This window comes from Bradyrhizobium sp. 134 (assembly GCF_023074155.1).
Taxonomy (GTDB): domain Bacteria; phylum Pseudomonadota; class Alphaproteobacteria; order Rhizobiales; family Xanthobacteraceae; genus Bradyrhizobium.
Genome location: NZ_JADPKX010000028.1, coordinates 1 through 48,010 on the forward strand (window position 1 = coordinate 1; position 48,010 = coordinate 48,010).

Below are 48,010 nucleotides of genomic sequence, written 5' to 3' on the forward strand. Positions count from 1 at the left end.
CGCCCCTCGCGAGGGTCGAGAATGGTCGATCTCAGGGAGGCAGCGATGTGGCAATCTTCGCACCGGGGGCGCAAATCGATCGCATCCGCCGGGCTATCAACGATCTGCTCGCGCATGTGATTCGCTCCCCGGATTGAGGGGATCAGATCGCGAGTCCACGAACAATAGCATGGGTTAGTGAAGTACCTCGTTTCAAGCGGGTCAGCCTGTTGCGAGAAGATCCTGGCCCGGTGGCATCAGCTTCACGTAGGTCCCGCTTTCGTGCATCCAGAGCCAGCCGTGCTTGATCGCTAGCGCCGAACTCGCTGCCTTTCAGGCTGAACATAAACGGCGCGTTGATCCGCTCGATGTAGATACGGCCGTCCTTGGACGGCCGGCGCGTCCGCGGCGAGCTCGACCAGCTTGCGGGCAGCGGCTTCCGGGTCGGCGTAGGGCCGCTCCTCGGTGAATTTCTTCATGCGCCAATTCCCTGGTGTGCGGTGATGACGTGATCGGCGACGTTGCCGATCGAGAGCTCCGCACCGCAAAAACAGCGCGACATGCCGGTTTGGCTCTGCGTCGGCATCGGGCGGTGCTCGGCCCACATCCGGTATTTCCACGCGGTCCAGTCGCGGTCGCGTCGCCAGACCTCGTAATCGGTCTCGGTCAAGGTCGGCTCGATCGCCTTCCACTGCACCTCAAAGGCCTCGCGAGCCGTCTAGAAAGTCGTGGCAGTGCCGCCATAGCCGCCGCGCGGACCGATCTTCATGCCTGGGTAAAATCCGAGCGACCAGCCCCATTGATCGCTACGTGTTGGGACGCCGGAAAGCTTTCCGATCGAACCGATCTGCACGTCGCGATAATATCGTGCCAGCCTTCGCGGTCGTCTTCGTATGGGCGCCGGGTGAGGGTGGTCATGGTGTGAATGTATGCGGAGGGCTCGGCCAGGCCAATGTGACCCACCGGAACAGACGTGCTCAAAAAGTGGGTCGCTGAGGGCTCTTTTTCTTCTCAGCGAAAACAATGGGGAATTTTGATGATGGCGCTCCCTAGCGGAACGCAACTATTAGGCTTTATCAATGCCTTGGCTAGTCAGTTAGCCAACCATTCGCCCACTGTAATTGTTGAAGGAATTCCCCCACTGGCAACCCGCGGTACGGAGGGCGAATGACTGCAGGCGCAATGGCGCGCCGCTAAGCCGTCCTCATTTCTTGAGGGCTCCTTTAGTGGTTCCCCCACCCAGCCCCACTAATGGGTATGGCCCTAAGCCAGGAGGAGCGCACGATGGTTATGCGGGACGGAAGTTATATCGACGACCTGTATTACGCTGGCGGAAATTCGGTGACCGTCAAGTTGTTAGTCGGGCGTGACGACGCCGAATGGCGCACGGCGCATCTCTCCGAGATGCCGCGCGAGTGGCTCTCCGAGGTGAAGGCCGCCGTGGACGGAGCACTTGCTCGGGCCTCCTAGTTGCCGCGAGCGTTTTCAAAGGGTGAATAGTGAAGATACTTAATCTGCGCCCATGTTCGGGCGGGAGGCGCTTTGCCTCTATCGATGTCGAGATTGCGCCCGGAGTTCGGGCAATGGATGTTTCCGTCATTCGCAAGCCTGATGGCTCGCTGCGCGTTTTCGGTCGCTCGCTGACCTTCGACCGCAGTGTTGCCGATAGCCTGGCGCGCGCCGCGGTTGCGGTCGGAGGGTGCCAGCATGAACGACCCTAAGCAGCGCACCGCTAAACCCGGCGATTTGCTTTCGCAGTGGTGGACCATGGGCAGGATTGCCGCCGACAGGCGCACCACCGGCCGGCATATGAAGGCTGGCTGGGTAATCATCAATTCATATTGGCAGAAGCACGGTAACGGTCGCGCCAGCCTTAGGTACATCCAGCGGGCCACCGGCATGGACCGGAAGACCGTTATCAAGGCGTGCCGTGAGCTTGACGAGTGGGGGCACGCGGCACGCGCCACGGGTGTTGGCAGTCGGCCGTCAGAATATGTGCCCCAGTGGGTGACGACGGCTAGTGGTGTGCAAACGGCCACCACTAGCGATGACGCTCCTACTGGTGTGCAGATGACCACCCCCCTGGTGGTCGAATCCACACCACTAGATGGCGTTAGTGGTGTGCAGATGACCACCGAATCCTACCTACCTGAACCGGCTTACAAGCCGGCTTCAGGTAAAGGTACTGTATCCGCCAGCGGGCCGGACGCTGAGGCGCCGGCCGTGGCGGGAATTGGTTTCGATCGCATCTGGAAGGCTTACGGCCGCTACGGCAACAAGCAAGCCAGCCGGCGGGAATTCGAAGCCATCAGCAGCCCCGACGTCGACTATATCGCAGCTCGCGCTGATGCATGGGCCGCAAGTGTAAAGCCGGGCCATCGCAGGATGCCGTTGGAGAAATGGTTGGCGGCTGAGAAATACGACGAGGCCGACCGCAGCGTGAAGCCGAAGGCAGAGGCACCTGAGCTAGACGAGGAGGGTCAGTTGGCGAGGCGCCGCTCCAACGCCATTGATGCAGCCCAGGCCGCCGAACACGACCGCAAACTCAGCGGGGCAGCCATTGAAATCGGTGTGCCGCGCGGCGTGCTACTGACCATCTTGTCGGCCGCTGAGGAAAGGCGAGGCGACGAAACCTGGCTGGAGATGCAGACCGCCCAGGGCCGGGTTGCCATCTTGATTGAGGGCAGCAATGCTCTTCTACAGGATGCGGGGCAGGCGCACCTTAACCAGCTCACCGAGGCGTGCGGGCTTGGCACCATCAATGACGCGGCCGAGTTGCACGGTAAGTCCTTCATGGTGGTGGGCGACACGTTTGCGGCCATATCTGAGAAGGATGCGGCCTGACCGGGCAGGGGGTGGTTTCAATCCCTTCCAAAAATCAGCCCGCGCACCGGCCGCATACATCAGAGGTGATGCCGCAGATTATCGGATTATTTTTTGGCCGGTGACAAACGAAAAACCTGCGGCGTCGCGTCCGCAAGTGCCCATACCGGTATGATGACGAACCGCCCGAGGGTTTGAGACCATCCCCCCAACATTCGATCGGCGCGCAGATGCCGACGCAGAAGGCCGAAACAGGCCAGCACGTCACGTCACGAGGATGACCATGCACCCCGCAAACGACAACGCACCGCTTCGGGCCACCGACTTCCCAGACACCCCAGAAGGCCGTGCCGGGCGCCGTGCCTGGCTGGCATCTGCCCCAGCCACCCATGCCACGCACCACGAGCAGTCGCCCTGCGTGACCTGGGCCAAGCGGGAGAGGGACGACGTCACATTCTTCGGTCTCAGGCTCTGGCGCAGCTTGAACGAGCCGCCGCGGATGGCGGCGAACGACAACGAGCCACAGGACGAGGACGAGGCTGGTGAGGCGCCACCGCCCCACATGGACCGTGAGATGGTCGACGTCAGCGCCAAGCAGTTGATTTGGGCGGTCAAGAACAAGCGGGCGCGCTGGGTTGGCAACAAGCTGGTGAAGGTCTGGGACGGGCATGCCTGGGTCAGCCCTGAAGAACGCTTCGGCGAGGTGCGCCAGCGGAAAAGCGATAAATCCGATACCGAGCACTTCGACGCCGAAATGCCCGACGCACAGATGGAACTGGCGCGGGCGTTGGACAGCGAGACGCTCCGTGCCCGCCTAGGCCGCAAGGCGGCTGCTATCTTGGATATGGCCGCGGGCGACAGCACCTTGGCCGAGATCAGCGAGTATCTCGGCTTTGCGGGGCAATATGCGACGCGCATGGCCGGCAGATCGGTGAAAGACGCCGTGAGCGCACTGAACGCGGCGCTGGCAGAAGGCGAGCGAGTTGCGGCTTAGGGGACGCCGCCAACTGAGGCGGCCTTAATTCAGGTGACGGCGAAGCTTCCTGATGATCTCCCGGAGGTCATCGGCGTATTCCTCAAGGATCCGCCGCGCCTCCTCCAAGCGCGTCGGCATCGGCGGCGGCTTCCTTGTTGGGCCTTGTTCGTCGGTCGGGGTCATGGCTAGGCTACCTCATCATTTGTGCCGTTCTTCCGCTCCTGCATCGCCACTTCAACTTGATCCGCAAGGACTGTGAGATGGTTTGCTAGTCGGTCGAACAACGCACGCTTGGCTGGTTCGGTCGCCAAATCTCGGATCAGAGCGCATTCGGCCGCATCCGTCCTCAGCTTCTCAAGTCGAGCTTGGTAATCCCTCATGGTGGCCTCCCGTTGTTTTCATGAGTTTCACTCTCGGAACCCGCCGAATCAAGATGGCGGATTCACTTCGGCGGCTGCAAGCCACGGGACTTTACCCAGTCGTTCAGATAGGAAGCGGTTTCGGAAGCAGCTTCGGCTTGCTTGCCCTTCTTGAGTAACGCATCCCGGTCAGGTCCCGGGGGAAGCTTCTCGGCTTGGCCGCGAAGGTCTTGTAACCAAGCTGCGAGCCGGTCTTTGAGGGTTGTGATTTGTTTGAAACGACGCCGCTTAAACATGGCGCAGCTCCTCTGTAAGAGGAGGCGGGAGCGCAATCTGGGGCGTTCTCATCACCGGTCGATGCCAAGCCCACGCGGTGATGCTTTCACAACTGACGAACGCGCAGACGGTTTCGCCCACCAACGTTAACTTTGGTGGAACAAGGCCTGCCAGCGTGGCGAGCCGCTAGCGGAGGCCTGCTCGTTCATTGCAGGTTCATCCCTGCAACATAGAAATTGGCTCGGGGGCGCTTGAAGGAAACGCAATGAAGAAACTCGCTTATGCAGCTGTCGCAACTACCGCCATGCTCGGCTTCGTACTTCTCTCGCCGCCACCGGCAAATGCACTTCCGGCAGCACCTCTCACTGGGGTAACCACGCCTTCCGATGCAATAACGGTCCAATATCATCGGTATCATCGCCGTCCTGTATGCACGACCCGGACAGTGGTCACGCGCGGCTACCATGGTCGGCGGATTGTCAAACGAGTTCGCGTCTGCCGGTGATAGTGAACCCAGCTTAGGAAGTGTATTGCGCTCTTGATACTTTGGCCGCCTCCGGGCGGCCATTTTCGTTCCGGGCCCGGGAGCCGTCCGGCATTCGAGCCGGGGAACTATCACCTGGGCAAGGAGATGAAGGTCTTCGCCACGGCGGGAGCGGCAGGCCTGGGGCATGTACGCTCGCAGCGCGGCCAAGCCCTTTAGCACTTATCAGGGGCTGCGTCTTGTAGCCCGACGTGACGTGCAAAAACTAGCGCTGGTTCGATCCCGGCGCACCTCTTTTCCGGCTTAGTGCCGTGAAACCGCTAGCCGGCTTATTTCTACCATCCCAATCGACATTTTATAATGAGGAGATTCAAACGTGGCGAAGCTCGCCGACGTCCTCGCCGCGGTCGACTCCCTTGGATTCGACTCCGCACGAGTCAAACACGTTGCCCGCCGCTTGAGCGAGGCAGAGAAGATCCCGTCAGGAGGCCCCGCTAGGTCACCAGACTTGGGCGAGGACGATGTCCTGCGCCTTATCATGGCCATGGCAACTTCACCCAAACTTCGCTTGGCGGATCGGTCGGTCGAGATCTACGAAGCTTTGACGCCTGCGGGTGCTCGTATTGCTGACGATGCACCCGGATCTATTCCGCGCAATGCGGCCGATGCTATCGCGGTTGAAGTCGAGATGGCCCGGCGCGGCGATCCCAAGGCGCGGCGCTCGTTCCTGACCTTTGTGAGGTCATGGCCTGAAATCGTGATCGAAAGCCCTGACGCATTCGCACGTTTTCGCCAGCCGGGAGCAAATGCTGCGCTCTGGGCTCACGATGGGCACAGGACAGCGACTACAATCCCGATCTCCAGTGTGGCCGATACTCTTGATATATTATTTGGAAAGGTTGCTGCCTGATGGCGCCGTTGAAGACGAAACCCGCCGACGAATTCCGCATCCCCACTCTCGCAGAGAGTGATCCCGCCTACGGTGCGCTAATCGCAAAGCAGACTGAGCTGCAGAATAGCTACACCAAATTGCATGCCGAGCGCGCCAAACTTCGGCGTGAGATTGAGGAAGAAGAGGCCGCGGGAAAGCAGCGTCTCGCGCCAGAAGTCGCGCGCCTTCTCGGTGACTTTCCCGACTCCGTGACCGCGCTTTCGAGTCGCCACCGCGAAGTTGCTGTGCAGATGGGGCACATCGAGGTTGCTCAGGAGACTCTCAGGCGCCGCCTTGAAGAGGCACGAAACGGGGCCAGCAAAGCCGTCTGCGACAGCGTTCGCGGCGAATACCAGCGCCGCCTTAGCGCCGTGTGCGAAGCGGCGAAAGTCTTGGAAGCTGCGCGCGATCAACACGATGCGCTGCTAGACGATATCGAGCGCGAGGATGTGAATCTGGCCTACTTGCGGCCTGTGCGAGCGCACTTCCCGGGCGATCGAAGAGACGGAAAAATCAGCTATTTCCTCCGTGAAGTGAAGGAGGCGCACAATGCTTGAAAAAGCAGATGAGCGCCGCACCAAAACGAAACGGCGAATTCCCATCCGTGGCAAATACTTTAAAACTGACGACACGGACCCAGTCGCAATCGCGCGCGCTCTGAGAAAAGGGTCGAAGCTCGGTCAGCGTGAGGCGCGGTCGGCGAAGGCGGAGGCGAAGGTTGGACGGGGCTAGGACCATGGGGCTATGCCGTTCTCTGGGCCTCTGCCACGACGATTGCAAACGAATTTCTTGAAAAGTTTGCTAAGGGCTCGTTAACGCGCAGCCTCCGGGAGGATGACATCAGGATGTTGCTCGACCACGACTCTGGTCGTGTCGTCGGGCGCACGGCGTCGGGGAGCCTGCGTCTGCGAGAAGACGCCTTGGGACTTCGCTATGAAGTCGACGCCAATCTGGACACGCCGGATGGACAGACGCTGGCCGGAACGGTCGGGCGGCGAGACGTGTCGGGTATCTCGCCATCTTTTATCGTGAGGGCGGAGAGTTGGAATGACGGTAGGCAATCGGTTGCCCCTCCGTACCATTACCGACGCGCGTCTGATCGAGCTTAGCGCCGTAGCCTGGCCCGCTTATCCGCAGACAACCGCTGTGATGCGGTCCAGCGCCAGCACCAACAGCGCAGTTGCCCAGCGTCGGATAGCGGCAAGGCGTGAAGCCATGCGTATCAGGGGAATGCTGTAGGGGGTGGAGGGGTGTCCGATGGCTCTAAAGTAATGGTTTTTAGAACACCGGCGCCGAACAAGAACGCACGCATCTGCAAATCAAAATATGGGGTATCGGAAGTTGCATTTCAAAATGATGCAGCCGGCTGCCGATTTCTAGTGGACGTTATTGATGCCAATCTTTACAGCCGTCGCGGCTGCGACACTTGCGACCGGCGGAATCATCAGCACGCTCTGCGGCGAAGCCGAGATCGTGGAAGTCGAGGAATTGTCTGAGGACGGCGAGGGCGAAGATCAGTGACGGCGATTTCCGCTTTCAAGTCCCAGGACTCGGTTCACATCTTTTCCGATGGCGCGTGGCACGATCCGGCATCCGGCAAACTTTGCGGCATAGGGACCAAGGTTTCCATTTTGCCTGAGTACACCGCGGTGTTTGCGGTTACCGGCCTGTCGACCATACCGATCCTGCTGTTGGCACAGCTTTTAGAAAATCAGTTCGCTGGTCTTCCTTCGCTCGCGGCCGCGATGCCGGATCTCCTCCGAACATGCGTCAACAGGGGGAGGGCAGTCGGGCTCACCCTGACCGACCGATGCGACGTCGTGCTGGCCGGCTGGTCCGAGAGTGCAGGCCCGTCGATCCATGTCACCCAGTGCTTTTTCGACCACGAAATTTTCAAAGGGGCGGCCGTCGAGCGGTACATCCGGCCCAGCGTGGACGGTTCGCCGAATATGCATTTCCCTGAGGACGGTCTGATGTTGTTGGAGAAACAGCACGCCACGAAAATTCAGCGAGCCGCTGAAGGCACATTCGGCGGAGTCACGGTTGGCGGACTTGTGGGCGGCTTCGCGCAACATACGCAGATCGATGCTGAAGGCATACAGATCAAGGTGTTGAAGCGGTGGCCGGATAGGATCGACAATCGACAAGGTCTAGCGGCGCGTCCTATTCCCGAACCGGATCAATCCATGTGACGTGACAAGAAGCCGTCAAGCTGGTGATTTGCTCCCTAACGTCGCGAGGCGCCATCACAGGCGTGCGTTGTTGACTCCCGGCAATCTTTTGTCGAAATTCGGGCATTAGTTTTGTTTTTGAAAATGGAGAACTGAAAGTGGCGATGGGTACGGTGAAGTGGTTCAATTCAACGAAGGGTTACGGATTTATTCAGCCTGACAACGGCAGCAAGGATGTCTTCGTCCACATTTCGGCCGTTGAGAAAGCCGGCTTCACCTCTCTTGCCGAGGGCGCCAAGGTCAGCTTCGACGTGGTCAACAATAAGGGCAAAGACTCGGCTGAAAATCTGCGGATTGGTTGATTAGCAAACATCCGGTCTAGCGGGCTCGGCGCGTCGACGCGGGTCAGGCACACGCAAAGGCCGCAGCGGGAGGTTTAAACCGCTGCGGCCTGCGCAAACGGTCCGGGTAAAAATGGATCAAGTGAAATAATGCAGCCAGCCCCGGTAGGACATCTTACCGCCAACTTTGTCTCAAATGCAAATGAAGTTCGGTGGAACCGAAGCTTGCTTAGCGTGCATTGGTTCCGTGGCTGAGGGAGGGCACCGCCGGGGCTGGCTAAGCTGGCGGGCCTCGACCACAAGCACAGGCCGCATACGCGACCTATCCTACCCGCAACAGCAGGATGCACATCCAACTGAGGCAACCAGGCTGCCAGATCTTGCACGCTTTTTTTGTAGGCAAGCCGTCGCGCTAGCCTTCGCGGCAGCGAATGTCCAAGGTGTCGCAGGTCAACGCGAACGCCTTTTTGGCATCTACGCTGACAAAACAAAAGCGAGTGCCGAGATCCACCCGTTCGCTCCACCAGTCAGCATTGTTTTCTTTGGCAATGCGAAAAGCTTCGCTCCGCAGCAGATCCAGCTTTTTACCTGCAGAAACAACGATCAGACAATTTTCTTTGGCCATTACTTTCCTTTCCAATGCAATCGCACGGTCGCTACCGAGTAGCTTCTGTTCACTACGCTCCGCGGAGCATGAGCTGTGTGCTGTGCTCAACAAAAGGCCGGGCGAGCTACCGCTGATGGCCCAGCCCGAAACCCAACACGAGGGCTTTCTGACGTAGTGAGCCTACGGTTCGCTTAGTCATCTTGGCAATTTTTGCGACCGGCGTCCGCGCCTTCGAGTGCGCCTTCAATTCTTTGATGTCGGCAGCAGTCCACTCACGGCGAACAGTCTTCTTTGTCTTCTTTGCCACTCGGCTCTCCATCGAAATTTACAAGCGCGGTCTAGCACATGGCGCGATGTGCGCAACCCCGCGCGATTTTATGTAAGCGCGCATTCACCTACAGGATTCCAAATGTCAAACGACCTCGTCGTCCAGCTCGGCGCGAAGCTGGACCAATTCCAAAGCGATATGAATCAGGCTAGCGATATGGCGGATAGCGCGATAGACCGCATTGAACGATCATTCGCAAGTTTGAATCCAACTGCGGGCGGCTTCGCTTCACTTGGGACGGCAGCCGCAGGCGTAACCGGCCTTGTTGGTGGGCTTCTTGCTGCGCTCTCCAAGGTCAACAGCGAGCTTGCTGACTTACAAAAGAACGCAGAGTTTACCGGCCTAACAGCAGAACGTTTTCAGAAGATCCAATTTGCGGCTGGGCAGGGCGGAGTTTCTTCCGAAGATTCGGTCAACGATCTGCGCAAGGTCGCTTCGTTGCTGTCCGACGCCAAGGAGACCAAGCTCACCACGTCCGGTTCATGTCCGCTTTCGGGTTTGCGCACGACACCAAAGACGTTGATTGGATCAGCAAGCTCGGCGCCGACAATGCCGACTGGATTGTCGTCACCGGCGACGGCCGCATCCGCAAGAATCTCGCCGAGCGGGCCGCGTGGATCAGGGCGGGGCTGAAAGGCTTCGTGCTCGCGCCCGCCTATCAGAAAACCCCGCTACATCAATGCGCTTCGATTCCTGCTATGGCGCTGGCCCGAAATGAAAACCTTCATTGCCTCGGCCGCTCCCGGCTCGATGTTCGAGTTGCCGATCAACCGGCGGCCCCGCGGCTTTGTGACTCTGGCCGTGAAATGGAAGTGAAGAGGAAACAGATAACCATGTTGCGCAGCTCGGGTGCCGCCCAAATCATTTATCGGCTGCTTGCCGTCGCTGGCATGGTCTGCCTTAGTTGCGAAGCCTGTTTTTCGCAGATGATCGGCGATCCGAAATGCCGCGATCAACGACATACCTCGGAGCGCGTTGGCGCGATCCGCACGAACGTCGTGGGCTTGCGGGATTTAGTCGAGATGGTTCCTCCCGACGAAGCGGCGTACATCCATTGGGAAGCGCAAAAGGCCTTGGACCAGAGCAATTCCGCCCGTTACAACGCGGTGGCCAATCGCCGGTACTTTCGTGCGCTGCAGTTTCACGATGATGCACAAGTCGTGCTGGACAACCTCGATGCGGCCAAGAATGCCTCGGGCAAGGATTTGGCGCGTCACCTTGTCGTGGTGCTGTCGAGGCTCGGAGAGGTGAACGAACGGATGATCGCATTTATAGACGCTGATAGTCGTCGCGCTTCACCCAGCTTGGACAAGGCGACGCGCGATGAAATCTATTACCGGCTTCCCGCTGCGAAGGCCGTTGTCGTGAGCCTACTGCAATGCGTGATTAGTGTCCTCTGAGCCTACCTTGAGCGCAGCGCCATCATCGAGATCATCGGCATTGCTCTGATAGTGTTGGGAGCTGTGGTGGTGCTTGCCTTCGGCGCACGGCCGCCAAAGCGGGAAAGCCCGCTCTCAAATAGCAAAACCGCCCCCACTGCGGAAGCGCCGGCCGTCAAAAACGTGACGACGGTTGCGGATCTGTCCGGTCCAGAGCGGCGGTCGACCACTGCCGGGAAGCTTCGGATCGTAGAGGAGAGTTGGGTGCCTAGGGCCAGTGTTGTCTCGGTGACCGTCTCCCTCCGGCGAGGGCCGCCTTGTTGGATTAGTCCAGTTGGTGCGTAACAGTCCTTATGGACAGCCATAAGCGCAGTACTCAGTTTGAACGGCTTGAGGTGGTGATCGCCGATTTAGCAGCCTGGATGCGCGAGCAACGCGCCAAGCTTTCACGTCGCAACGACATCGCCAAAGCAATGGACTACATGCTCAAGCGCTGGACCGCGTTCACACGCTTCCTCGACGACGGCCGCATCTGCCTGTCCACCAATGCGGCGGAGCGTGGCGTGCGCGGCGCAAGTCGTGGTTGTTCTGCGGCTCGGATCGCGGCGGCGAGCGGGCGGCGGTGATGTACAGCCTGATCGTCACCGCCAAGATGAACGATGTCGATCCGCAAGCCTGGCTCGCCGACGTTCTGGCGCGCATCGCAGAGCATCCCGTCCAAAGGCTCGACGAACTGCTGCCATGGAATTGGCGCTCTGCCATCCGGAACGTTGATCAAGCCGCCTGAGCAGAAAGTGACCCGCGCGCGGTCTTCGCCGGATGCTTACAGCGCAAGAGGCCGCTCCCACCTTCTCTTGCAAGGCCAGGCGAGTACACGATCAATAGCGTGCCGAGCCCATGAAGACGCCGTGAGGCACCGCCCGGATCGAAAAGGCGGCCCAGGGGACCCACCGGCGCCTTTGGTGCCGGAATGTGCCGATCACCGCCGCCCACGCACGGTGACCTCTATGACCCCTCCAGCAGCTTTTCGTTCGGGACATTCGCTGTGCTTGTGGCTCGCGCGTGCCGAACGGGTCAAGGTAGGTCCGGCGTGGTTCGATTTTGCAAAGCAATTCGGGACGAAGCCGAACGAGCTTGCTCTGTGGACCGTATCGGTTAGGCAGAACGGGGCTCCTCCAACCCAAAGCAGCTAAGGGCGTGATTGAGTGAATCTTTGTACCGGGATGCCGAACTGCAAAATCAAAAGCTACGGTGCCAAGCTACGGGACGTGAGGCCAGGCCCGCTGTTGCGTGTATGGTGTCGAAGGTTTTTCCCGACCGGCGCTCGGTCTCTTTCCAATCGATGCCACGCGGCAGGAGGAGTTCCCATTCTTGAGACCTTCCGACGTGGCCCCACAGCGCACGCAGAGGTACGCATAACTTGAGGACCAGAACCATCGGGCGACCATTGACGCAATCAATGCCCGCCCGCCTAAAGGCGCTGTTGAGGGCAACGATGGGATCGAGTGTCGCAGAGACGTAGCTCGGGTAGGGATGCTGCGTCACGAGCAGGTCGTTGCATCGCCCATGAAACAATATCTGACCATGGTCCAGCGATATCCTAGAGGCGGCGATCTCGGCGTCGAGCCCATCGATAAGCTTCCGATCTTTTTCCGAGGCCGTCCCATCTGCAATCTGCCGGGCCGCCGCATGGTACCTATCGTATTGGCGGCGACGGTAGGCCGGGAAGTGTCTCAGATCCTTGAGCGGCGTGTAGAGGGCTTTAATCGCTGCGACATCTGGGTCCTGTACAAGCCGCTCCGCGATGCTCTGCTGAAATCGGGCGCGGTCGTCGTTGCCTGGGTCGTCCAAATGCTTCAGCAGGGCGTCAACGTCGGGGAAGTCGTAGGATTCCCCGTCCGGCACGAGTGACGGATCGTGTGCGCGAAGCGCACGATCGCGCGGTGTGTCGTGTAGGTACTCAAAATGCCAGCAGGAAACATCAACGGGCATTCTGATCTCACAGGAATTCGAGGAAAGACATCTTCTACCAACATAGACCGCAGCGATACTTCTATAGCACAGCAGGCCACGTCCTAAGATGGCGGCCAAGCACGCGAACTGTCTCCTAGAGCGGGACGCGGCGCGGCCGGCGAGGTGGAGAATAAAGGGGAGGGCGAGGCCGAAGCCTCGCCCTTGGGGTCTTAGTTACCGGACGGGGCCGGCACTGAGATCACCCTTGATCTCCGGAAACATGTCGCCCTCGGAGAAGCAGCAGACGGGCGGAGGGCTGAGCTTCCGTTAGGACCAATGTCCGTGGCTGACTTCTATGTACATTTTCTCGAACTCGTTCGGGGAATTGGGGGCACGCCGGAGCTTCACGACCGACCCAGCGAGGTGTCAGCGCCCATCCCATTTCGCGATGATCGGCAAACCAGGCCCTATGATGCTGCAGCCGTGACAAGGTTCTTCGAGGCGCTGGTGCTCGCCAACAATGTGTTCACCCGATTTCGAACCGGCTTCATCGGAAAGGCTAGTTCGGTTCATCTCTTTTGGGGCAGCTTTGATCTAGCGGTCACGCGCTTCTCCGGACGCCGCGCGCCGCTACATCCGGGTGGCATTCCGGCTTTGCCGGACGAGGTGACCCGAGAGGCATACAGTCATGAAGTCTCTTCGGCAGGTTTTTGGCCGGGCGGCGGCAGCACGGATTTTGCGGCGTTTTTCCTATGCCTATCCCGCTCCTGCAGATTTTGCGGAGGCTAAGGTGATGCCCGATGGGGCGTACTTCGACCCGAAGCTCGGGGAATTTCTTCTGCCTTACGATGTCGTCAGACAATCGGCTGACCCAGAAGTAGCGCTGACCGCCTTCCTGGAGAGCACGTATCTCGCTGCAGCCGACCTTGGTCATTGGGATCGTATGGCCCTCGATTGTCCCACCGGCTTACCCGGCCGACCGCGACCGTTGAGCTAGGCGGCCCAACGGTGCGCCGGACGATGTGCTTGAACAACTTGATCGCTATGTCGGCTTTCCGCGCCATCGGCAGGTGTCCGCAAGCTCGTCACGGTCAGTTTAAGGGGATATAGCGGACTAGATTTGCTCGCGTTGAGTTCTTCGCATTTTGGCCCATCTGCGAAGTGGCGGCATGTCTCATCTAGGTCTGCTGAGCGGAGAGAAGCGGACTACATTTGCTCAGGGTGAGTTCTTCGCATTTTGACCTATTGCAGATATGACGGTCTCGCTGCGAGCCTAGCCTTCCGGGACCCCTGCCAACCTTAGGCCCTCGTAGATGCGCTCGCGCTGGGCCAGGAAGGTCGGGTTTTCACTGCGCCGCTCGTTGCGAAATCTTGCGACAGTAAAGTTCGGGTCGAGCCGAAGGCCGGCATTGCGCGCCTCCAGCGCCTCCGTGGCGCCACCGCTGAGCGCTGACGCCGCTGCCAGGAAAAAATGGGGCATGGCGACATGAGGATTTATTCCGACTGACCTTTGCAGCCGGTTCAGGGCGGAATCTAACCGACCGAGGAACAGGTCGGCGATCCCGAGCAGGGCGTGCCAGCGATCCAGTCCGGGATCGCGGGGGCTGAGCCGGATTGCGTTCGTGAGATCGGCTTCTGCCTCTTCCGCGCGCCCGAGTAGCACCTTCATGAAGCCTGCATCGGCATAGGCCCAGGCCAGATTGCGATCCAGCGTGATTGCGAACTCAAGCTCGCGTAGCGCCCGTTCCGTTGCGCCCGAGACATGCAGGACATTGGCGTGGACAAAATGGGCGAGGGCGTTGCCCGGAGCAAGCGTCAACGCCTCAGTGATCGCGGCATGGGCGGTACGTAACTGTTCGTCCCGATTGGTCGAGGCGAAGGTACGAAGTTCGTTACCATGATAGAAGGCGAGACCGACCAACGCCTCGACGTTGCGAGCATCCAACCTGAGCGCCTCCTGGAACAGGTCACACGCCGCGCGGTCGCGGCGCAGCGACAAGGGTTGGTTGAGGATTGCCCAGCCGCGCATCGCCAGGTCTACGGCATCCATGTTGTTCGGCCGTTCGCGCTCGGCCCGGCGGCCCTCCGCGGCAACGAGCTCGATGCCCACCGTCCGGGCGAGCCGCGTGGTGATCTCATCTTGCATGTCGAAGATGTCGGCGCGCGGCTTATCGAAACGTTCGGCCCAGAGGTGCGCGCCGGTTTCCGTGTCGATGAGCTGCGCGTTCACGCGGACGCGGTCGCCGCCGCCCTGCACGCTGCCTTCCATCACGTAGCGCACACCAAGTTCGCGGCCGACTACGCGGACGTCCACTGGCTTGCTCTTGAAGGTGAAGGCAGTGTTGCGGGCTATAACGAAGGCGCCGGGAATGCGCGACAGGTCGGTTGTGAGACTTTCAGTGACACCGTCGACAAAGTAGTCCTGCTCGCTGTTGCCATCGAGGTTGACGAAGGGCAGGACGACGATGGAGAGCCGCGGTGCGATGGCTGTGTGCGGCGCCATTGCTGGGGGCCGCGTGGGTGAAAGCGCATAGACCTGCACCGGCTCGGCGATGTTCTTCAGTTGCTGCTGACCTCGGTCTTGCGCAGCGATATCGATTTTGCCACGTACCTGGTCATAGGCCGAACTAGACAGGCAAATACCACCAGGTTCGGCAATCCCCTCCAATCTCGCCGCCACATTGACGCCATCGCCCATGAGGTCGCCATCGTCCTCCACGACCACGTCGCCAAGATTGATGCCGATACGGAACTCGATGCGCTTATCTGGTCCCTGGCCTGCGTTGCTCTCGGCCATGGCCCGTTGCACATCGATCGCTGAACGAACTGCATCCACCACCGAGGCAAACTCGGCCAGTAAGCCATCTCCAGTGGTCTTTACGATGCGCCCGCGATGGGCCGCGATAACAGGATCGATCATGTCCTTGCGAATGACTCGGAGGCGATCGAGCGTGCCTTCCTCGTCAGTTCTAACAAGCCGACTGTAGCCGACTGCGTCGGCCGCGAGGATCGTGGTCAACCGTCGATTTGGCCGCTCGATCGCCAAGTCGCCCTCCTGGATCGATAGGTCAGTCTACGCATTTGGTTACAGGTGCCAAGGGATTGACATGAGGGACGCGGTCGAGGTGTCCGCTTCTGGCCCCGTAGGCAACCTGCGCACGTATCTAGTCGAAGACCGCTTGTGAGCCAACCCGGACAACGGGGCTTGTCCTCCTCCTCCGGAGGCGCGATATCATTGGAAGCTGAAGTCCAGAGAGGGCGCGCCATGAAGCGACGGGATTTCATCGGAGCGGTCGGTCTCATTGCCGGTCTCGGCGCGACGGCCTTTCCCGCCAGAGCTCAAGGCCAATTCCGTCGGATCGGTGTTCTCACTGTGAAGGGGCCTGGAGCGCAGCTTCTGGAACAGACCCTTAAACAGCGGGGCTGGACGCTCGGCCAAAATCTCAAGATCGAATACCGGTTCTACAACGGAGATACCGATCAAGCGCACCGCTATGCCCGTGAGCTGATCTCCCTGAAGCCTGACGTGCTCTATGCTAAAACGAATACGTCAATGGCGGCGCTTTAACTGGAAGGCTCGACGCTTCCGACCGTCTTTGCGATGGTGAGCGATCCGGTCGGCAGGCACTACGTCGACAGCTTTTCCAGGCCGGGCCGCAACGTGACCGGCTTCACGCCGTTTGTACCATCGCTCGGGGGCAAGTGGGTTTCCATTCTGAAAGAGGTCACACCGGACATCCAGTGCATCGGCCTCGTTTACAATCCTGAACTCGATCGATGAGACTGCGGACACATCTGGAATTGTGTCGGTGGAAGAACCCAGCGGGGGCAGTTCCGACATCGAGCGTCTGATTATTTCTCTGAAGGAGAAGCCCATTACCGGGCTTATCTTTTTGCCCGACATCTTTACTTGGGTTCAACGAGCTCATCTCACAGCCCTGATCGGACAAAGCCGCCTCCCGGCCATATATCCGCTTCGTGCCTTCGTCGATGCAGGCGGCCTGATATCGTACGGTATCGACGACAACAAGATATATGTCGGGGCTGCTTCCTATATCGACCGGATTTTGCGCGGCGCCAATCCAGCCGAACTGCCGGTTCAAGCGCCAACTGAATTCGAGCTGATCATCAACTAGAAAGCAGCAAGGCAACTCGGCCTGCAATTGCCGCCCACGCTGCTCGCGCACGCAGACGAGGTGATCGAGTAGCACGTTCTTTTTGCTGCGGCGCATGGGTCGGCTGTTGGCCCGTTCGAGACCTGCCGGCCCGATCTGACCACGTCCGCTTATCCGGCTAGACCGGAAGTCACTGCCTCTCGGGCAAACCGACGCGAATGACCCAGAGCGGAATCTTGTCAAACGTCATGGCAGCGACACCTGAGGCAGTATGCCTGACATATTGAAATCCGCTAGTTAGGTGGTAGGATTCTACTTTTACTACTCGCGCTATTTGCTCTGACGCCATCCTGATAGTGCTCTTTTTTGTGCTGGGGAAGACATTTATGCGAGGCTCTCGCGCAATCCTTTACGTTGAACGACTTAGCGAACTCATTTCACAGCTCTCAGAGTTGGAATATCTTCGAGATCTGGTCGAAGAAACTGAGCGAAGCGCCCGCGGTGCGCCCCCATTGCGCTTGACACATCTTCCGTCGCGCCGCGTTCGACGTCGTGAACGGCTCGCTTTATCTGTTCGCCTCCGTCGCCACGCGCCACTAAGGGGGAATGCAGGATCTATCAGCCTCCCTCACAACGACAACCAACTCGATTGGACTTTGCTGGAGCCATTCCCCGACGGATGGTGGGCTTCCTCCTAAAAACCTCTCCAGGCGCTGACCTTGACGAAGAGATAGATCCCATGCACCACATCCAGAGTACGCATATTGCCGCGATATTAAAACTGAACGCCCAGCAGCTTGACTTCGCATCCGCCCAGAGATCCAAAATGAATATTCCGAAATCCTCGTTTTGAGAGAGAAGATAAAACTGGCGACGATCAGAAGAAGGCTCGCCGGCAATTCCTTGCTCGGTGCCTGCCACGCGCCTGAAGGTAAATGATCCTGAACTCTACGATCACGTGTCCCAAGTGCGGTCACGCTGCTGCCGAGATCATGCCGACCGACGCTTGCCAGTTCTTCTATGACTGCAAAAGCTGCGGCGAGCGCCTGAAGCCGCTCCTTGGCGACTGCTGCGTGTTCTGTTCCTTCGGCACCGTTCCCCTGTCCGCCGGTTCAAGAGAACGGCAAGCGCTGCTGTTGCTAGCTGCCGGAGGGAGCACCCGCTCCTTTGCGCGATGAGGTTTGAGCTAGGAGCTACTCATTGGCATTTCGGCTTGTGGCCCCGCTGAGACCTGATCAGGGCCGGTACCCACGTCTGCTGTTCGGGGTAGACCGGAAGTGCTTGGCGCACTGCGAGAACGGCGCGAATGACCCTGGCTGTGTGAAAACGCCGTGCCTGCTATGATTCCCGCACTGAATCGGCGGGGGCTGGCATGGCTCGTTTCGTTCAAAGAGCTGATAGCGGGCAATCTACTTTGTTGCCGGAATGCCTGGACGACTGGGTTGCAGATGACAATCCGGTTCGCGTGATCGACGCCTTCGTTGCAGCCCTCGATCTGGCTGAACTTGGGTTCGGTGGCGTTGAGCCTGCCGGCACAGGTAGGCCGTCGTATCATCCGGCCGCGCGCTTAGGGCTCTACATTTACGGTTATCTCAACCGTGTCCATTCGAGCCGCCGGCTTGAGCGTGAAGCTGGCCGCAACGTCGAAGTGATGTGGCTGCTCGCCAGGCTTGCGCCTGATCACAAAACGATTGCCGATTTCCGCAAGGACAATGGTCCCGGCATCAAAAAGGTCTGCGCGCGCTTCGTCGAGGTGTGCCGCAAGATGGGCTTGCTCGCGACAGCCAGCGTTGCGATCGACGGCAGCAAATTCAAAGCAGTCAATAATCGCGATAAGAACTTCACGCGCGGCAAAGTCGAGCGGCGGCGCACGCAATTGGAGGAGAGTGTTGCGCGCTATCTCGCTCAGCTCGATACCGCCGACCGGCAGGAGCCGTCGGAAACACTGGAGTTAAAAAAGACGCGGATCAAAGAACGGCTGAAAAATCTGACCGTTGAAATGGCGAAACTCGCAGCGATTGAAAAACAGGTTTTGGCGTCGCCCGATCAGCAGATATCGTTCACTGATCCCGACAGCCGTTCGATGGCCACGAGCGGCCGTGGTTCTGGCGTCGTCGGCTACAACGTGCAGACGGCGGTCGATACAGAAAACCATCTGATCGTCGCGCACGAGGTGACAACAAGCGGCTCAGACCGGTCGCAACTTGCAAACATAGCCCGGCAAGCCAAAGCCGTTCTTGAGGCCGACACGCTCGATGTTGTCGCCGATCGCGGCTACTTCAAGGGTGAAGAAATCGTGGCGTGCGAGCAATCTGGCATCACGGTGACTTTGCCCAAGCCGATGACATCGGGTGCGAAGGCTTCGGGACGCTTCGGCAAACAGGACTTTGCTTATCTGCCAAATGAGGATGTTTATCGCTGCCCTGCCGGTGAGAAACTCAAATATTATTATACCAACGACGAAGACGGCCAGAAGCTGCGCAACTATTGGACGAACGCCTGCAAAACCTGTCCACTCAAATCGAAGTGCACGCCGAGCCCACAACGCCGTATCAAGCGATGGGTGCACGAGGACGTTCTCGAACGCGCTCAGGCGCGGCTCGACAAGAATCCAAACGCCATGCGCACACGCCGCGAGACCGTCGAGCATCCGTTCGGCACACTGAAGATGCGCATGGGCGCGACGCACTTCTTGTGCGTGACGCTGCCGAAAGTTGCGACCGAGATGGCGCTGTGCGTGCTCGGCTACAATCTGACACGCGTGCTGAACATCGTCGGGATGAAACCGCTGCTGGCGGCGGTGAGGGCGTGATACGGGCGTTGCCGCGCGGCCGTTGCGGTTCATGGGGCGCGTAAAAGAGCCCCGACATTGCCTCAGGATGAGTTCTGGTCGAGCGGCCGTAAAACTTGCCCAAATTGATCGGACCGCGATAGCCTGAGCTCAACCGCGCTGGTCCGCGTCATGCAACAGCGTTTTTTACACGACCAAGACCCTTAGCGGACGTTTGCGACTGGCGATGAGCGCGTCTGCTTCGGCCGATGTCAGCTGCAATGTCGCTGAACGACGCTACCGCCCGCCGATAAGTTTTTCTTCGTCCTGAAGGCCAAGATGCCGAACGTTAGCGGCTGTCCAAATGAGGATCGCAATCACTCAAGTTGTGGCAGCTTCATCCCAGACAATGCGATACAGGTCGGGCAGTCGTCCACGCGCAGGCGGCAGCCTCAGATAGCAGGTACTTTAATACGCCACGAAGCGCCGTTCAGTTGAATAAGAACAGCTCCTCGTATGTAACGATTTGGCATATAAAGGAATCTTAACAACTTCCGCGCGTAATGCGTTTGATTTGACGTGACGATATTAAATGAATTTGGGGCCAGCCAATGAGGGCAGTTTCTGCGGCCGATCTCATTACTGAGTTGGATGCCACCATCGCGAGGAGCTCATCCGAACGTTGTGCGCGCATGCTCTGGCGCACCACCGAGCTGCTCGTCGACCGTAATAACCGATTGCAAGAGCCGCAGGTCGGCCTGCTTGACGACGTTCTAATTCGCTTAGCCCGGCGGAGTGCGCCGGGGACCCTCGCCGAACTCAGCACGACGCTCGCCGAGCTGGGTACTGCTCCGATGAAGACCCTGCGACGTCTCGCCTCGTGCGGCGATCCGGCGATCGCAGTCCCGATCCTTATGAAATCTCCCGCCCTATCGCCGGCTGATCTCGTGGCGATCGCGACGTCCGCCGGCGAGGATCACCTTCTCGCCATTGCTGGCCGGCGCAGGATCGAAAGCCCAGTGACTGAGGCAATATTGCAGCGCGGCAGCAGCAAGACTTGTCTGGCCGTCATCGGCAATCCGGGCGCTGAATTCTCAGGCACGGCCTATGCCAACTTGATCCGTAGGGCTGTGGAGGACGACGAGATCACGAAAGCGCTGACGCTGAGGCCGGACACCCCGGATATGGTGGTTCGGGAGCTGCTGTCGGCATCGCCACGGCCGGCGATTAAGGCTTCCAACGCAAACGCGTCCTCGCAGGTATTAGCGACAACGAAGGGACCTTGCGACACTGAGTACGCCGCCGCGAGGCCGGAGATCATATCGCTCAATCGGAGCGGAAAGCTGAGCGACTCGACTGTCAATCGGTTCGCGATCCGGCGTGAGACAGCCAACCTGTTCACGGCGTTGTCGGTGCTGTCGGGAGCACCGATTGAGGCCATCGAGCAGGTTATGGCAGACTCCGGTTACGAAGGCCCAGTTATGGCGTGCCGGGCATCGCGCTTGAATTGGCAGACCGCGCTGGCCGTCCTCAACACTCGCGGCGCGGGGCTTTCACTAGGCGAACGCGCACGAGCACAGGTGCTGTTTGAAACGCTTCATCTCTCGACCAGCCAATGGTCCGTTCGTTGGGGAGAAATCTCCGCGCGCGCCCACGGTCGCACTGCACGATCGGCAGGAAACCCATGAAATTCGACGGTCGCAAGGCGCCTCGGGTGCGCATGGACAACAGACAGCCCGTGAATCTGATGGGCTCCGACGGCACTTGGCGGCGAAGCTGCGTCTTGCTCGATATCTCGAATACCGGCGCCAAGATCGAAGTCGAAGGATCGCTCGATGTTCTCTCGGCCAAGGAGTTCTTCATGCTGCTGTCGTCGACGGGACTGGCCTATCGACGCTGCGAGCTGGTCTGGATCGACGGAACCACGGCTGGCGTCCACTTTATCCAAGCAAATGGCAAGAAGACCCAAACGACAGCGTCCGACAGAGGCGCGCACAAACCAACTTGAGCCGAGCAGTCTCGTCGAAGTGAGCCAATGACCTTGGACCACCGAAGGCCATTCAGCCCGGCACCCGACGAACGAAGGCACCAGTCATGCTCGTGCACGTATTGGCCGACACTTCCGAAAAGCTCTTCGGGCTCTGCTCGCTTTTTGGAAAGCAGTTCACCGTTGCCGGCGAGCGGCTCGATGTAGAAGCAAAGCTTCCGCACGCTGCTGCTGCGGTCGTCGTCCGTGCCGACCTGCGGGCGGTCGAAAACATTGCCGCACTAAAAAAGAGAGCTGCGCGTTTCGCCAAAATAAAGAAGCGCATCTTCCTCGTCGAGCAAACCTCCCACGTTTGCATCTCGCAAGCCTATGCGCTGGGCGCAACGTTGGTGTTGCCTGGCAGAATCGAGGCGGCCAAGCTCCTGGCCGCTTTGGTCGATCCGGTCGCCCACGGAAGTGGGTCGACGAGCGGCATCTCGCAGCATGACAATGCGGTTGACGCCGCAGCAACCGCCATCGCGTCGATGTTCACCTCGATCACCCTCGGGGAGCGAGTGGACGTCGCTGGTCCCAAAGAGGCCGGCCGCAAGATCACCAACCGGATTTCCGAGCATGGGCTATCCGAATGGCTGGCCACCGTGCGGCGCCATCACGAGGGAACGTTCCAGCACTGCCTGCTCGTGACCGGCGTCGCGGTCGATTTCGGCCTCAGTCTCGGTTTCCGTAAAAGTGACCTTGAACGGCTCTCCACTGCTGCCATGTTCCACGACATAGGAAAGGCGAGGGTGCCCTTGGCGATCCTGGACAAGCCAGGACGCCTCGACGACGACGAGCGAGCGTTGGTCGAAACCCACCCGGCGGCGGGTTACGATGTGCTGAAAGGGCACGTGGACATCTCACCCGAAGTCCTCGATGCGGTCCGGCACCACCACGAATATCTCGACGGCAGCGGCTATCCTGACCGCCTCTGCGCCGAGAACATCACCGACATCGTTCGCATTCTCACCATTTCGGATATCTTTGCGGCGCTGATCGAACACCGGCCCTACAAGCTGACAATGCCGCGCGCGGCAGCGTACGAGATTCTCTGCGGCATGAGGGGAAAGCTGGACAGGGCGCTAGTCGCCTCTTTCAAGGATGTCGCGCTTACCAGATGAATTCTGCACGAACCATGCAGGAATGTTCCACGTCTCCACTCAAGGCGTGATCGGAGGCGGTCTCATTTCCATGCACTTCGGCTTCTGGCCCGAAGCCGACCAACCGAGTTTGGTCGGTTGATGTCCGTTGATTGGGCCAACGCGGAAGTGGCGTTTCGGAGCCCCTGCGGGCAGCTTTTGACCCCCAACGGACATTCGATCGGCAGTTGATGAGTTCAGGAAGGATCTGGGGTTGCCAATCCGTTCCCATGCCCGGCTGGGTACTGGCCCGTTCCATCGTCCGTGGCCTAATTTGAAAAACGTAGTGGCCTATTTTGATTTAGCGCAATGGTCCGGACTCGTTTCTGCCGAACGTGGGGCCATGAAGCCGCCGCCCGAAGAACCCCGTCCAGAGGAGCCGCCGGTGAAGCCGACGCGCTTAGAGGCACGGCGGATCATCGAGGAGTACGCAGACGACCTGCGGGAGATCATCAGGTATCTCCGACGCAAGATGAACTAAGGCTGCTGTTGGTTAGGAACGGAGCCCATTCAAAGCGCATTTCCACCCAATGCCAAGGTACTTTTTCCATGTGCACGATTCGCACCCGATCAAGGATAACCAGGGGGAGGACTTGCCCGACGACGAAGCGGCTTGGAAGGAAGCTACGAGCTTCACGGGAGCCGTGTTTAAGGGTCTCGACGGTAAGTTCCGCCCCGGCGAGCAATGGTCGGTAGAGGTAACGGACGAGGCCGGGAAGCCCGTTTTCTTCATCAGCATCGGCTCTAGAAAAATGAAGTAAGTCCGCGTCAGTGGGCGGCCTCTTTCATTTTGAATGTCGCCTGTTGGCCCGATGGCGACCTTCGCTCGGAAAGCCGAAATGTCTGCTTCTGGGAGATGAGCCGACCAATGTGAAGTAGCCTGCGAAGGGCAGCTTGTGACCCAACTCGGACAAGCGGGGCCCTCCCTGCCGGCTGCTAGGATCCATAGGTGGAACGGTAGCCTTACGATACCGCAAATCGTCGCGCTCGAATTGAGTTTCAAGGACGACTGCTCGGCTGGATGAATAACGTGCTATAAATGGAATTCGGAATAAACTCCCTAGTAGCGGGTCCAAAGCTCGGTTAGGCCACCACGCGACTGCAGGAACGGCCATGCACCAGATTGGCGACTGGCTCAGAAAGCTCGGCATGTCCGAGTATACAGAGCGTTTCGCAGAGAACCGTATTGATCTCAGTGTTCTCCCCGACCTAACAGAACAGGACTTGGAGAAGCTCGGGGTCTTACTTGGCGATCGCCGTAAGATGCTCCGCGCGATCCGGGAGGTTGCCCGTTATACCCCGGTCACACCTGACCCCGCGGTAACCGAAGCGAGACCACGGGTCGCCGCGGAACGCCGTCAGCTCACCGTAATGTTCTGCGATCTCGTCGGCTCGACTGTCCTGTCGGCCAGGCTCGATCCCGAGGACCTGCGCGCCATCATCGGTGCCTATCACCACTGCTGTGCCGCGCTAGTCGAACGGAATGGCGGATTCGTTGCCAAGTACATGGGCGACGGGGTGCTCGCCTATTTCGGCTATCCCAAGGCCCACGAGCATGATGCCGAGCGCGCTGTGCGGGCCGGGCTTGCCCTGGTCGAGGCAGTGCCGATGCTCGCTACGGCGGCCGGCTCGCCCTTGCATGTGCGTGTCGGGATCGCAACTGGGCTCGTGGTCGTCGGCGACCTCATTGGCGCGGGTGCAGCCCAGGAGCAGGCGGTTGTAGGTGAGACACCGAATCTTGCCGCCCGTTTGCAAGCCATTGCCGAGCCGGATACCGTGGTTATTGCGGAGAATACGCGAAAGCTTCTCGGCAATCTCTTCGAACTCCAGGATCTCGGGGCCAGGGACCTCAAGGGCATCGCCGGGCCCGCACGTGCGTGGGCAGTACTGCGGACGAGTTTGGTGCAGAGCCGCTTTGACGCCCTGCACACGAACGGGCTGACCCCTCTCGTCGGGCGGGAAGAAGAGTTCGAATTGCTTCTTCGCCGCTGGTCCAAGACAAAGATGGGTGAAGGACAGGTCGTACTCCTGTCCGGCGAGGCAGGTATCGGGAAATCACGGCTCACGGCCGCGGTTCTGGAGCGCCTCGCTACCGAACCACACACGCGCTTGCGCTATTTCTGCTCCCCACAACATACGGGCAGCGCGCTTTACTCTATCATTGGCCAGATGGAGCGCGCCGCCGGACTGGCGCACGACGACAAACCGCAAGCGAAGCTCGACAAGCTCGATTTTGTGCTCGCGCGGACCTCAACCTCTGTCCAGGATGCCGCGCTCTTTGCGGAAATGCTGTCGCTTCCGACTGATGGACGATATCCTGCGCTAGATTTGGCCCCGGAACAGCGCAGACAAAGAACGCTAGAAGCGCTGATGTCGCAACTCGCGGGATTGGCTCGCCAGAATCCTGTGCTGATGATCTTCGAGGATGCGCATTGGGTCGATCCGACGAGCCTGGAAGCGCTCGGCCGGGTGGTCGACCGGATCGCAACCCTTCAAGTGCTGCTCGTCGTAACTTTCCGCCCCGAGTTCAACGCGCCGTGGGTGGGACAGTCGCATGTGACAAGCCTGACGCTCAACCGACTTGGGGAGCGTGAGGCGGCCGCAATCATAGCGCGGCTTGTCGAGAACAAGGGGCTGCCGGCGAATGTAATGGCGGAGATCGTGGAGCGCACCGACGGGATTCCCCTGTTCGTGGAGGAGATGACCAAGGCGGTGCTGGAGGCCGAGAGCGAGGCAGCCGCCCGACTGACCGCCGCCACGGTTCCGTCCCTGGCCCAGCTGGTTCCCGCTAGCTTGCACGCGTCGCTGATGGCGCGGCTCGACCGGCTCGGCCCGGCGGCCACGGAGGTAGCGCAGATTGGAGGCGCGATTGGGCGGGGGTTTTCGCAGAGCCTGCTGGCTTCGGTGGCGCGCCAAACCGGGGCGCAGCTAGGATCGGCGCTGGACCGTCTCGTTCAGGCCGGTTTGCTGTTTCGGCAGGGCGAGCCGCCGCATGCCAACTATCTGTTCAAGCACGCACTGGTGCAGGAGGTGGCCTATGGCACGCTGCTCCGCTCAAAGCGCAACGAGCTGCATGCGAGCATAGCAAGTGTCCTTGAGCAGGAGTTTTCGGAGGTCTGCGAGACTCAACCTGAAGTTCTTGCTCGACATTACGCTCAGGCCGGATTGCCTGAGCAGGCCATCAATTATTGGCAGCGGGCTGGAGACCGCGCAGCAAAGCGGTCGGCCAACAAGGAGGCGGTCGCACATTTTCGAAACGCAATAGAGCTGCTTGAAACGCTGCCCGACAGGGCCGCGCATGCCGAGCAGGAGTTGCAACTGCTGATCGCGTTGGGGCCGGCATTAATGACGACGAGATCGTCGGCGGCACCGGAGATCGAGCGCGTGTACGCTCGGGCTCACGAACTGGCGCGTAATGCACAGCGAGTAGCAGATCTTTTTCCAACCGTGTGGGGGGCATGGCTAGTTGCCTTCACGGCTGGTGATTTGGCGACGGCCGGCCGATTGGTGGATGAGCTGTTCGACATGGCAAACACAAGCGGAGATTCCGGGCTTACGCTGCAAGCTCACCACGCAGCATGGCCTGTCTTTTTGGTAACTGGCGCCCTTGCCACGGCACGCCATCATATCGCGGGCGGACTTGCTCTCTACCGACGCGACACGCACGGCGAGCAAGCGCTGCTATATGGGGGCCATGATCCGGGCGTCTGCGGTTACGTGATCGACGCCCTCATTGCTGCAGCAATGGGTTATCCGGACCAAGCCGTTCGGCAAACGCAGAAAGGCCTCGGGCTTGCGCGTGATCTTGACCATGCCCCCACGCTTGCCCAGGCGCTGTGGTCTGCAGCAGAACTGCACCAAATCCGCCGCGAGCCGCAGAAAGTACAAGACACTGTGAGCGTCGCTCTCCCACTGCTCGCGCGCCATGGGTCTGCCGTCGGAGCCGCGAACGCGACCATGTTGCGCGGCTGGGCGCGCGTCATGCAGGGGCACATTGAGGAGGGTCTCGCCCTCATGCGGGAAGGGCTGACTGCGTGGCGTGCAACAGGGTCGAAATTTCACGTTTCGTACCGTCTCGCCCGAGCGGCGGAAGCGCATCTCGTTGGCGGAAAATTTGAGGATGGATTAAGGCTCATACGTGAAGCGACCTACCAGAGCGGTGACTGCTGGTTTGCGCCCGAGCTATATCGACTCAAGGGCGAACTGCTTCTCAAAGCGGGGCGCCGCGATGAGGTGGAAGGATGTCTGGACCAAGCCCTCAAAGCGGCACAACAGCAAGGTGCTCGGCTCCTTGAGCTACGAGCGGCGATGAGCCTCAGCAGAGTCCTGCAAGCTCAGGGCCGACGCAATGAGGCCCAAACTTTGCTTACGCCTATTTATGGCTGGTTCACTGAGGGCCTCGATACTGCGGATCTCCAGCAAGCAAAGGCTTTGCTCGACCAGATGGATTGAGAGGGTCGTTTTCACGCGCGGTCGGCTGATGAGTTAGGGCCGGCAATTCCGGATGTGCGCGCTTTGAGGGCAAATGTGTTGGCTGATGGCCTCATCATCTAAGCATGCAAATGTTTGGACAAGGGCTTCCTGGATTGAGGAGATGACAATGCGCAAGCTGATGTTGGTCCTCGTGCTGTTTCAGGATGCAATGTCGCATAATGGCCCATCTGCGAAGTGGTAGCGCTCTCGTGGAGGTCCGCTTATTGAGGCTCGGCGGACTAGATTTGCTCAGGTTGAGTTCTTCGCATTTTGACCCTAAGCGGCCTCAGCGCAGCTAGTACCCTGCTCGATCCCAAAGTGGTACGACTTGGGAACATTGACGGGCCAGTACTGGAGCTTTCCTGATGTCTTATCTTCCGCCCAGGTGGTCGATCGCTGCTGATGTAAATTGGATCGAGGTCAATGGTTATCCCATGGCCTATCAAGATCGTGGAGCTGGCCCCCCGCTTGTCCTGGTCCATGGATCGTTCTGTGATTATCGAATTTGGCCGGATCAGCTCGAACCGTTTTCCCAACACCATCGAGTTCTGAACGTAAGCCTCAGGCATTATTTCCCTGAATTGTGGGACGGCGTGGGAAACGATTTCTCATTCGCCCAGCACGCCGACGATGTTGGCGTCTTCGTAGAAAAGCTGGACCTTGGTCCGGTCCACTTGTTGGGTGCTTCTCGCGGCGGTGCAGTTGCTATCGAAGTGGCGAAAAAATATCCTGACTTCATCCGGACCCTCATTCTTGCGGATGCAGGCGTCAGGCTTGAGCTTCCTGAAACGGAAGCGAATTTAACGGCGACGGCCTTCCGATCAAAATTGTTTGCTGATTTGCGGAAAGATGTATCCCATGGAGATGTTGAGGGCGGCACGGCCCGCTTCATGCATCGCTTGGTCGGTCCGGACTACTGGCAGAGTTTATCAGCGGGGCGGCAGAAAGAATTTCTTCAGAATATTCGGACGGCGATCGTCGATGATCCACTTCCTCTCACCACAGACGAAGACCTGCGAAATTTCAATTTCCCCGTCCTTATGATAAATGGCGAGAACTCGCCGCCGCTGTATGGTGTTTTGATTTCTGAGATGCAAAATCGGGGCAACTTCGAGCCGCCGCTCATTATTCCTTCTGCGGGTCACGCAATGACCGCTGAGAACCCAAAAGCTTTCAACGAAGCTGTTTTGAAGTTTACTTCGGAGCATTAAAAACGGCCGTTCAGGTACACCTTTCACTCCGCTCTTAGCCCCAATGACCCGCTCGCGCGCGCCGACGAGGTGATGGAACAGAGAAGATAACTGCTGCGGTGCACGAGTCCGTTCCTGGCCCAAATGCGAAGTGCACGATGTCCGCTAATTGGGGCGATATCGGAGGAGAAGCGGACGTCGCCCACAATCCGCGGGCGGTCTTACTGCGCTAGAAATCCGAATGCGACAACCAGTGCCACCATGCTCGCGAAAATCAGCAGTGCCGGGAGAGATTTTCGGATCATTCGTCTCGTCGAATGGCGCGCAGCCGATTGACCGGGTTGAGGTCTAGGCGGTCTCTGGGCCGGCTCGACTTTGCGCTTTGTCGTTGGCGTCCCAGCCTTTGGTTCCGGCGCTGCGCCTAAGCCTCCCATTTCGCTGTAATAAGCGCGTAGACCTCGCGAACGGCTAGGGCCGTGGACTCGGCCTCGCTCATTGTCTTGAGGCGCGTTCGATAGTTAGCCAGAAAGCTTTGGGCATTGGATGGCAGGTCCTCGAAACCGCCTAGCTTGGCCATCATGAGCCAAGTGGCAAAAATCAGCCTCAGCCTTCGTGCGCGCTTTCTTGGCGATACCGGCGTTGGAGCTAGAGGACATGGTGGTCCGATTAGTTTGAACCCGGCCGCGAAGCTGTTCATCGACACCATCCGCGAGGCGGCAGGGGCATGGTAATCCGGTTACAGTAGTGCGGCGCGGGAGAGTCCAAACACGAACCTTACCAACTAAGTCGGCTCCTGGCCCAGGTTGAAGCGGACAGGGCAGGCTAGCTAGGGAGGGCTCACCACTGCTGATGCCCCAAACGGCAGTAGCCAACAATGAATCGTGGTCCAAACCAAATCGCACTCTCTGAATACACGCTCTGCGACGCACCATACGAACAGTGAGCGCGGTAACAGCGTCTGCAGGCCGACCTTGAACGTCAGCGGATATCCACTCCTCCACATCCTATGGGCGATAGTATTGAAGTCTCGATCGAATTCTGACCAGCGGAGAGGTTCGCTTCGACAAGCTACGGTGCAAACCTACGCATCACCAAACGGCTCACACCGTCGGAGTGCGATGGGTCGACCTCAACTTGAAAAATTCCCCGGGATCGGCAGCGCGGACGCCGCGCCACGGCTGCTAGCCCATCACCATGGCATGGTCGCCGGGTGCCGATGCCGACACGCTCCGAAGCGGGAGCAGCAGGGGATGGCAGCTAACGTCAGAAGCATAATCATCTTGAAATCGTGTATGTAGCTGATGATGGTGGCCTGTTGCTGGATGTCATAGGACAAGCGGTGGCGCGTGTGTCGTTAATGGCTGGGATAAGGGAGCCAAGGTTTGGAATCAATGCCCGGCGACCACTCGGTCCCGTCCGCCTTGCGGCGGTCGAGACTTCAATTGGGACCGCACCAAGCAGACATGCTTTCAGAACAACAGCGACCAATTTTCTGATCTGGGGCCGAAGGCGCAGCAGTCCCACTTGCTTGGGCCAGCGAGTAAGGTGACTCCAACTGGCTGCGGTATTGGTCTCCGTAAGACATTTGGTCCACTACCCGCGTGGGCCTTAGCATGAGGCGCTGCCCAGGTGATCCAACGCCAGCGCAGCGCGGTTCGCAGCGTGATATGGATTGTCATCCTTCAAGCGTGTTGGCCGGACTGGCGCATCCTCTGATACGCCATGACCGCGGACACGCGGTTGGTCGCGCCGCACTTCTGCATGATGCTGCTCATGTAGTGCTTGACGGTCTTTTCGCTGATCTTGAGCTTGTCGGCGACCATCCTGTTGGTGGCGCCGCTCTCGACCTCCGCGATGATCTGGAGTTCGCGATGGCTGAGACCGACGTCGATGGACGTCGCCTCCTTCTGCTGAACCGCCGAAAGCAGCCGCGCCGCGAACTCCGGCGAGACGAACGAGGACTCGTTCTTGAAGACCGCCCAGATCGCCGCCTTCAATTCGCTCGCGCTGACCCCCTTCAGGATGTAGCCGTGCGCGCCCGCGTTCAGGGCGGCGATGCCGGTCTGCGGATCGTCGCAGGCGGTGAGTATGACGCAGTGCGTTCCGGGAAATTCGACGCACAGCTGCTTGAGAGTCTCCAGGCTATCGCCGGGAATGCCGAGATCCAGAACGAGGATGCTCGGGCGATGCGTTTTTGCGATGTCCAGCGCGTCTGCCGTAGAGGCGCCTTCGGCTACGACTTTGAAGCGAGCCTCCGCCCGAAACACGCTGGCCAGTCCTTGGCGATAAATCGGATGATCGTCGACGATGGCAATAGTGGCCTGCTCACTCGAATTTTCCATATGTACTCTCACAATTAAAAAACACTGCGGAAAAGTGGCATTCCAGAATGCTGCGAGAATAGGCATCGTAAGGATAAAGTTTCAATCACTTTTGATCGGTTGACTATCTTTCGAGTGTTCATCGCCAGTTCCTGCGATGGAACTTTGGCCGGGCAGTTCGCACAAGATCTCCGTGCCCTGGCCTAGATTGGAGATCACGGAGAACGTCCCGCCCAATGCTCTCACTCGGGAGGCCATCCCGATCAATCCAAGACCTGATCGGGACTTGGCTGTCGTGCCGGAAAAGCCGCATCCGCGATCGCTCACCGAGAGCTGCAGCGTCCCGGCGAAGCAATTAACCATCACGGTCTGGCGGTCGCTCCCCGAATGCTTGAAGGCGTTGTTCAACGCCTCCTGTGTCACCCGAACGACGCAGCGCACCGCGTCGCGAGGAAGCTTCTCAGGCACTCCGGTCATCTCGAAATCGACGATGCAGGCGGCGCGGCCTTCATGCGCTCGTATGATTTTGCGGAGCATCCGGGTGAGATCGCCGCTGTCGCCGAGATCGGGAAGAAGCAGATCGGCGGCGATCGCGCGCAGCTCCTTGAGCGCGTCCTGGAGGGCGCTCCGGAATTCCGTCAGGAGCGCTCGCGCCTTGGATGTCCGGCCGTCCAGCTCCTGCTCCAGAGCTTCGAGCCGCAGCAGCGCGAAGGATATCAGCTGCGCGGGGCCGTCGTGGAGCTCGGCTCCGAGCCGGGTATGGACAAGATCGTCGATGCGGGCGGCAGTGCGAAGAGCATCTTCCGTTTCGGATTTGAGAACATCGTTCTTGCGGTGCAGCAATACTTTCTCCCGGAATCGCTGCTTGATGGCCGACCGTTGCCTTTTGATGGTCGTGCTTGCTCGATGGACGACGATGAACAATGCCAAGAGGGTGACCAGGCCCGCGGATCCGACCACCAGCCAGGCGCCGCGGACGGCGCTTGCCTGATCGCGGAGAAGCGCGCCGGCGTCTTCGTAGATCTCGGCGACGGCGATGATCTTTTCCGTCTCGTTTTTGTAGAGCGGGAGAAATATCTCATAAAGAGGCATCGACAGAGAGCGTTCGAACTCGCTGTCATCGTCGGCAAGGTCGGCCATTCCCGCACGGATTTCTCCTCGCAGCGAGGGTGCTATGTCGGTCGTCGGAAATCGCTTTCCGATAAGGCGCTTTTGCGTGCTGTAGGCGATGGTACCGTCCCGCGCCCAGATCTTGACGGAGGCGACGTGCCGCCGGGATTCCAGCAATTCGGCGACGGCGTCGAGGCCGCGAAGGTCTTCCGCACTAAGAGTGCCTCCGCCGTCCATCGACTGGACGTAGGGCTCCACGAAATTCGTCATGTACAGCGCGGCGGCGCCGCTGGTGGCACGTAGAACGCCATCCGCGATCCGATTGCCGACCCATCCTCCGACTGCTGCGACGGAAAGCGACAGCACCAGCGAAGACAACAGTGCGAACTGCTCGAAGAGCGACCTTCGCATCCACCAGCGACGCGGCCGATCCATGGTCGCTTTGACGAATGCGCGGAACGCCCTGCTGGTCTCAGGCTTGCCTTCGCGGGCTCTCAACAAGGCACTGCCGACGCGAGGAATGTGCCGATCAGCTTCAGTGGCGACTGAGACTTCTCCCACGAATGGCTCCATGAAGATCATTCTCGAACAATGACATCGGTGAACAGATGCTTAAATTGGCGACATCATAGGCATCGATCGGATCGGCTTTCAACTTCCTGGCCAAACATGGTGAAGATCGCGCACGTGCCCATATTGCTCCTTTGATGCAGCGGATCAGGCTCAATACCAGCGCCGGCAGTAGCCGCGCCGCCGCCGAAAGACCGATCGGGCTTCGGACTAAAGTCCGAAGCAAGCGACTTTGGTCGGGTGTGGCGCATTCGACCATCGGCGGAAGTTTTCGCTCGACCTTCTACCCTACCGCGCCCACGGAGGACTCGACATGCTTCTGCAATGTGGGAGATCCGGCCGTTCGGTCTCCGTCAATCCTGGCAGGAGCGCATCATGTCGAATTATCTCAAGCCGTTCGTGATCGACCAGAGCGACATCGACTTCATCCTCAGCCAGGTCAACTTCCGCCCCTTGTTCGATGGAGCGGGCAACGCCATCATCCTTTGGGACGGCACGGGTGCGGTATACGACTCGCACGGCAATCTCATCGGCAGCGGCGGGACCGTCGCCGGCGACGCGACATCGACGGCTGCCATCGCGCAGTGGGGACAATCCTACTACTCCGAATTCGACTTCGGGGGCCTGCGCGATCCCAGCGGCCTCAACAACAACCTCTCGCTCATCAACGCCACCTTCGGCGCGGTCGACCAGATCTTCACCCGGTCGGGGGCCGCAGACTACGCCGGCTACTCCTCGGTGATGCAGGCGGTCGCCGACCGAGTCTACGCCGCCGCCAAGACCTACTATTCCTCCTACAGCGCGACGACCGGCGGCTTCAACCCGGCGCTCAACGGCGACTACGCCATCAAGGCCGATCCCGCCGGCGCCCAGACCGCCGCCGAGGGCACCAGGATTGATCTGCCCAACGTCGTCGACTACACGCCGCGCATGATCAGCCTGACCACCACCACGGGCGGCGTCACCTTCGACACCTGGGCCAACCACCCTAGCGAGCCCGGCGTCTCTTCCCATCAGCCCAACGAGATCTACTACGACCCGACCAGCGGCACCGCCAAGGTGCTGGACTGGGGCCAGCTCGCAACGGTCGCCGACGGCGGCCTCGGTCAGGTCGACACGCAGGCGCGGCTCGCCGCCTCGGCCGGTCAGGGCGACCACTTCCTCGGCGGGCTCAATCCGGGCGTATCGCCTTCGAACGGCTTCTTCGTACTTTTCGGCCAGTTCTTCGACCACGGCCTCGACTTCATCGGTAAGGCCTCGGGACAGACCATCAAGATCGCGCTCGCCAGCGACGATCCGCTCTACGGCATGCTCGGCCCGGACGGGCGGCCGGTGCACGAAATCACCATCAACCGGGCCACGGTGCAGACGGTGGACGCCAACGGGCCGGAATACGTCAATCACACCTCGCCCTTCATCGACCAGAGCCAGACCTACGGCTCCCACGAGCAACTGACGAACCTGCTGCGGGAATGGGTCGCGGATCCGGCGACCGGCCAGTACCACGCCGGCATGAACCTGTTCGACGGGCAGACCCTCGAAATCGCATGGACCAAGCCGGACGGCACCGCGACGCACCAGACGCTGCCGACGCTGGACGAACTGCGCGCCCACGTGGATGCCACCGGCCGCGACGCCCTGACCTGGGAGGACGTCAACGATCTGCGCAACCGCGACGCGTCCGGCCACGTGATCGCCGGCACCAGCGGCTCGGCGCTGCTGCTCGACATGAATCCGCGGTTCGATGCAGGCCACATGGGAGGCTTCTACGACAAGAATGGCAACGGCGCGCAAGACGCCGGAGAGGCGGCCTACGGCACTGCGGCCCAGTCGGCCAAGGTCGCGGCCGCGATCTCGACCATCGACACCTACGCCAAATTCACGTTCGGTGCGGGCTCGAGCTTCGGCATCGACGCAACGACACACAAGCTGACGCTGACCATGGCCACGCTACCCCCGGGCTCGCCTCCCGGAACGCCGCACACCCTGGACGGCGCCAGCTCTCTGTTTCCGTTCGTCAACTTCGCCGATTTCAGCATCACGGTCCCGGCGGGCGCGCTGCACGACGCCGTCGGCGAGATCCTGATGGCTTCGGTCGGCGACCACTACGTGGCCGGAGACGGGCGCGTGAACGAGAACTTCGGTCTGACTTCGATCCACCACGTCTTCCATGAGGAACATAACTACCAGATCCAAAACATCATCGAGGCGCTACATACCCAGGACGTCGTGTCCGGCGCCCCGACGCACGCCGCGCTGCACGGCTTCCAAATCGACACCGGGCACGGAATGAACGCCGCCGGCGACTATCTAGATGCCGCAGGCAACATCTCCTGGGACCAGGACAAGATGTTCAACGGGGCCAAGCTGGTCGTGGAGATGGAATACCAGCATGCTGCCGTCGACCAGTATGCCCGTAACGTCTCGCCCAATATCCAGGAGTTCGGCGCCTACTCGACCGAGGTCGATTCGGCGATTTCCCTTGAATACTCGCAGGCCGCCTTCCGCTTCGGTCACTCGACCTTGCGCGAGACCATCGACACCATCGATCCGTCCGGCGGCCTGACCGGCAAAATCATGGGCTACGCCCTGAAGGCAGCCTTCCTGGCGCCGGACAAGTTTGCCGACGTCGGGCCTTCCGCGATCGTGCTCGGCATGACGCACCAGCAGATGAATGAGGTGGACGAGTTCGTCACCCCGGCGCTCAATCAGGGTCTGCTCGACCAGCCGCTCGATCTGGCGGCGATCAATATCGCCCGCGGACGGGACGTGGGCATACCGACCTTGAACGAGGTTCGTCACACGTTGGGTTATTCCGAATACTCGAGCTGGAACGACTTCGGTCAGAATATGCAGCATCCGAGTTCGCTGGCCAACTTCATCGCCGCGTACGCCTTCGACGGTGACATGGAAAAGGCGAACACCATCGTCGGAATCGTCGACGGAAGCGTCGCCGCGGGCACGCTCGGCATCTCGCTCGACCAGGCCTACGGCTTCATGAACGGAGACGAGGCGGCCGGCGGCGTCGGTACGCTTGCCTTCAACCAGATCGACACATGGCTCGGCGGTCTGGCCGAAGTCCATCAGCCGGGGGGCCTCCTCGGCGAGACCTTCGACCGAATCTTCGTCGACCAGATCGAAAAGCTGATGGACGGCGACCGCTTCTACTATCTCTACCGCTTGTTCGGCGTTCAGTTCGGCACGGAGATCGTCAACGCCCAGCTGAAGGACATGGTGGAGCGCACCACGGGCCTGACCCACCTCAACGGCAACATCTTCGGCTATGCCGACCAGTACGTCGATCTCGGTGCCCACAAGGAAGTGCTGGCTCCGGGACAGACCGAGTACCTGACGACCGGCAACGAGCACAAATACGGCGACATCGCCGCGGTGGATGCCGGAACGATAGGCATCTACTCCAACGGCGGACGCGGCAACCTGAACGACGGACACGAAGTCGTCATCGGCGGCGTGCACTACATTCAGGACACCCGCCTGGCCGACACGGACCCCAACAGCGCCTATGGGCAGAACGGCTTCGCCAACCTCGACGGCACGCCGAACTCGGGCGCCGAGTCCAACGAGATCATCGTCGGCTCGAAGGGGCAGGATCTGATCTACGCCCAAGGCGGTGACGACACCGTCTACGGCGATGCCGGCAATGACAAGATCTACGGCAGCTACGGCATCGACCGCCTGTACGGGGGGGACGGCTCCGACACGATCTACGGCGGCGACAACCCCGACCTGATCGACGGCGGCGCCGGCGACGACTTCCTGTATGGCGAATCCAGCGGCACCGACATCAACGGCCTGGACCAGGTCATCGGCGGCGCGGGCAACGACTACATCAACGGCGGCCTCGGGATCGACAAGCTGTTCGGCGGCAATGGCGACGACGTCATGTATGGCGAGCAGGACACCGACCCGTTCTTCGAAGGAAACGACGGCAACGACTATCTGGATGGCGGCTCCGGAACCGACATGCTGTACGGCAGCAACGGCGACGACATGCTGCTCGACGGCACCGACGTCGACATTTCCTTCGGCCAGGCGGGCGACGACTGGTTCAAGGTCGGCGACATCGCGCAAGCGTTGAGCACGGGACCGGACGAGGTGCTGGGCGGAGACGGTGTCACGGACGACGGCAACACGCCGGGTACGGTCGGCTTCGACGTACTGGACTTCAGCCTGCAACACGCCCGGCCGGTCGGGGTGACCTACGACCTTGACCAGCAAGCGAACCCGCTGACTGCAGTCAATGCCGCTCAGTCGGTTCCCGCGGCGTTCGAAATGGAGGGGCTGGTCGGCAGCGTGTCCGACGACAATCTCGGAGGAGACTCCGGAGACAACTGGGTCGTGGGTGGCTCCGGAGCCGATCTCCTGACCGGCGACGCCGGCAACGACGTCATCGTGGGCGGTTCAGTCCGGCTCGACACCCTTATCGGACAGTACATCCAGGGCCACGACGGTCAGGGCAACGAGATCGCCTCTACCTACGACCACAACAACAACAACGACGGATCCACCGAGGCATTGCGCCTGCAGGATGCCCGCTATCAGGGCGCCTCGCACCGCGTCGCCTACGACGACACCCTGGGCGCCGGATTGCTCGACAACGCCGCGCTCGGCACGCAGGGCTTCGACAAGCATTTCACCGAGATGCTGCGCACCCAGTTCTTCAAGGACAACGTTCTCGGAGACGGGGGCGCCGACGCCAGCACCCTGGCCAAGCCCGACATCGCAGTTTTCACCGGCAACCTGGCCGACTACCGCATCGATCCCGTCACTTTCCAGAGCGCCCACGAGGGACAGATCGTCGCCTACAAGGTGACCGACCTGCGGAATCCCAACGGCGTCGACGCCAACGGAGCGCCGATCGTCACCGACGGCACCGACCTGGTCGTGGGCGTGGAACTGCTGCGCTTCGCCGACCAGGACTTCTCGTTGGTCAACACGCCCCCGAGCCTGAAGCTTCACGCCTTCGATCCGGGCGCTGCGACCGACAACTTCGCCTCCGGCAGCTACGCCGGCGGCTCGAGCTGGACGGGCAACTGGACCGAAGCCGGCGACAACTTCAACGGCGCGGTCAACGGCAGCGGCACCACGGGTCAGATCCGCGTGGGCTCGCAGCAGCTGCAGTTCACCGACAACGCCGACGGGGCCAACGTGCAGCGGGTGGTGAACCTCGCCGGCGTAGTGGAGGCCAAGTTGGGCTTCACCTACAACCAGAACAGCTTCGACAACGGCGACTACGTCCGCGTCCTCTTCAGCGCGGACGCCACGGCGGCGACGCCGGTCTTCCATGAACTCGGAACGATCACCAATGCCGCCGGCTTCGGCAACCATACGTTCTCGGCCGATCTTCTCGCGTCCCTGAACGCCGGCGAGACGGTGACCGCCAACGCGGCCCTCAGATTCGAGGTGGTCAGCTCGGCCACCAACACGGGCAACAGCGCCAACAACGGCACCATCTCGATCGACAACGTGTCCGTCGACTACGTCAGGCCCGCGGCGGCTCCGAGCACGGACTACGTCGTCACATTCACGGAGAACGGCAATGCCGTCGGCATCGCCAACCATCCCGGAATCGTCGACGACGGCACGCAACTGTGGTCGGCGAAGGTCGTCCTGATCGGCCGGGTGGCGGGCGACGCACTCAACGCGAACGACATCGCCGGCGACGGCATCGCGAGCTCCGTCGACAATTCCGTGGCTGGACAAATCACCGTCAGCCTGGCGGGCAAGGCCTCGATCGCGGCCTACCAGAACGCGATCCAGGCGATCACGTTCTCCAGCAACTCCAACAACCCGACCAATGCGGACCGCATCGTCCACGTCACGGTCAATGACGGCTTGGCCGACAGCAACGTCGCGACCACGACCATCCACGTGACTCCGGTCAACGATCCGCCGAGCGTGGGCGCCGATCACGTCTACACCAACGTCGGCAACGTCGCGAGTGGCATCGTGGTGCCGGACTGGGCGCTGCTCGCCAACGACAGCGACACGGACGGGCCCAACGCGCTGGCGATCACCGGGGTCGGCTCCTTCAACAGCCTCTCGGCGGTCCATGCCGCTGGCGCGGTTACGATCACCGACAGCGGAACGAGCGGCAACCCGGCGAGGCCGAACGGCGGCTCGTTCTCCTATACCGTGAATGACGGCGTGGCACCGGCCTCCGCCACGGTCACAGTGACCGCGGTCAACGGCACGACGATCAACGGATCGAGCGGCAACGACATCCTGGTCGGAAGCTCGGCCAACGACATCCTCACCGGCGGACGTGGCGACGACACTGTGTTTGCGGGCGGTGGCGACGACAGCATCGGCTGGTCGGTGACCAATCCGGTCAAGTTCGGCAACATCACCATCATTCCCGAACTGCCGGACGGCCGCGACTTCGTCGACGGTGGCGCCAACGGCGCGGCGGGCGACCGCTTCACGGTCACCGGCAACAACACGGCGGAATCCTTCGCCATCTACTCCAACACCGACGACTGGGACGCCGCCGGTCCAGGCACGGGTAGCAGCGCGGCGCATGCCGGCTTCACGGGCCTGCACGCCGGCACCGAGATCGTCGTCGCCCGCAACGGGACGGTGATCGCCGAACTCGACAACGTCGAGGAGATCACGATCAACACCCTCGACGTCACCGCCAACAACAACAACGGCGGGCTCGACGGCGGCACGGTGGCCGGCGACGCGGTCGCCGTGGTCGGCAACTTCACCGGCACCAGCCTGAACTACAGCACGATCACGGTGAACGGGGGCGCGGGCGCCGACACCGTCGACATCTCCGGTTTGACCTCGGACCACCGCATCGTGTTCCACGGAGGAGGAGGCGACGACCAGGTCACCGGCACCCTGCGCCCGCAGGACGTGGTCGACACCCAGGCCGGACAGCCTCCGGGCGACCAAGGCGGGAGCGGCGGTAGCGGCGGCCAAGGCGGCTCCGACGACGGACAAGGCGGGGGCTCCGACGACGACCAGCATTGTTCGCCGGGCGACGATCACCACGACGACCAGGACGGTGCCGGCATGCCGCAGCCCCCCGCGGTCATGCCGGGCATGGCGGAAGCCCAGAGCGGAACGTCCGGCGCGGACGTCATGATCGGGGCGGCCGGGGACGACGTCCTCAGCGGGCTCGACGGCGACGACGTGATCCTCGGCAACGAAGGTGCCGATACGCTGAAGGCCGGAGCCGGAGACGACCTGGTGAAGGCCGGCGCAGGCGACGACGTGGTGTTCGGCAACGAAGGCAACGACGATCTCTTCGGCGGTGCCGGACGCGACCTGATCACGGGCGACACCGGTGACGACCGCCTGTTCGGCGATGCGGGTGACGACGCCCTGGAAGGCGGTGCAGGCAACGACACCGTCTACGGCGGCGCCGGCAGCGACCGGATCATCGCGACGGTCGGCGACGGCAACGACACCTACTTCGGCGACAGCGAGGAAGACACGCTGGACTACTCGGCGATCTCCGCCAACCTCACGGCCGATCTCGGCAACGGCATCGGCCAGCACGGCAGCGTCGCCAGCGCCCAGAGCGGGACCGACCAGATCTTCGGGTTCGAGGACTTCATCGGCGGCTCCGGCAACGACACCATCGTGGCGAGTTCGGCGGCGAACGTCATGGACGGCGGCGGAGGCAACGACACCTTCGTGTTCGGCTCCGCCGCCGACGCCAACGGCGACACCATCAAGGGCTTCCAGCCGGGCGACAAGATCGACCTGTCGGCCATCGACGCCAACACGGGGGCGGCCGGCAACCAGTCCTTCGTGTTGTTCGCCGGGAACGTCTTCACCTCGGCCGGACAGGTGATCGTCACGCAAGAGGTCAAGGACGGCGCGGAGCACACCTTCGTCTCCGGCAACACCAACGGCGACACCGCGGCCGACTTCAAGATCGACCTCGGCGCCGGCAACCACGCGCTGACGACCGCCGACTTCAACGGCGTGCACTAGGCGCCACCGACCATCACCCGGGCGAACCGCCGCCCGGGTGAGCACGACGTCACCGAAGCCAAGGGCAGGGGCAGGACACGATGGGCAAGAGCGCGAAGCGGAAGAATTCGACAGAGAATCCGATCGGCAGCTACCGGGGCATCGGTCTTGTCCTGTTCGGAGTATCCGGAATCATCAATGTGCTGGCGCTGACCGGCTCGTTCTACATGCTACAGATCTACGACCGGGCGCTGACGAGCCACAGCATCCCGACCCTGGCGGCGCTCTCCGCGCTCGCCATCGGGCTCTATCTGTTCCAGGGCATGTTCGACATCCTGCGCGCGCAGATCCTGGTTCGCCTCGGGGCTCGTCTCGACGCCAAGCTGGCGCCCTTGGCGCACCACGTCGTCATCGAGATGGCCCGCTACGGCTACTCCACCTCCGAGGCGCTCGAGCGGGGCCGCGACGTCGATGTCGTGCGCGGCTTCCTGGGCAGCCAGGCCCCCATCGCCTTCTTCGACCTGCCGTGGATGCCGCTGTTCCTCGGCTTCGTCTATTTGCTCCATCCCGTCCTGGGCCTGGTCACGCTGGCCGGCGCCGTCGTTCTGATGTCGCTAACCGTCGCGACCGAACTGCTGACCCGGCGGGCCGGCAGGGAGACCCACCAGGCGGCGGTGCTGCGCTCCACGCTGGCGGATTCTCACGCCCGCAACGCCGACATCCTGCGCGCCATGGGCTTCGGTGGCCGCGCCGTGGCCCGGTTCGAAGCCGCCAATGCGCGCCATCTGGCGCTCCAGACCCGAACCAGCGACATCAGCGGCAGCTTCGGCGGGATGGCCAAGGTGATGCGCATGATGCTGCAATCGGCGCTGCTGGGGCTAGGCGCGTTCCTCACCATCAAGGGCGAGCTTTCGGCGGGCGCGATCATCGCCTGCTCGGTGGCTTCGGCGCGGGCGCTGGCGCCGATCGATTCTGCCATCGGCAACTGGAAGGTGATCGCTGCGGCGCGGCGCAGCTTCAATCGTCTGAAGCAGACGCTCGCTGCGGCAGAAGATGGCAGCCAGATCCTGCCGCTTCCCAAACCCTGCGCGAGCCTGAAGGTCGAAGGCATCACCGTGGTCGCGCCGGGCAGCGGCACGGTGCTGGTCGGCGAAGTCGGCTTCGAGCTCAAGGCGGGCGAGGCGCTCGGCCTGATCGGGCCCAGTGGCGGCGGCAAGACCTCGCTGGCCAAAGGTCTCGTCGGCGTCTGGCCACTCCTGAGGGGCAAAGTCCGGCTGGACGAGGCGGATCTCGACCAGTGGCGCGCCGATGCCCTCGGCGAGCATATCGGCTACCTGCCGCAGGATGTCTCGCTGCTCGACGGCAGCATCGCCGAGAACATCTCGCGCTTCGCGACGGAGCCCGACGCCCGCAAGATCATCGCCGCGGCCAAGGCAGCCGGAATCCACGAGATGGTCACGCGCATGCCGGACGGCTACCAGACCGAACTCGGGCCCTCCGGCACGGCGCTCTCCGCCGGCCAGCGGCAGCGCATCGGTTTGGCGCGCGCTCTCTACGGCGATCCCTTCCTCGTCGTGCTCGACGAGCCGAACTCGAACCTGGACGCGCCAGGCGAAGCGGCGCTGGGCGAGGCCATCGAAGGCGTCAAGGCGCGCGGCGGGATCGTCATCGTGATCGCGCACCGTCCGAAGGCGCTGGCGGCGGTCGACTATGTCGGTGTTGTCCAGGGCGGCAAGCTGGTTGCGTTCGGACCGAAGGACAAGGTGGTCGGCGCGCCGGCGGCGCCGATCCCGTTCCCGACCGCAGCGACGGCCTGATCAGCGGGAGGTGGCTATGGACGAACGGCTGTCGCTGGGAATTCCGGACCGCAGCGCGCTCGACGCGCCGGCGCGTCGGTTCGCGCTCATCGACGAACGGTCTCGCGTCAGTTCCATCGTACCCGCGATACTGCTCGCATCGTGGGGACTTCTGCTGAAACAGGTGTTCGGCAGCGGCAAGGAGGAGGCGCCCCATCAGCCGAAGCCGGACTCCGGGGACCCGGCAACACAGTCGGAAACGGATACGTCGTCTACGCCTTCGATCGCCGCGGAGCGGAACGCAGGATCGTCCGAGCTCGTCCGCGCCTCCGGACTGCAGGCGGTGTCGATGAACGAGGCGTTCGAGCCAGCCGTCGATCCGGACAGGCTCAGATTTGCCAGGACCGAGGAGCCGCGTCTGTCGCTGGTCCCGGCCAACCAAAACGCGCCCGCTCCCGCGCATCCGCTGCCGAGGGCGACGGAGCCCACACCGGCCGCTGGGGGCGGAGGCGGTGGTGGCGGCGGAGGAGGCGGAGGAGGAGGGTCTTCCGACGACCACACCAGGCCCCACGTCGACGAGCCCAAAAAGCCGCCGCCGACGAGCAAGGACCCCGATCCGCAGAAGCGGGTCAACCATGCCCCGGTGAGCGCAGGGGCGGTCGATCTCGGCAGTGGGCTCGTCAATGAAGCCTTCATCATCTCGCTCGCCCAATTGCTGAACGGCGCCAGCGATCCGGACGGCGACCGGCTTTCGGTGCAGGCCCTTCAGGTCGACCACGGATCGCTACAGGCCTTGGGAGCGGACCGTTGGCTCTACACGCCCGAGCACGACGAAGTGGGTCCGGTCCAATTCAGCTACCGCATCTCCGACGGCACCGCCTCGATCGTCCAGACGGCGCACGCGGATCTGCATAGCGCTCCCGACGAAGAGATCCACGGCACCGAGGGCGACGACTTCCTGATCGGAACGCCCCTGGTCGACGTGATCGATGGCGGCGCCGGCAATGACATCGTCTACGGTCGCGAAAGCGCCGACACGATCTACGGCGGCGAGGGCGACGACCGTCTGGTGGGCGGCGACGGCGACGACACCCTGTTCGGAGGCCCGGGCAACGACGTCATCTTCGGGGGGACAGGCAACGACACGCTGTTCGGCGAAGCCGGCAACGATACGCTCTACGGCGAGGACGGGAATGATCTCATTCTGGGCGGCGAAGGCGACGACTTTGCCTCCGGCGGGCAGGGCGACGACACGATCCTAGGCGGCGCCGGCAACGACACCCTCCAGGGTGACGTGGGGAACGACAGGATCGAGGGCGAGCAAGGCGACGACCATATCGACGGCGGCGGCGGCAACGACGTGCTGCTCGGCGGCGCGGGCAACGATTGCATCGTCGGCGGTGCCGGCAACGACACCCTCCACGGCGGGGAAGGGAACGACCGTATCGACGGCGGTGCCGAGAATGACACCCTACACGGAGACGCCGGCGACGACCACATCACGGGCGGGCTAGGCAATGATGACCTGGACGGCGGGACCGGCGACGACGTCCTCACGGGCGGCGCAGGCGAAGACAGCCTGCATGGCGGCGCCGGCGACGACCATCTCGACGGGGGCGCCGGCAACGACGTGCTGGCGGGTGGCGCGGGCAACGACTTTATCGACGCCGGCTGTGGGGACGACGTGATCGTTCTCGGCGTCGAGGCTGGCCACGACGTCATTCACGGTGGGGACGGCGAAGACACTCTGGATCTGTCCCAGATCGTGTTCGACGAGAACGTAGACCTGCCCGACGGCATCGTCGAAATCTGCGACGGGCAGACCGCGCAGATTTTTGAGATCGAGAATGTCCAGGGCGGCCACGGTCGCGACCGCCTGGTTGCCGACGCCCATGTGAACATCATGGAGGGCGGCGACGGCAATGACACGTTCGTCTTCCAGGACCTGGCTTCTCTGAAGAACGACGGCGGGCCGCGCGATCACATCCTGGACTTCAGCGTCGGCGACAGGCTCGACCTGTCCAGAGTCGGACAGGAACTCGACGATTTCTCCGGCAAAAAGCTGTTCTTCGCCGGCGCCGACCAGGCGACGTTCGACGAGGTGGGCGCCGTCGGCTACCGCCATGAAATCGTTTCCGACCAGGAGATCACGATCCTCTCCGGCCACCTCGACGCTGACGCGGAGCACGACTTCGAGATCGTGCTGGATGGCAATCTCGATCTTGACGAGAGCAATTTTGTCTTCACGGCTTCCCAGCAAACGAACGCGCACCACTGAACGCGAAACGGCGGACGTGCCGGTTCTTACATGGAGATTGAGCGATGAACCTAAAGTCCCCGGAACAGGCCGCGCGCGGTGCGGACCAGTCGTTCGGCATCCGCTCGCGCGTGGCGATGGCGGGCTTTCTGGCCATTGTGCTGATCGGTGGATGCGGCGGCTGGGCGGTGCACGCCGAGCTGACCGGCGCCGTGATCGCGCAAGGCAAGGTCACGGTCAGGAAACAGGTCAAGCTGATCCAGCACCGCGACGGTGGCATCGTCGGCGAGATCCTGGTCGCCAACGGCGACGCCGTAAAGGCGGGCGACGTCCTCGTCAGGCTCGACGAGACCCAGACCAAGGCGGAACTCGGCGTGCTCAAGGGGCAGCGCGCGGAGCTCGAAGGTCGCAGGGCGCGGCATGTGGCCGAGCGCGACGGGGCCACGGCCATCAGGTTCGATTCCCGGTTCGAGCACGACCCGTTCACGGCGGAGATCGCGCGGGGCGAGATCCGGCTCTTCAACGAGAACTTGGCAGTACGTGAGGCCAGGCGCGATCAGTTGTCGCTGCAGATCGCGCAGTTCGAGGAGCAGGTCCGCGGGCTGTCGGCACAACAAGAGGCCAACGCCAGCGAGCGCAAGATGGTCAGGGAGGATCTCGAACGTCTGACGCCGCTCTACAACAAGGGCTTCATAGAAATTGGCAAGATCCGCACCATGGAGCGCGATCTGGTCAAGATCGACGGGCTCAAGGGCGAGATCGACGCCAACATCGCGCGCGTGAAAGGTCAGATCAGCGAGTCGCGGATCAAGATCATCGAATTCGATCAGCAGGCGCGCACCGACGGTCAGCGGGACTTGCGCGAGGTGGATGGCAAACTTGCGGAGCTTCAGGAACGGATCGTGGCGTCGCTGGACCGCCTGTCGCGCATGGTGATCCGCTCGCCGATCTCCGGCACCGTCAACGAGCTCGCGGTCAATTCCGTCAATGGCGTGATCTCCCCCAAGGAGACGCTTATGTCCATCGTCCCCGAAAGCGCCGACCTGGTCGTCGAAGCGAAACTGTCTCCGACCGACATCGACCAGGCCGCGACCGGACAGCCGGCACGCCTAAGGTTCTCCTCCTTCAACCAGCGGAACACCCCGGAGGTCGCCGGTACGGTCGAAACGATCGGGGCGGCGGCCAGCTTGGACCAGGCCAGCGGCCAGACGTACTATCTCAGCACCATCGCGATCGCGGGTGGCCAAAAGCAAGTGGCGGGCAAGCCGATCGTGCCCGGCATGCCGGTTGAGGTTTTCCTCACCACCGGCGATAGGACCGCGCTTTCCTATCTGATAAAGCCGTTCACCGATCAGATGATGAAATCCTTCCGGGAGGAGTAGAGTTCTGTTCCCTGCTGCGAAAATGTTCAAGCTCAAGTCCCATTGCGCGACGCACAGCCGATACCGGCTGGCGCCGGCGTTGATCATGATTCTGTCGGCGGCAATCCAGCCGGCACGCGCGGACGACCAGTTGTCTCCCAACCTGGGACTGCCTGTCGACTGCCGCCTGGGCGTGGACTGCTTCGTGCAGCAGATGCCGGACGTCGATCCAGGCGACCAGGCGTTGGATCCGCTCTGCGGCAACGCCACGTACCAGGGGCACGACGGTTGGGACATTCGCATCCGCACGCTCAAGGATATCGATCGTCAAACGCCCGTGATCGCAACCGCCGAAGGAACCGTCGCGCGCGTGAGGGACGGCATTCCAGACCGCATCTACGATCGGGCACAAGATAAAGATACCGGGGGAAAGGAGTGCGGTAACGGCGTCCTTGTAGAGCATTCCGGGGGGCTGGCCTCGCAATACTGCCACCTCAAGGAAGGCAGCATCGTCGTCCGGCCCGGAGCGCACGTGAAGAAAGCCGACCGCCTGGGGTCGATCGGGGCATCGGGCTTGGCCGAATTTCCCCATCTGCACTTGTCGGTCCGAAAGGATGGCAGGACGATCGAGCCCCTGACGGGCCGGCCACTTGGAATCGGTCGAGAAACCTGCGGCGCAACCGGGGGAAGCCTGTTCGAACCGGCCGTCCGGGATGCACTTTCCCGTTCGGCTTCGGCGATCCTGCTGGTCGGGCTCGCCAACGCTCCGCCCGAGCTTCCGAGGCTCGTTCGCGAAGGTGAACCAGCCGTGCCCAATACGTCGCAACCGGTCATCGCTTGGGTCTGGGGGATCAACGTCGAGGGCGACAGCGTTTTCAGAATGCGCATCGTCGACCCCGACGGAAAAACGCTGATGCAAATCGAAACCAAACCGCTCGAAAGGCGGAAGGCGAACTACATCGCCTATGCCGGAGGGAAGCCCGCGCAACGAGCAGGGGAGTATGGACTGCAAGTCGAAATGGTCTCGGGTGGGAAGACGATCTCATCGGCCACGCGATCAATCCTGATCCGAAGCGAGGGCGAACGGTAGCTTGAAACGCTGTGAAAACTAAACTGCACCTGGAACTGCCGCCAAGAATTTCTTCGACCGCGGAATAATCCGGCGCTCGTGGTTTCTTGATTCTATGACGCCAGGAACGCGCAATGAGCCGCTCTTCACCCAGGACACCAGCGAGCCGATGGCTACCCGGAAATATCCGGATCATGGGGGTGAAGCTCGTGGCCCTCACGAATGCGTTCAGGGGCTTTGTCGAACAGTTCGGCATTCGGCACGGCCCACGCAGCGAAAAGCTGCGAGGACCCATCCTTTGGCTTGGAGACCTGCACAAACGCAACGACGTGGGCCAAGGCCCCGCCAATCCCGCAGTTTCCGATACTTCGAGCGAAAAGCAGCGTTCACAGGCGCCATGATGCCCGGCACCCGCCTGAGCTGAACAACAACTATCATTTGCGAACCAATTGATTGGTCTCTTCGAGAGAGCCCGGCTCGATGGGACCTGGGACTTGGGATTCTCTCGTTCATGAAGCATGTTTCGCAGGCGTCGCAATTGGTCGCGGGTCGACATGTGCGGTCTGCGGTCGTCAGAACGTTTCGCCGTGAGCACGATGAGTTTTAGATCGTCTTCCGGTGTCCAATGGTCGGTACCGGGGATTGCGGCGGACTAGTTGGTAAGCGCGCTGGGCCTCGGACCTTGGTCCTTTGACGTTCAAATCGAGGCCGCCCCGGTCGGCTTTCGGCGAGGATAACCCCCTGTCGCGTTGGCAGGCTCGGCGATAGTATAGCTTTTGAAGCGACACTAGGAATATTTTTTCCTATCCAATTGCAATTGCGCGGTGCCGTTTATCTTCAAGAACAACTCGCCGGATGGCGGGAACGTCCGCTTTGGGTCAGAATGCGAAGAACTCAACATGAGCAAATCTGGTCTGCTATGCCTCGGTGAGCGGACCTCGTGGAACGATATGCCGCCCAGCGGGTCGCACCGCAGTCCTTTGCGTCCCAAGAGCGATCGGAATGGTTCTCGCAAAACCAGTGGGTGCCGTGGCAGCGGGAACATGCCACGTCTGATCCTCCGTCAATGCGTCGGCCCGTGCAGATGATCGAGCAACTGGCCGAGGTCGCGCATGTCGAAGGTGTCGCCGCAGATCGTGCAGCGGATGAAGTGGTCGCTCTCGCTTTGCGGGGGCGGGCCGGCGCCGCCCGGCTTTCCTTCCTTGAACATCACGCGGCGCCCTGCAGCGGCAGCGCGAGCTGGACGTCGAAGCGCCGCG

Annotated in this window: 34 protein-coding genes and 5 pseudogenes; 26 read left to right on the forward strand and 13 right to left on the reverse strand. The window is 61.3% G+C overall.

Annotated elements, in window-relative coordinates:
- Nucleotides 1-290: 290 nt before the first annotated feature.
- Together IVA75_RS09290 and IVA75_RS09295 are read right to left on the reverse strand one after the other, a co-directional pair.
- Entirely contained in the window at nt 291-458 is a 168-nt protein-coding gene (locus tag IVA75_RS09290; protein WP_346658419.1) for a hypothetical protein, read from the reverse strand.
- Nucleotides 455-676, reverse strand: a complete 222-nt coding sequence (locus tag IVA75_RS09295; protein WP_247285889.1) for a hypothetical protein — start codon at nt 674-676, stop codon at nt 455-457. The genes IVA75_RS09290 and IVA75_RS09295 overlap by 4 nt, the downstream gene beginning before the upstream one ends.
- 587 nt (nt 677-1,263) lie before the next feature.
- Here IVA75_RS09295 and IVA75_RS09300 point away from each other — a divergent pair.
- Nucleotides 1,264-1,449 carry a hypothetical protein gene (locus IVA75_RS09300; RefSeq protein WP_247285890.1) on the forward strand — a complete coding sequence of 62 codons (186 nt, stop codon included), beginning with the start codon at nt 1,264-1,266 and terminating at the stop codon, nt 1,447-1,449.
- Here IVA75_RS09300 and IVA75_RS09305 read toward each other — a convergent pair.
- Complete coding sequence (locus tag IVA75_RS09305; protein WP_247285891.1) at nt 1,446-1,688, reverse strand: hypothetical protein; 243 nt, start codon at nt 1,686-1,688, stop codon at nt 1,446-1,448. The two genes, IVA75_RS09300 and IVA75_RS09305, sit on opposite strands and share 4 nt — an antisense overlap.
- Here IVA75_RS09305 and IVA75_RS09310 point away from each other — a divergent pair.
- Nucleotides 1,687-2,823, forward strand: coding sequence for a helix-turn-helix domain-containing protein (locus IVA75_RS09310; protein ID WP_247285892.1), 1,137 nt, complete (start codon nt 1,687-1,689; stop codon nt 2,821-2,823). The genes IVA75_RS09305 and IVA75_RS09310 overlap by 2 nt on opposite strands.
- Nucleotides 2,824-3,220: 397 nt before the next feature.
- Nucleotides 3,221-3,796: a hypothetical protein gene (locus IVA75_RS09315; RefSeq protein WP_247285893.1), complete on the forward strand. Its 576-nt coding sequence runs from the start codon at nt 3,221-3,223 to the stop codon at nt 3,794-3,796.
- A 167-nt stretch (nt 3,797-3,963) separates the two neighbouring features.
- Here the strand turns inward: IVA75_RS09315 and IVA75_RS09320 are convergent, their stop codons facing one another.
- Both IVA75_RS09320 and IVA75_RS09325 read right to left on the reverse strand, forming a co-directional pair.
- On the reverse strand, nt 3,964-4,158 hold the full coding sequence (locus IVA75_RS09320; protein ID WP_247285894.1) for a hypothetical protein: 195 nt from the start codon (nt 4,156-4,158) through the stop codon (nt 3,964-3,966).
- A 62-nt stretch (nt 4,159-4,220) separates the two neighbouring features.
- A complete protein-coding gene (locus IVA75_RS09325; RefSeq protein ID WP_247285895.1) occupies nt 4,221-4,433 on the reverse strand; it encodes a hypothetical protein in 213 nt (70 codons plus the stop codon).
- Nucleotides 4,434-5,273: 840 nt separating this feature from the next.
- Here IVA75_RS09325 and IVA75_RS09330 point away from each other — a divergent pair.
- From IVA75_RS09330 to IVA75_RS09350, 5 genes are all read left to right on the forward strand, one after another.
- Entirely contained in the window at nt 5,274-5,807 is a 534-nt protein-coding gene (locus tag IVA75_RS09330; RefSeq protein WP_247285896.1) for a hypothetical protein, read from the forward strand.
- Nucleotides 5,807-6,385, forward strand: coding sequence for a hypothetical protein (locus tag IVA75_RS09335; RefSeq protein WP_247285897.1), 579 nt, complete (start codon nt 5,807-5,809; stop codon nt 6,383-6,385). Before IVA75_RS09330 ends, IVA75_RS09335 begins: the two co-directional genes overlap by 1 nt.
- A gap of 835 nt (nt 6,386-7,220) precedes the next feature.
- Nucleotides 7,221-7,349, forward strand: a complete 129-nt coding sequence (locus IVA75_RS40130; protein ID WP_256465137.1) for a hypothetical protein — start codon at nt 7,221-7,223, stop codon at nt 7,347-7,349.
- Complete coding sequence (locus IVA75_RS09345; RefSeq protein ID WP_247285899.1) at nt 7,346-8,020, forward strand: hypothetical protein; 675 nt, start codon at nt 7,346-7,348, stop codon at nt 8,018-8,020. Before IVA75_RS40130 ends, IVA75_RS09345 begins: the two co-directional genes overlap by 4 nt.
- A 137-nt stretch (nt 8,021-8,157) precedes the next feature.
- Nucleotides 8,158-8,361 carry a cold-shock protein gene (locus tag IVA75_RS09350; RefSeq protein ID WP_247285900.1) on the forward strand — a complete coding sequence of 68 codons (204 nt, stop codon included), beginning with the start codon at nt 8,158-8,160 and terminating at the stop codon, nt 8,359-8,361.
- Nucleotides 8,362-8,752: 391 nt separating this feature from the next.
- On the opposite strand, the gene IVA75_RS09355 is transcribed toward IVA75_RS09350, so the two are convergent.
- A complete protein-coding gene (locus IVA75_RS09355; RefSeq protein ID WP_247285901.1) occupies nt 8,753-8,965 on the reverse strand; it encodes a hypothetical protein in 213 nt (70 codons plus the stop codon).
- 106 nt (nt 8,966-9,071) lie between these two features.
- Nucleotides 9,072-9,266, reverse strand: coding sequence for a hypothetical protein (locus tag IVA75_RS09360; protein ID WP_249799211.1), 195 nt, complete (start codon nt 9,264-9,266; stop codon nt 9,072-9,074).
- A gap of 491 nt (nt 9,267-9,757) precedes the next feature.
- Between IVA75_RS09360 and IVA75_RS09365 the strand changes: the two genes are divergently transcribed.
- Both IVA75_RS09365 and IVA75_RS09370 read left to right on the forward strand, forming a co-directional pair.
- Entirely contained in the window at nt 9,758-10,675 is a 918-nt protein-coding gene (locus IVA75_RS09365; RefSeq protein WP_247285903.1) for a hypothetical protein, read from the forward strand.
- A 377-nt stretch (nt 10,676-11,052) separates the two neighbouring features.
- Nucleotides 11,053-11,441: pseudogene (locus IVA75_RS09370) on the forward strand (transposase domain-containing protein); the annotation flags it as partial.
- Nucleotides 11,442-11,893: 452 nt separating this feature from the next.
- Here the strand turns inward: IVA75_RS09370 and IVA75_RS09375 are convergent.
- A complete protein-coding gene (locus IVA75_RS09375; protein WP_247285904.1) occupies nt 11,894-12,646 on the reverse strand; it encodes a hypothetical protein in 753 nt (250 codons plus the stop codon).
- Nucleotides 12,647-12,865: 219 nt separating this feature from the next.
- Between IVA75_RS09375 and IVA75_RS09380 the strand changes: the two are divergent.
- Nucleotides 12,866-13,604: pseudogene (locus IVA75_RS09380) on the forward strand (DUF5996 family protein).
- 276 nt (nt 13,605-13,880) lie between these two features.
- Here IVA75_RS09380 and IVA75_RS09385 read toward each other — a convergent pair.
- Complete coding sequence (locus IVA75_RS09385; RefSeq protein WP_247285905.1) at nt 13,881-15,653, reverse strand: adenylate/guanylate cyclase domain-containing protein; 1,773 nt, start codon at nt 15,651-15,653, stop codon at nt 13,881-13,883.
- Nucleotides 15,654-15,872: 219 nt separating this feature from the next.
- On the opposite strand from IVA75_RS09385, the gene IVA75_RS09390 reads away from it, so the two are divergent.
- The 10 genes and pseudogenes from IVA75_RS09390 (at nt 15,873) to IVA75_RS09435 (ending at nt 28,338) form a co-directional block, all read left to right on the forward strand.
- Nucleotides 15,873-16,175, forward strand: coding sequence for a hypothetical protein (locus IVA75_RS09390; RefSeq protein ID WP_247285906.1), 303 nt, complete (start codon nt 15,873-15,875; stop codon nt 16,173-16,175).
- A gap of 33 nt (nt 16,176-16,208) precedes the next feature.
- Nucleotides 16,209-16,743, forward strand: a pseudogene (locus tag IVA75_RS09395) (ABC transporter substrate-binding protein).
- Nucleotides 16,744-17,657: 914 nt separating this feature from the next.
- Nucleotides 17,658-17,865: pseudogene (locus IVA75_RS09400) on the forward strand (GDCCVxC domain-containing (seleno)protein).
- 229 nt (nt 17,866-18,094) lie between these two features.
- Nucleotides 18,095-19,534, forward strand: coding sequence for an IS1182 family transposase (locus IVA75_RS09405; RefSeq protein WP_247285907.1), 1,440 nt, complete (start codon nt 18,095-18,097; stop codon nt 19,532-19,534).
- Between the two features lie 569 nt (nt 19,535-20,103).
- Nucleotides 20,104-21,180 (forward strand): DUF2336 domain-containing protein, encoded by a 1,077-nt coding sequence (locus IVA75_RS09410; protein ID WP_247285908.1) that lies wholly within the window; start codon nt 20,104-20,106, stop codon nt 21,178-21,180.
- Nucleotides 21,177-21,500 carry a PilZ domain-containing protein gene (locus tag IVA75_RS09415; RefSeq protein WP_247285909.1) on the forward strand — a complete coding sequence of 108 codons (324 nt, stop codon included), beginning with the start codon at nt 21,177-21,179 and terminating at the stop codon, nt 21,498-21,500. The genes IVA75_RS09410 and IVA75_RS09415 overlap by 4 nt, the downstream gene beginning before the upstream one ends.
- An 86-nt stretch (nt 21,501-21,586) precedes the next feature.
- Nucleotides 21,587-22,636, forward strand: a complete 1,050-nt coding sequence (locus IVA75_RS09420) for an HD domain-containing phosphohydrolase (protein WP_247285910.1) — start codon at nt 21,587-21,589, stop codon at nt 22,634-22,636.
- Nucleotides 22,637-23,247: 611 nt separating this feature from the next.
- A complete protein-coding gene (locus IVA75_RS09425) occupies nt 23,248-23,415 on the forward strand; it encodes a hypothetical protein (RefSeq protein ID WP_247285911.1) in 168 nt (55 codons plus the stop codon).
- A 352-nt stretch (nt 23,416-23,767) separates the two neighbouring features.
- Nucleotides 23,768-27,106, forward strand: coding sequence for an adenylate/guanylate cyclase domain-containing protein (locus IVA75_RS09430; RefSeq protein WP_247285912.1), 3,339 nt, complete (start codon nt 23,768-23,770; stop codon nt 27,104-27,106).
- A gap of 386 nt (nt 27,107-27,492) precedes the next feature.
- Nucleotides 27,493-28,338, forward strand: coding sequence for an alpha/beta hydrolase (locus tag IVA75_RS09435; RefSeq protein ID WP_247285913.1), 846 nt, complete (start codon nt 27,493-27,495; stop codon nt 28,336-28,338).
- 200 nt (nt 28,339-28,538) lie between these two features.
- On the opposite strand, the pseudogene IVA75_RS09440 reads toward IVA75_RS09435, so the two are convergent.
- The 3 genes and pseudogenes from IVA75_RS09440 to IVA75_RS09450 all read right to left on the reverse strand — a co-directional run bounded on the left by IVA75_RS09440 (nt 28,539) and on the right by IVA75_RS09450 (nt 32,321).
- Nucleotides 28,539-28,973 (reverse strand): annotated as a pseudogene (locus tag IVA75_RS09440) (hypothetical protein).
- 1,026 nt (nt 28,974-29,999) lie between these two features.
- Nucleotides 30,000-30,659: a response regulator transcription factor gene (locus IVA75_RS09445; protein WP_247285914.1), complete on the reverse strand. Its 660-nt coding sequence runs from the start codon at nt 30,657-30,659 to the stop codon at nt 30,000-30,002.
- An 81-nt stretch (nt 30,660-30,740) separates the two neighbouring features.
- Entirely contained in the window at nt 30,741-32,321 is a 1,581-nt protein-coding gene (locus IVA75_RS09450; protein WP_247285915.1) for a sensor histidine kinase, read from the reverse strand.
- Nucleotides 32,322-32,693: 372 nt separating this feature from the next.
- Here IVA75_RS09450 and IVA75_RS09455 point away from each other — a divergent pair, with 372 nt between their 5' ends.
- The 5 genes from IVA75_RS09455 (at nt 32,694) to IVA75_RS09485 (ending at nt 46,772) form a co-directional block, all read left to right on the forward strand.
- Nucleotides 32,694-40,289 carry a peroxidase family protein gene (locus IVA75_RS09455; RefSeq protein WP_247285916.1) on the forward strand — a complete coding sequence of 2,532 codons (7,596 nt, stop codon included), beginning with the start codon at nt 32,694-32,696 and terminating at the stop codon, nt 40,287-40,289.
- 80 nt (nt 40,290-40,369) lie between these two features.
- Entirely contained in the window at nt 40,370-42,085 is a 1,716-nt protein-coding gene (locus tag IVA75_RS09460) for a type I secretion system permease/ATPase (RefSeq protein ID WP_247285917.1), read from the forward strand.
- 16 nt (nt 42,086-42,101) lie between these two features.
- On the forward strand, nt 42,102-44,342 hold the full coding sequence (locus IVA75_RS40260) for a cadherin-like domain-containing protein (RefSeq protein ID WP_276577088.1): 2,241 nt from the start codon (nt 42,102-42,104) through the stop codon (nt 44,340-44,342).
- Nucleotides 44,343-44,386: 44 nt separating this feature from the next.
- Nucleotides 44,387-45,703 carry an HlyD family type I secretion periplasmic adaptor subunit gene (locus IVA75_RS09480; protein ID WP_247285918.1) on the forward strand — a complete coding sequence of 439 codons (1,317 nt, stop codon included), beginning with the start codon at nt 44,387-44,389 and terminating at the stop codon, nt 45,701-45,703.
- Nucleotides 45,704-45,725: 22 nt separating this feature from the next.
- On the forward strand, nt 45,726-46,772 hold the full coding sequence (locus tag IVA75_RS09485; RefSeq protein ID WP_247285919.1) for a M23 family metallopeptidase: 1,047 nt from the start codon (nt 45,726-45,728) through the stop codon (nt 46,770-46,772).
- A 1,042-nt stretch (nt 46,773-47,814) separates the two neighbouring features.
- Here IVA75_RS09485 and IVA75_RS09490 read toward each other — a convergent pair.
- Nucleotides 47,815-48,010: hypothetical protein (locus IVA75_RS09490; RefSeq protein ID WP_247285920.1), on the reverse strand; the 196-nt coding region annotated here is incomplete at its 5' end.

What these genes read in the sequence shown, in the direction of transcription:
- IVA75_RS09290 (WP_346658419.1), bottom strand. Translation starts at nt 458, where the DNA reads ATGAAGAAATTCACCGAGGAGCGGCCCTACGCCGACCCGGAAGCCGCT.
- IVA75_RS09300 (WP_247285890.1), top strand. Translation starts at nt 1,264, where the DNA reads ATGGTTATGCGGGACGGAAGTTATATCGACGACCTGTATTACGCTGGC.
- IVA75_RS09310 (WP_247285892.1), top strand. Translation starts at nt 1,687, where the DNA reads ATGAACGACCCTAAGCAGCGCACCGCTAAACCCGGCGATTTGCTTTCG.
- IVA75_RS09305 (WP_247285891.1), bottom strand. Translation starts at nt 1,688, where the DNA reads ATGCTGGCACCCTCCGACCGCAACCGCGGCGCGCGCCAGGCTATCGGC.
- IVA75_RS09320 (WP_247285894.1), bottom strand. Translation starts at nt 4,158, where the DNA reads ATGAGGGATTACCAAGCTCGACTTGAGAAGCTGAGGACGGATGCGGCC.
- IVA75_RS09325 (WP_247285895.1), bottom strand. Translation starts at nt 4,433, where the DNA reads ATGTTTAAGCGGCGTCGTTTCAAACAAATCACAACCCTCAAAGACCGG.
- IVA75_RS09335 (WP_247285897.1), top strand. Translation starts at nt 5,807, where the DNA reads ATGGCGCCGTTGAAGACGAAACCCGCCGACGAATTCCGCATCCCCACT.
- IVA75_RS40130 (WP_256465137.1), top strand. Translation starts at nt 7,221, where the DNA reads ATGCCAATCTTTACAGCCGTCGCGGCTGCGACACTTGCGACCGGCGGA.
- IVA75_RS09355 (WP_247285901.1), bottom strand. Translation starts at nt 8,965, where the DNA reads ATGGCCAAAGAAAATTGTCTGATCGTTGTTTCTGCAGGTAAAAAGCTG.
- IVA75_RS09360 (WP_249799211.1), bottom strand. Translation starts at nt 9,266, where the DNA reads ATGGAGAGCCGAGTGGCAAAGAAGACAAAGAAGACTGTTCGCCGTGAG.
- IVA75_RS09365 (WP_247285903.1), top strand. Translation starts at nt 9,758, where the DNA reads ATGTCCGCTTTCGGGTTTGCGCACGACACCAAAGACGTTGATTGGATC.
- IVA75_RS09375 (WP_247285904.1), bottom strand. Translation starts at nt 12,646, where the DNA reads ATGCCCGTTGATGTTTCCTGCTGGCATTTTGAGTACCTACACGACACA.
- IVA75_RS09390 (WP_247285906.1), top strand. Translation starts at nt 15,873, where the DNA reads ATGAAGCGACGGGATTTCATCGGAGCGGTCGGTCTCATTGCCGGTCTC.
- IVA75_RS09405 (WP_247285907.1), top strand. Translation starts at nt 18,095, where the DNA reads ATGGCTCGTTTCGTTCAAAGAGCTGATAGCGGGCAATCTACTTTGTTG.
- IVA75_RS09410 (WP_247285908.1), top strand. Translation starts at nt 20,104, where the DNA reads ATGAGGGCAGTTTCTGCGGCCGATCTCATTACTGAGTTGGATGCCACC.
- IVA75_RS09415 (WP_247285909.1), top strand. Translation starts at nt 21,177, where the DNA reads ATGAAATTCGACGGTCGCAAGGCGCCTCGGGTGCGCATGGACAACAGA.
- IVA75_RS09420 (WP_247285910.1), top strand. Translation starts at nt 21,587, where the DNA reads ATGCTCGTGCACGTATTGGCCGACACTTCCGAAAAGCTCTTCGGGCTC.
- IVA75_RS09430 (WP_247285912.1), top strand. Translation starts at nt 23,768, where the DNA reads ATGCACCAGATTGGCGACTGGCTCAGAAAGCTCGGCATGTCCGAGTAT.
- IVA75_RS09435 (WP_247285913.1), top strand. Translation starts at nt 27,493, where the DNA reads ATGTCTTATCTTCCGCCCAGGTGGTCGATCGCTGCTGATGTAAATTGG.
- IVA75_RS09445 (WP_247285914.1), bottom strand. Translation starts at nt 30,659, where the DNA reads ATGGAAAATTCGAGTGAGCAGGCCACTATTGCCATCGTCGACGATCAT.
- IVA75_RS09450 (WP_247285915.1), bottom strand. Translation starts at nt 32,321, where the DNA reads ATGGAGCCATTCGTGGGAGAAGTCTCAGTCGCCACTGAAGCTGATCGG.
- IVA75_RS09455 (WP_247285916.1), top strand. Translation starts at nt 32,694, where the DNA reads ATGTCGAATTATCTCAAGCCGTTCGTGATCGACCAGAGCGACATCGAC.
- IVA75_RS09460 (WP_247285917.1), top strand. Translation starts at nt 40,370, where the DNA reads ATGGGCAAGAGCGCGAAGCGGAAGAATTCGACAGAGAATCCGATCGGC.
- IVA75_RS40260 (WP_276577088.1), top strand. Translation starts at nt 42,102, where the DNA reads ATGGACGAACGGCTGTCGCTGGGAATTCCGGACCGCAGCGCGCTCGAC.
- IVA75_RS09480 (WP_247285918.1), top strand. Translation starts at nt 44,387, where the DNA reads ATGAACCTAAAGTCCCCGGAACAGGCCGCGCGCGGTGCGGACCAGTCG.
- IVA75_RS09485 (WP_247285919.1), top strand. Translation starts at nt 45,726, where the DNA reads ATGTTCAAGCTCAAGTCCCATTGCGCGACGCACAGCCGATACCGGCTG.